Source organism: Maritimibacter sp. UBA3975 (assembly GCF_002384975.1).
Lineage (GTDB): Bacteria > Pseudomonadota > Alphaproteobacteria > Rhodobacterales > Rhodobacteraceae > Maritimibacter.
The window spans coordinates 1-57,671 of record NZ_DGCP01000009.1; the positions used below are offsets into that span (position 1 = coordinate 1).

Consider the following 57,671-nt stretch of genomic DNA (forward strand, 5'->3'; position numbering starts at 1 on the left):
GCAGCATCGGTGAGTCTGGGCTCTGAGCGGACCTTTGCACGACAGCTTGTTTACGATGCGCGGATGATCTCCGCTGCGCGCATGCCCGCCAGCCGCACCTCCAGCCAGCGGATGTAGCCGCTTAGGTTCTTCGTGGCCGGTCCGCAGAAGGGCTTGATGAAGCTCTTATAGCGGGCGTGAAGCGAGTTCACATTTTGGATATGATAGCATCCTGCGGCCACGCGCGTGCTTGGTTTGCTGCCGACGACGAAGTGCTCCAAGCCGACTGCTGCCGCCAGATTCATGTAGCCATTGGCACCATCCGAGCAGAGCACGGCATCGCCGGGCACCAGCGGCTTCATCGCGCGCTCGAGCGTCACGCCCTTGCGGTTCGGAAGGCGCCGGAAGAGGTGCGCGCCTCCGCGGTCAGCGACCGTAAGTATGGGAAGCTGCCATCTGGAGAGTCCCCGCATCATCTTTAGCCCTTTCGTCGTGTAATCCTCCCACCTGGGCCGGGGCGGCGCGGGGACATTCTTCGGATCTGCGAAGTGACGAACCCATTCGCGAGAACCTTTGCGCGACTCACGCTGGTAGGTTTCGTCCGCCTCGATGATTCCTGAGAAACTTGCCGCTACGCTGCTGTTCCCGATGATCGAGAATACGATCATCCGCCAGCGCCAGACCGTGTATTTGTTGAGGTCGAGCTGCTTGGCGAGCTTGCGCACCGACTGTGGCGCGGAGCTGCCCAGCATATCCCTCAGCACCTCTATGAACAGGTCCGGGCGATGAATGCGGCCGATGGCGCTGCCGGTGCGGCCGGAATAGGTCTTCTTGCAGCCGGAGCATCGGTAGCGCTGGATCTTGGTCCGCGTGCGGCCCCACTTCTGGCGCCGTTCGTCGGCGCAGAAGGGGCACTTTTGTTCTTGGTTTGTCCGTGCTTCGATCTCCGAGATCGCTTCCGTCTTTCGCCGGAGCTCGCGGATCTTCGTTTGGGCATCCTCGATCTGGGCCGGGTTCAGGCGCTCGATGGCATTAAGGAAACGGCGAAAGTCGTGGTGTAGCAAGGGCATCCTCCGCGGGTAAAGCGGAGGAATATAGGCCATTTCATGAGATCACGAAGCGCACCAACACGGTTTGCGGACACCCCCTAACTTTTCGGTCATATTCACGTGTAAACCTCGCCGCCGGGTAATCCAAGGATCCATCAAACCTGAACCGCGCCGGCTTCGGCAGGGACGTGCTTCATCGAATCCGTGACACGCTGCCTTCTTCGCTTCTAAAAAGGGAAGCAACAATATGTCGGGGAATGGCTATGGAAGAATTGAAGATCGACCTTGAGCATTGCTACGGTATTCGCCGACTCAAGCACACGTTCGACTTCAGAGATTGCCAAGCGGCGGCTTTCTACGCCCCGAACGGTGCCATGAAGTCATCACTGGCAAAGACCTTTCAAGACATCGCGGACGGGAAGAAGTCCTCAGATCGGATGTTCCCCGATCGCAAAACGAAACGTTTGGTAGTCGACGAGACAGGTGCAGAGCTTGATCCTCTTTCCATCCTGGTCGTGCGCCCATATGACGAGGAGTTCGGCCCCGGAGCGAATACATCGACGCTCCTTGTGAACGCCGCGCTACGCAAAGACTACGAGAAGCTGAATGCTGGTGTCGAGGGAGCAAAGAGGGCTTTCCTTGACGCCATGAAGGAGCAGTCTGGTTCCAAACGAGATCTCGCTGCCGAGATATCGGCGACGTTCACCCGGACCGAGAACCAGTTCCTGACAGCGGTCATTCGAATAAATGACGAAATCAAGATTCAGTCCGACGCGCCGTTCGCTGATATCCCCTACGACCTGGTATTCGACCCGAAGGTCGTCGAGATGTTGGAGAAGCAGCAAGTGCAGGAAGCGCTTGAAGACTACGTAATCCGCTTCAACGAGCTCATCGACCAGTCCACCTATTTCAAGCGCGGCACCTTCACGTATTACAATGCCAGTGAGATTGCCAAAGCTCTCGAGAGCAACGGATTCTTCGATGCCGCGCATAGCGTCAGACTGAACGCGGACCAGCACGTCGAGATTACCACGAAACAGCAGCTCGAGGACCTGGTCAAAGCTGAGAAGGAAGGCATCGCGGCTGACACGAAGCTACGCAAGACGTTCGAGGCCGTCGAGAAGTTGCTCCACCGAAATGTTAGCGTGCGGGACTTCAACGCATTCATCTCCGACCGAGAAGATATTGTTCCCGCTCTCTCGAACATCGGGAACTTCAAGGAGCAAGTTTGGAAGAGCTACATAGTCAAGCACCGGGACGCCTATGATCGGCTTATCCAGGAGATCCGAGACGCAGCTGAGAAGAGGAAGCAGATCGAAGAAGCCGCACGGAACGAGCGCACTGCGTGGCAGGAAGTTATTGATATCTTCAACAGCCGCTTCTTCGTTCCATTCGAACTCAGCGTGCAGAATCTCACCTCGGCCGTCCTCGAAGGCGAAATCCCGAAACTTGGGTTCACCTTCAGAGAGGGAGATGATCGGAAGGACGTTGACAAGAACGCCCTGCTGGAAGTCCTGAGCACAGGCGAAAGGAAAGCGTTATACATCCTTAATATCATTTTCGAGGTTCAAATTCGGATTAAAGCAGGCCAGAGAACGCTAATGATTGTCGATGATGTTGCGGACTCGTTTGACTACAAAAACAAGTATGCCATCATCCAGTATCTCAAAGACATCTCCGAAGACGAGAATTTCAGGCAGATCATTCTGACCCACAACTTCGACTTCTTCAGGACGCTTGAGAGCCGTTTTCTGAAAAGAGACAGCTGCTTCATGGTAGCCAAGAAAGAGGGCGGTATCGAGGTCAGTCAGGCCGTCGGTGTCAGGAACATCTTCGTCAATGACTGGAAGGTTCACTTCGGCACGGCACCTCGGAAGCGTATCGCCTCGATCCCTTTCATGCGCAACCTTGTGGAGTTCACGAAGGGCAAGCAAGACCCTGACTACGGAGCCCTGACTGCGCTCCTTCACGTAAAACCGAACACTGCAACTATCACGGATGCTGAACTGTTCGAGTTCTACAACCGTATCTTCGGCGCTGACGCACGAAATGCCACTCCAACTGCCAGCACCGCGCTCGACCTGATTTACCAAGAAGCCGATGCATGTTTGGCCGAGGCCGACGGTGCGAACTTCGAGAACAAGATCGTTCTGTCCATCGCCACCCGCCTGCGTGCCGAGCAATACATGATTGGGCAGATCAACGACCCGGAAACTGTTGCGGGCATCCGCGGGATGCAGACGACGGCGCTACTCAGATGCTTCAAGAGGCTTTTCCCGACGAATGATGCGACGGCCGTGATGGACCGCGTCGTCCTCATGACGCCCGAGAACATTCACCTGAACTCATTCATGTATGAGCCGATCCTCGACATGTCGGACGAGCACCTCAGGAAGATCTATGAGCAAGTGAAGGCGCTTTGATTGTGGGCGACCGTCCCGCATACGTAGTGCTTTTAGGAAACCATGCGAGAATGGCACCACTCCCGGGCATCCTCCGTATCATCCCATTGGGTCAGTCCGGATTGCTGAGGAGGGCCAATGGCGCTTGAAGACCACAACAATTTTAACTTTGCTTCACCTGACCAGTCCGGGCCAAAGCATCCTGAAGCATATTGAAGACCTTCGCCTGAAGGTCGGATTCTTGATTCATCTGGGCGACCTTGCCTTTCAAAGAAGAAGCTTCTTTCTCCGTAGCGTCGAGTTGGATTTGCAGGCGCTCGATCTCGATTTCCAGATCAGCGATGCAAGCGTCCTTTTCATCAATACACGACTGAAGCGCACGCATTTGTTCACGCTGCGTGTTTATGTCAGTTCTGGCGTCTGCAAGTTTCTTACCGTTCATCGCTCGAAGCTGTTCATGCTGCGCCCCGAGATGTTCAAGGACCGCATTGTTGACTACCTCGGAAATCCGATTTGCTGCGGAGATTGAGGCCGGAGGCAAAGCAGAAATCCGCCGTTCGCGGATCTCCCTTTCGCGGTCCGCCAAGAGTCGTTCGACCTCGGATGATAAACTTTGCAGATTTACGCCCTGGGATACACCCAATTCCTTGCACATCGCTTCTTTTACGTTGTCGCCGGTCGGTTCCTTGCCGGCCCCTTCCACGATCCCAATGGCCTCGACCACTTGTGCTTCCGTGTATTTCTTAGGGCGTCCCATCTTTTTATCGGTCATTCGAGTTCTCTTGCTTAGTTTCGCAAAGTCTTTGCGAAAGTGAGTTTGGTAAAGTCGCGGTGTCGACCGCTGAAAAAGAGGTAGGTATTTTTGCGACAAGACAAAACTTGCCGCGACAAATTATGCGAGATCACAGGAAAAACTCGGCCAGAACTGGCGTGCGAGAGTGAGAGCATCTCTTCTTGGACTGAGTATGATTGCTGGAGTGGCTTTTCCTCCGCCGGGCGCGCGCAATGACAATTTGGTCACGGGCCAGCCATTCCGCGAGCATATCCGACCGCAAAGTTCGGATAACGCAATTGAGGCTCGACCGCGCCGAAAGTGCTTCGCGGCATCCACAGAAATGAAGTCCCGAGGAAGATCCTCGGCAAGTCCGCTCGCTGAAAGTCGAGTGCCGCACACCGGTCGATCGGCGATGGCTTTAAGAGCCTTTTCCATTTTCAGGTAGCCTGGCACGTCTGGCTCTTCCTCCAAGCCTTTTTCCAAAGCTTCAAATGTTGCGAGCCGACTGATCGGGAAGCCGGGCAAGGGCAGGTTGCTCAGTATGATCACACGCTTGGGTTGGTTTGGCGATACGAGCCGCAGCCGAGCGATGGCTTGCAGTGTTGCGTGCTCGCGGAACTGAGATAAGATAGTGGCGGCGCGCCTGTCCGGGTGTTGGCGATAGGTCGCATCATGCATGCTGCCGTCGGTGAGCAAACGCGTAGTTCTGTGCTCCGGCAACGGACCTTCGGTGAAACTCATCACCGGATTATCGTCTTCACGGAAAATCGCACGCGCAATCGACTCAATAGCAGCGGGCCTCGGTTGAAGCCTACCAATGACGATCACCGTCGAAAACTCTTCGAAGTCGTTCGAACCCTGTGTATTCGGCCCAAACCACCTCGAAACGCATCCCAAAAAGGCATGATCTGACTGCTCCGCTCCATCGAACTCGCTGTGTTGGGCATCGTCCGTGAAGAGTTTGAGAACGGACTTTGTTGACACGACAAGAACTTTGCTGGGATCAACGAGCTCCGTTTCGCGCCTAATAATCTTTCGGATGCTTGTGCGCCGATCAGGCCCTTTTTCCTCGTCTCCGATCCAACTGTCTGACAGTGTCAGGTCCGACAGTTGGATTACGTCGGCGATAGGCTGAGATTGAACAGATACAAATTTTGATCCAGGCGCAATTCGTTCGATGATCTCCGGGCTCGCATCAGCGTCGAGGAAAAGGATTGGAGCGTCGTTTGAGATGCGCCGTAGACGATTGAGCTGGACGAATTGCTGCTCTTCACCGTTCACAGTCTTCGTGATCAAGCTGAGATCATTGCAGTGACCAGTCTCCTTTTCTGCAATCCGTCGAAGTATTCTCTCTCGCGTCCGCGATGCGGCGAAGCGTTTCCTGTCAAACTTCGCGCTGCGACTAAAAGCAAGCATGGGCGCAAGAGTCGGATCGATCTCTATGAAATTTCGGGAAATTCGTTCTTGTTCTGCGAGTTCTTCAAGCAGATCAGTCGACACACCTGATGCGCGAGTATGACTTGCGATCGGCTGCGAGCGTCTAAGACCGTCAACAATCGAAGCCTTGGCTTTGGACATACTTTCAGCCAACTCTGGTGACGCGTTTTCGTTCGGTGAGCGAGTGAAAGCGTCGATCGTCAATTCGGTCCTGGATGTGAGCGCGGGCCAAGCTTTCTCGTCAACAACCCTAAGCGCGATCGGAATTTCTCGATCGATCGGGGGTTCTACAGTGAGATATGCATGTGACAAGAAAACGACGTGAGCGCCGCGTCGATCTTTCTGTTCGAGGTATGGGCATTTGGTCGCGCATTTGGCCCGAACAAAAGTCCCGTCTTCCTTGACCGATCGGCAAAGTGATTGGGTCACCGACGGCACAAATCCGGAAATCTGACTTGCGAGTTCATGCTTTTCGCACATCGGATTGAGGGTTTCTGGGTTTATCGCCTGGCGACCCCTGATGACCCGCGCGGGGGCATTGTGGTTCAAGCGCCGAAAGTCGTGGAAAGCGCGTTCCGCAAGTTCGAGCGTCGGTGCGTAAATCAGCACATGTCCACGCCCGAGAAGCGCGTCTGCGCGATTTGCGATCGCGGCAAGCATCCCGGACGTTTTGCCAAGGCCGGCCGTGACTTGCATCGCTAAAGCGGGCGCGGGAAGTTCATCGCTCGGAAGGAAATTCACAGCCTCCACCAAAAAGTCGTCGATGGTCTTAGAGATTTTCGCGCGTGCCACTTCCGGCTCAAGCCAGTTCGGGGCAGGCGTGGGATTGTCGAGTTGATTGGCAGTATTCATACGGGTCCTCGCGGGTTCCCGTTTGAATTAGTCCCGCGGATATGGGCGCCAAAACATGTGTTGTGATTATTTCAACGCGGGTGACAGCACTTCATAGGTGTGTGCGCTCAATAGATATTTCTTATTGGCAGGACACACCTCTGCTCAGGGCAACGGGTAGGAAATTTGGATCCCGCATTTTCTTTCCCTATTTCTCTTGAGAAGCTGGTGAGGAGAAAAAATGCTTTCAGTTGAGGATGTTGCGAAGCACTACGCTTTGCGCCCGGATACAATCCGTCGGAAGATCAAGTGTGGCGACATTGATGCGATATGTCTTGGGCGTGTCTACCGGTTCGACTGGCCAGACGTCTGGGCGTGTGAGAATGGACCTATGCCCAAGCGCGCCGTCATGGATCGCTACAAAGCAGATTTGTTGCCGAAGAAGGTGATCGCGGGCGCACTGCGGGTCAGCGTGAAAACGGTTGAGCGCTGGATTGAAGGCGGGCTGCCGTGCCGCAATGTTTTTGGCGTTGTGCGGTGCAATCCTCATGACGTCACCGACTGGCTGAAATTGCGAAACGTCGATCTCCCGGCGGGATGGTGGAAATAGGTTCGGCGTCGATTGTTCGCACAACGGCGACCTGACTTTGTTGGACACGAGCGGGAAGACTTGCTCCGTCGCACACAGGTCCCCGAACATAAATCGGAGTTATGCTTGGGGACGATACTGCGAAACGAGGGAAAATTACGACAGACTGTGCGAAGCGCCCCGCCGGGCGCGATCTCCTGAAAGGACCGGATGAGGTCCATGGCTCGGACCCCGCAGGCCGCCTTTTTGCTTGAAGGCGGTCCGCGTGGCCGAAACCCTGGAGAGCAAAAAATGAAGCACGACCGCACACTGGATAGCGCCGCAGGCCCGAACTTCCATGAGTTTCTGGAATGGGCGAGGGAGGCCGACGAGAACCGCGATACCGTATATGAGATCGAGAAAATCTCCACGCGTCTCGATCTGACCGGGGAAGAGTTGGATTTGGTTCCGGCTGACCTCGCTTATTTCGAAAAAGTGATTGCGGTCTCGCCCTATGGGGCCGTCTCCCGCTCGAAAGATCTCGACGCGGCGCGCAAGCGCGGGAATTCCCGTGTCCGCTCCGCTCTGCAAAGGTTTCTTGCGGCGCGCGGTCATGAAACCCCGGACGCGGGCGCCCGCGCGAGCTATGACAAGGCCATCGGGTTCATCGTAGAGAACGAGGGGTTCGTCGACAGCGGCGCTCTCTTCACCACCAGCACCCACAAGCCGTTTCTCCTGGTCCGGGCGCGGGCTCGTCTTACCTTGCCGGACCTCGACCAAGCGGAGTTCGACCGGCTGTGGTGCGACGCGACGCCTGACGGGCGGAAATCTCTGAGAAAGTTTGCGCGGCGGGTTGAGGAACTTCGTCGCGGGCACAACACATGGCCAGAGCTTGCCGTCCTGCTGCCGCGCGAAGATTTTGTGGTGCCGGCCGCCACCGACCGGGCGCGCCGCATTCCCTGGGAGACGTTGCCTGCGGATTTTCGTGCAGATGCCGAGGAGGTGTTCCGTCAGACCCTGCGCCAGCCAGCCGACATGAAAACGTGGGCGAAGGAACAGATGCGCCTCGGCCGACCAGCCACCGAAATCAACGCCGAGATCTCGGCGCGACGTGGACACAAGAAGAAGTCTCCTCGGAACATCGCGACCGCAACAGCCGGATATCGTCAAGCGACGACCTGGCTGCTGCGAGAGAGTTTCTCCCCGGAAAGCGGCTTCGCAGGGCTAACCAATCTGCGAGAGCTCTTCTCGACTGACGCACTCGAAGCGGCGTGCGAGGCACAGATCGCGCGGAGCGAGGCTTCGGACACGCTCAAAAAGCCGGACGAAAGTTCGACGCTGTGGTCACGCTTCACCAATCTCACGACGATCGCGCGTCACGGTCTTCGCGACCAGGAAATCCTCGCCCGCATTGATCTCGTGAAGATGTTTCATTCGGACTTCGTGTTGTCGCCGATCGAGATGACGGCCGACGCAGAAGCGATCTGCGATCGTCTTCGCAAATCCCCGCATCTTGCTGCAACTTTCGTGAACGCTCCGTCGCGGCTTAGCGAGATTGCTGCCCATGAACTCGCACAGGCGACGACCGATTTCGCGCGGGACCGTGGACTGCGCCTTTCAGCCTGTTCGGCGGCCTACGCGATCCAAGTCAGCCGGGCGCTGCGGCCTGCAAATCTGTTTATGACCCGCAATAAAGCAACCCCTGGCTGCCCTCGCAATCTCACCTGGATTGTTGAAGAGGAGCACGCCGAAATCAGATTTTCCGGTGGAGAGGTCAAGAACGGTGAGGCGATTATCGTTCACGTGCGTGGCAACGACGCCCGCATTTTGTGGCAGTGGGAGCGGATTCACCGTCCGTCGCTGATGAAACTGCGGGGCATTGATGCATCGCCGTATTTGTTCCCGGGGACCGCAGCGCCAAGGCTGCGCAAGTCTACGTTGAATATGCCTTCCGGCTGCATGTCGGTCGCAGCGATCATGGAGCTGTGGGACCTTGGGGACCGGCAGCTTGGCCTCGGCTTGACACCGCATCAATGCCGCCATGCCCTGGCCACTCTGATGCTGGCGGTTCGGCCAGGTGATTTCGCCACGGTCGCATCGGTGCTTGCAAATACAGAGCAAGTGGCGAGACGACATTATGGGAAGGATAGCGGCGAGGCTGCCGCCATGGCCGTTCGCGAGTCCTTACTCGCGCATCATCCGGACATTTTTGCACGCATGAAGGGGAGGATCTGACATGAGGGGCGATCTCAGAGAGTGCCTAAAAGACGCGCCGGAGGCCGTCCGACGCGCGATGAGGGAGGACGCAGACCGCCTTGCGCCCGGCGCAGGGCACGTCATGGGGCGCTTTTGGTCGGCAGTCCGCGAGGTCAAAGGTAACGTGAGTATGCCGCCCGCGGAGGCTTACAGGCGGGCCGCTCGTTCGGAATCCACCTTTCGTGGCTTGCTGCGAGCGCTTGCAAAATATGCCCCGCACGTGTCGACGGCGCAGGCGCGGGTGGTCAGCGACGAGTGGTATTCCGTTCGGAAGACATCAATCTCGCAGAAGGTCCCAGCGGCTACAGCGTCGACACACGTCGACTGGCCAGAAACGTGGCAAAGCATGCTGCGCGAGCTGGAAGTCGCGCCGATCAAACCGAGCAGCCGAAAACGCTACCTCGCCAGCATTGACCGCTGTGCCGCTATCGTCGCCGAAGGCTTGGCGTCCGAGGAACTCGGCTTTATCGCGGCGTGCGAACTGTCGGAGGCTTTCCTGTCTCATCCGAACGAGTCACAGCGCGTGAAGCCGGTCACGGCCGCGAACTACATTGAGGGCTTGCTCGCTCTGGGCACTTATGGCGGTGCTGAGAAGGACAGCCTTATTGCCATGCGCGTCATCCTTGACGATCTGCGCGACCAGGCGGCTCTCTCGGAGAAGAACAAGCAAGAACGCCTCTCCTCTCTGATGGAACGGGGTGGTTTCGGGCACGTGGCTGACAGGATCCGCACGCTTCGGGAGCGGGCTCACGATCTGCCAGCACACAGTGCCGCGCGCCGCCGGTGTATGCAACAGGCTGTTGTCTGTGCCGTCATTCTCAACAAGCCAACGCGCAAGGGAGATTTGGTTACATGGTGCATCGGCAACCAGATCGTCCGGGACGTCGACGGAACGTGGCGTGCAACTTGGGAACAGGAGAAGACCGGAGGCAAGACGGAAACAGGTGTGATTTGGCCGGAAGTTTGCGACATCCTCGACGAGTGGATTCTCGATGGCCGCCCGGACCGCTTGGTTCATCTCCGCTACCAAGACCTCGTCGGATGCAACTGGCTGACTTTGAGCGAGAAGCAAGCATATCGTAATCTCCCCACGGAGCTGACCAAGGCCGCGATCGGCGTTCCTTCGCACGACTTGAGGACATTCGCTGCTGACTACATGCGGCGGCACGATCCGGCTCGTGCTGCGGACATAATTGCTACGCACCTTGGTCACGGCACCAAGACGGCAGGCCAAGCCTACCGGGCCGACTGCACCGGAGCCGCCGCGCAAGGCATTTGGCAGGACGCGAGAAACCAGATTGCAGCACGTAGTGGGCTGCCGACGAGAGATCATGGGTAGCTGTCGTCGTTTCTACGCAGCGTAGGTTAGTCTCAGAATTCAGCAGGGTTGATCGGCAGACGACTTGCGTGAAGTAACCGATTGTAGCGTTGCACGGTCGGAATACCCAATTTCTCGGATGATTTCTGCGATTTCGGTCTCGCGGGCTTTTCGGGTGAAGCCGCTCGAGGACCGTTCGCAGAACGAGTTCAGTAGAAAAAAGGTCCTCCAGGTTTTCTTGACACACACACCGATGTGGAAACCCACTTGGAGACGAGAGATGACTTTTAACAAGATACTCGAAAATAAAAATGAGAAGAAAGCCGCAGCTGAGATATTCGCGGCCAAGCCGGTGATAGATCTATTTCGGATACAGCAGGCCGAGATATGGCACGCTGCCCGACTACTCGGTGGCTGCGACGCGAGCCGGATCGTCGACACGTGCGCCGCTCGCTTGGAAGCAAACCAAATGATCGACAATCAGACTGGATTTTTGCTGAGACAGGTGCTCGGCCTGCTCGCGCTTGAAGAGGCAGATGATCCCGACAAGCCGTTCATGGGGTTCTTCGCTCTCATCGACCCGAATGATCCCGTTGTTCCCAATATCTGTTTGCTCACGGATCAGCTTCGGGCCGCGCTGTCACTCGTCGAACGTCGTCGACGTTGGGTCGCTCGGAAAAAACTTCCGCCGATCGAGGCGTGAATGGCCTAATGGCCGCCTGTGAAGGCGGCCACTTGACGGCGACGGATAGTGACTGGTCCCTCGATCAGCGCCGCTCGCCAGGAGAAGCCGATGACGGCACAACAAAACTTCCCGGGGCAGCCTGTTCAGGCGGACGCCCTCGCAGCCGCGGTATTGCGGTTCCTGGAACAAAACCAGAGCACTCTCGTGACGCTCTTGAAGCTCATAAACGAGCAAGATTCCGCTGAACGGATTGCGGCCTTGTGGACCAGCGCTCGGTTTACCCCGAGCCGGATTCAAGACGCCCTGGCTCATCTTGCGGAAGCCGAGCGCTGCCTTGCGGAGGCTCCAGTTCAGCTCGATCAGTTCGCAGCACCAGGCTGGCCTGATCTGGATGCCGCGCTCTGTTGGATGGGCGCGCGTTTAGCTGAGCTTCTCAATCTGCAACTGGCAAGAGAAATCTGATTGGTCTGGCGGAAGTTGAAAAGATGACAACGAAGGCCCTAACTCTACTGGGGCCTTGGTTGTCAATCGGTTCAGGTTTGCCTAAATGGCCACCGCGTAATCTTTTTTCACTGCTTCGCGAAAAAAACGCTATCCGCATGGAGTCGTAAATTTCATTCAACCCATATCCGGGGCATGGACGAGATTATGACACATGCGGAGGCTGCGGCCTTTATTCGCTGCGAAGAGGAGGTGCTGGAGCGCCTCCGAGTCGCTGGCGATATCGTCTATGTGGATATTCACTCGGAAATACTCTACCTGCGCGAAGACTTGCTGGATTACATTCGGGCGAGGAGACGAAGGGCAGGTGTCGCAGTAGAAGTAGCGGGCCGGGAGCCCCTCGGGCATGGCGCGCCTTTCACCTCGCCGGAAATCCTGACAGAGGCAGAAGCTGCTGATTTTTTAAGGATCGGGCACTCGACTGTTCGCGGCTTGCGTCGAGCGGAGCGAATTCCCCATCTAAAAGGAAAACCTGCGCGTTATCTCAAGGCTTCGCTCCTTGAGTGGGAAACGTCGCAGGAGATCCAACCCAATCATCAAGTTCACACGGCACAGTCGTCTCGACTGAGAACCAACCAGGGAAGCTCTGACAAGGCAGCCTTGCGCGCCGGGATTCTTGGGTGACGGCCCAGATCGAAAAAAAACCACACCATAGATAGCCAAGGAGATTTTTGCAGCTATGAAAAAAATTGTCAGGATCGGCCACTTCACGGTCGCAATGAACCGGAATACCTACCACCTCCGGTGGACGAACAAGAACACTGGCGTTCAGGAATCCGAGAGTTTCGGGCGCGACCTGGAACGGGCGAAGGCGGAAGCTTGGCGTCGAATGGCGGCGTTGGTATCACCGGACGATATAATCGAACGCCCCAACAACCCCACATTCGAAGAACTCTGGCATTTCTACTGCCGTGAGAAGAAGCCAATCCTTTCGCTGGGGCGTGCCACACGCCTTGACGAGGTATACAAGCTGTATTTCAAATCGTCTCTGGCCAAGGTGCCTGCCAACCAGTTGCCAGACGCAATTAGGGCGATGAAAGATCGTATGCTCGCGGGGTGGACCGGCGACGACCGAGACGAGAAGCGCGGCAAGCGGAATGAGCCGCTCCACCCCAACACCATTGAAGACATCGTGAATATTGCGCGAGCCACGTTGAACTTCCTGCTGGAGGAGCGGATCATTGTCGGTCCGAACCCGGTTCCAGTTATTCGCGTAGCCGGTCGGACTGCGCCGACGGAACGCGAACCGAAGGGGCGTCACCTATCCTTTGCAGAAATCGGCAAGTTGATCGACGCATGTGTATGTCCTCACCATCTTCACATGATGCTGCTCGAGCTTGGATGCGCTACCAGGAGCGGGGTTTTTCCCGAAATGCTCGTTGGACAAGTCCTGTGGGATCTTGATGCAATAGACACTCTTCCGGCGGGCAAAAGTCAGACGACAAAATATCGACCGGTTATTCCGGTGACCGGGCCGATGAAGTGGGCTGCTGCTCAAGCAGCGCTTTCGGCGGGACCTGACCTACATCTTATCCATTTTCGTTCCGAAGGTCTCACCGGTCGCAACGGAACGCAGATCATCAATCGAATTGCAAAGCGAGCGCTGGGTGAGGATGTGCAGAAGGTGAATTGGTATTCGATCCGGCACACTTTGATCGACTGGCTTGAGATGCGCGTGCCCGCAAAGAGCCTCTCTATGTTGGCGGGCCATATCGCTGCGCTGGATACGAAAGAAAGACGGCAGATGCGACAGAACGACGGCAGCCCGACCACTCTCATTTATTTGCGGTCTAAGCTCGCTCACCTTGATCCGATCCGAAAAGTGCTTGAGGATGAGTGGTGGCCGGAGATACAGAAGCATTGCGAACTCGACCTGCGCCTCGGCGATCCAAAAGTGGATATCGAATGGTCCGATGCAGCGGAAAGGGTGAAACATAGATGCAATACAGATGCAAAGCCTCGCTAACCTATTGTAATTCCATGTGTGATCTGTGCGTCCACGACGTGCAGATCACGCGGGAAAGCCCGAACTACAGAATAGGCTGACAGATGAGGGGCTTGGGGCGCGTTCTTCGGGTTTTGGGTGAGCCATGACTCCCGCCGCCCGTCACGCTGCCGCCATCGAGATTCTCGACGACTGGCTTGCCGGTGGTGCGCTGGAGCAGGTCTTGACCCGCTGGGCCCGGGGCAATCGGTTCGCCGGGTCCAAGGACCGCGCTGCTATTCGCGACATCGTCTATGACGCGGTCCGCTGCCGCCGGTCATTCGCAGCGCTCGGCGGTTCTGAAACAGGACGCGGTCTGGTGATCGGCGGCCTTCGGGCCGGTGGTCTCGACCCGGCGACCCTATTCACGGGCGAAGGCTATGCACCCTTGCCGCTCACCGAAGAAGAAATGCAACCCCCGGACGTCGCGACCCTGCCGGAAGCCGTCCGCATGGACCTCCCCGACTGGTTGATGGAGCCACTGCGGGCAAGCCTCGGTGATGATCTCGCTCCGGTCGCCGAGACGCTGCGTCACCGCGCGCCCGTGCATCTGCGGGTGAATATTGCCCGGATCGGACGCGCGGCTGCCATCGAGATGTTGGCGGGGGATGGGGTGAGAGCAGAACCCAATGCGCTGTCCGAAACTGCGCTCACCGTAACAGAGGGCGCGCGGCGTGTGCATTTGGGGCGGGCCTACCGGGATGGGTTGGTCGAGTTGCAAGACGCGGCAAGCCAAGCGGTCGTGGACATGCTTGGCGTGTATCCTGGCTGCACTGTTCTGGATTACTGCGCCGGGGGCGGCGGCAAGGCGCTCGCGCTTGCTGCGCGGGGTGCCCACGTGACGGCTCATGACATCGACCCGCGGCGCATGTCCGATCTGCCAGGACGCGCCGACCGCGCCGGTGTGAACATCGAAATCGCGCCGCCCGATGCAGTGAATGGTCTCTTCGACCTCGTTCTGGCCGATGCGCCCTGTTCCGGGTCCGGGAGTTGGCGGCGAGCGCCTCAGGGCAAATGGAGCCTCTCCGAGGCTTCGCTCGGTTCCTTGCAGTCCACGCAGGCCGACATACTCGACCGGATCGCCGGATTTGTCAGCTCCGCTGGTCGGATTGCCTATGCGACCTGTTCGCTGCTGGACGCCGAGAATGACGAACAAATTGCAGCGTTCCTTGCCCGCAACGGTGACTGGCATGTCGAAGCCCGGCGCCGGTTCACGCCGCTCGACGGCGGCGACGGTTTTTTTATTGCAACGCTCGCCCGCGCGCACAACTTGCGGTAGTATCCAAGTGGGTCATGCCACTGGAAAGCGGGCATAGCCCGCCTTAAACTGGTGTTAACGTTGACCGCGTTTGACTGTGATCTGACGAATCATCGTAGGTGGAGAGCCCCTTGGCCAAGGACGTTCTATCTCCCGGCCCCATCACCCGGGCGGCGCTCGACCTCGTGCCGCGCCTTTGGATATTGCTCATTCTTGGACTCACCGCATTTGCGGTGGCGTGGGTCGTGACCGTGCCGCTGGCGTCGCTCGGGCTGATGCTGCTGGGCACGACGTTCATTGCCCTGGCCCTGATCGCGCTAGGCCTGACATGGCGTCACGACGCGCGGCAAGACAATCTCAGAGTGATGGCGCAGGCACTGGTCGCGGATGATACCGCGCCAACCGTCATGACCGATCCGGACGGGGAAATCCGGTTCTCGAACGCCGCCGCGCAGGAAGCGTTTCAGATGGATGGGGCGCGCACACTGGCGCCGTTACTCGGGGAGTTGTGCCTTGAGCCCGCTTCGCTGCTCTATCGCCTTCAAAACCGGGCCCTTGCCCTCGGTGCGGCGCGGGAGACGGTGGCGATCCGTGGAGGGCAGCTTCAGGTGTCGGTTCACCGTGTGGGCTCCGAGGCTTACCTGTGGCGTCTGGAAGAGATCGGGGCGTCCCGCGCGCCGGGTCATTCCGGTGACGGGATCGGCCTGCCGATGCTGACCGCTTCCCGGTCCGGCACGATTCTTTACATGAATGAAGCGCTGAGGCGGCTCCTCGGCGGGCGGGAGTCCACGTTGGACCGAGTGTTCACAGATCTGCCCCTGCGACCGGGCGAGGTTCACGTTATCCACGGCGCACAGGGGACGCGTCCAGTGCTCGTGGCGGAGGTGGAAATGTCGGCGGGACGGCGCGAAATCTACCTGCTGCCCGAACCGAAGGCCCCTGTGATCGATCAGGGCAACTGGGCGATCGTGGAAAGCCTGCCGGTGCCGCTTCTGAAACTGGCGCGCAGCGGAAAGGTGACACTCGCGAACGCGCGGGCGCGCAAACTCCTCGGGGCCGAGGACTTACCGGGGCGCGCAATGTCTGACCTGGTCGAAGGGTTGGGGAGGCCGGTCGATGATTGGCTGACGGAGGCCTGGATGGGACGCAACCTGGGCCGGACGGAGACTCTGCGCGCGGCCTTGCGCGATGATGAGACATTCCTGCAAATCTCGCTGGAACGCACCCGCGACGATGACGGCGACGCACTTATCGTCGTCATGAGCGACGCGACCGAACTCAAGTCACTCGAGGGTCAGTTTGTCCAGAGCCAAAAAATGCAGGCGATCGGCCAACTCGCCGGCGGTGTCGCGCATGACTTCAACAACTTGCTGACCGCGATTTCGGGGCACTGTGACCTGCTTCTTTTGCGCCATGACGAGGCTGACGACGACTTCGCGGATCTCACCCAGATCTCGCAAAACTCGAACCGGGCGGCGGCACTGGTTGGCCAGTTGCTCGCTTTTTCCCGCAAGCAGACCTTGCGACCGAATGTGATCGATCTGGCCGACAGCATGTCGGATCTCACGCATCTTTTGGGCCGGCTTGTCGGCGAGAAGGTCAAGCTCGACTATGTCCATGACCATGAGATCCGCCCGGTGCGCGCTGACAAACGCCAGTTGGAACAGGTCGTGATGAACCTCGTCGTGAACGCCCGTGATGCGATGCCCAAGGGCGGCACCGTCCGGCTCGAAGTGCGAAACGTGTTTCTCGACCGGCCTTTGGAGCGCGACCGGGTAAGGGTACCACGCGGCGACTATGTGACCATTCGGGTCGTCGATTCCGGCCACGGCATCCCGCCTGAGAAGGTCTCGAAGATTTTCGAGCCGTTCTACACCACGAAAGGCGCAGGCAAGGGGACGGGCCTCGGGCTGTCCATGGCCTATGGCATCGTCAAACAGTCGGGCGGGTTCATCTTTGTGGATTCGGTCGAGAACGCCGGGACGACCTTCACGCTGTACTTCCCGGTCTATGAAATTCCGCCTGATCACCTTCTCGCGCCGATGATGGCTGCCGAAGAAGCGCTGAAACAAGCCGAGGCGCGGGCCACGGCCGCAATCGCAGACAAGCGCGAGGAAATCGAAGCGTCGCTCGAGAAGGCCCGTGGAAGCGAGATGCCGAAGCCGACTCACGATCCCAATTTGCAGTCAGGGGGCGGCACCGTGCTCCTAGTCGAGGACGAAGCGCCCGTGCGCGCGTTCGCAGCCCGCGCCCTCAGCCTGCGTGGCTACACTGTCGTAGAGGCCGACAGCGCCGAGGCGGCCCTCGCGCTGTTGGAAGATCCCAAGCTGAAGGTCGACGTCGTGGTGACGGATGTCGTGATGCCCGGCATGGATGGCCCGACGTGGGTCGCAAAGGCGCTCGAAGATCGGCCTGGCGTCAAGGTTGTCTTCGTGTCCGGCTATGCCGAGGAATCGGTTTCCGAGCATCAGAAGCGGATTCCCAATTCCGTGTTCCTGCCCAAGCCTTTCTCGCTCTCGGAGCTTACGGCGACCGTCGCCGCGCAGATACACTGAACCCAACCCCCTGATTTCACGCCGCTTCCCGGAAAATTTCGTTCATCAAAGGTTTGTTAACCATCACACATGCAGGATCGGTGCGTAGAATTTTCTTGAAGTGTTCACTTTTGTTCTTCATGTAGAGAGCGAGAACAAGAGGCGAACAAGAGCAACAATTGCTGCCCGGCTCCGGGTGTGGAATAAGGATGGAAAACATGGCAACCGCAAACCTCCTGGACCTTGATATGAAACGCGACAGCGAGAAGCAGAAGGCGCTCGATTCCGCCTTGGCACAGATCGAACGTCAATTCGGCAAAGGCTCCATCATGAAGCTCGGCGCCGACAACCCGGTGGCCGAGATCGCATCGACGTCGACCGGGTCACTCGGCCTCGATATCGCTTTGGGAATCGGCGGGCTGCCGAAAGGCCGCATCGTGGAAATCTATGGCCCGGAAAGCTCGGGCAAGACGACCCTGACCCTGCATTGTGTGGCCGAAGAGCAAAAAAAGGGGGGCGTCTGCGCCTTCGTCGACGCCGAACATGCGCTCGATCCGCAATATGCCAAGCGCCTTGGCGTGGACCTTGACGAGCTGCTGATCTCTCAGCCCGACACGGGTGAACAGGCGCTCGAAATCGTCGACACGCTGGTGCGGTCCGGGGCCGTGAACATGGTCGTGGTCGACTCGGTCGCCGCGCTGACCCCCAAATCCGAACTTGAAGGTGAAATGGGTGACTCGAGCGTTGGCGTTCAGGCCCGCCTGATGAGCCAGGCTATGCGCAAGCTCACCGGCTCCATAAGCCGGTCGAACTGCATGGTCATCTTCATCAACCAGATCCGGATGAAGATCGGCGTCATGTTCGGGTCGCCCGAAACGACTACGGGCGGTAACGCACTTAAGTTCTATTCCTCCGTCCGCCTCGATATTCGGCGCATCGGCGCGATCAAGGATCGTGACGAGGTGGTCGGCAACGCCACCCGCGTGAAGGTCGTCAAGAACAAGGTCGCCCCACCGTTCAAGCAGGTGGAATTCGACATCATGTACGGTGAAGGCATCTCCAAGACCGGCGAGTTGCTGGACCTCGGGGTCAAGGCCGGCGTGGTCGAGAAATCAGGTGCGTGGTTCAGCTATGGTGATGAGCGGATCGGGCAAGGGCGCGAGAACGCCAAGAATTACCTCAAGGAGAACAGCAAGACCGCCTTCGAAATCGAGGACAAGATCCGAGCGGCCCACGGGCTCGATTTCGACATGGGGCCGGGTGATCACGACGACGCCGACGTCGTCGAAGAATAGCTCGGTCAGAAAAGGCCAGCTCCGGCAAAGGCCCGCGTCGCACATTCGTAGCGGAAAGTATCCTAAAGAGGGCGGGCTTGGGCCCGTCCTTTTTCGTCGTGGTGGACAGTGCCGCGACACGCGGATAAACGGGACCGGATGGGCCCGCGCCCCTGAAAATACAGCCGATCACGGAATATCATGGCCAGCCTGAACGACATCCGCTCAACCTTCCTAAGTTATTTCGAGAAGAACGGTCACGAAGTGGTGGACAGCTCCCCGCTCGTGCCGCGAAACGACCCGACGCTCATGTTCACGAACTCGGGCATGGTCCAGTTCAAGAACCTGTTCACCGGGGTCGAACACCGTGACTATCAGCGCGCCACGACGTCGCAGAAATGCGTACGCGCAGGTGGAAAGCACAACGACCTCGACAACGTGGGCTACACCGCGCGCCACCACACGTTTTTTGAGATGCTCGGCAACTTTTCCTTCGGGGACTATTTCAAACCGGAGGCGATCCCCTTCGCCTGGGAGCTGATCACCAAGGAATTCGGCATCCCGAAGGACAAGCTCTATACGACCGTCTATCACACCGATGACGAGGCGTTCGAGATCTGGAGGAAGGTGGGCGTTCCGGAGGAGCGGATTATCCGCATCGCCACATCGGACAACTTTTGGCAGATGGGGCCGACCGGACCCTGTGGTCCTTGCACCGAGATTTTCTATGACCACGGCGACCACATCTGGGGTGGACCGCCGGGCAGCCCTGAGGAGGATGGCGACCGGTTTATCGAGATCTGGAACATCGTTTTCATGCAGAACGAGCAGTTCGAGGACGGCTCGATGCGTGAGCTCGACATGCAGTCGATCGACACGGGTATGGGGCTTGAGAGGATCGGCGCGCTGCTTCAGGGCAGTCACGACAACTACGATACGGATCTGTTCAAGGCACTGATCGAGGCATCCGCTCACGCGACGGGTGTCGACCCCTACGGTGACCAGAATGTGCATCACCGGGTGATTGCGGATCACCTGCGCTCAACATCTTTCCTTATGGCCGACGGCGTCATGCCGTCGAACGAGGGGCGCGGCTATGTCCTGCGGCGGATCATGCGCAGGGCAATGCGTCACGCGCATCTGTTGGGGGCGAAGGACCCGGTCATGCATCGGCTGGTCCCGGAACTCGTGCGCCAGATGGGGCAGGCCTATCCGGAACTCGGTCAGGCACAGGCGATGATCGAGGAAACGCTGCTGACCGAAGAGACCCGGTTCCAGGCGACGCTCGACCGGGGTCTCAAACTGCTCGACGATGAACTCGCGAAGCTGCCCGAAGGCGCGGCGCTCCCGGGTGAGGCGGCGTTCAAACTATATGACACCTACGGATTCCCCCTGGACCTTACGCAGGACGCGCTGCGAGAGAAGTCCCGGTTGGTCGATACCGAAGGCTTCGACGCGGCGATGGCCGAACAGAAAGCCAAGGCGCGCGCGGCCTGGTCCGGGTCGGGCGAAGCGGCGGATGCGACCGTGTGGTTCGATATCGCCGAGGACAAGGGCACGACCGAATTCCTGGGGTATGACACAGAGCAGGCCGAGGGTCAGATAATGGCGCTGGTCGCCGAAGGGTCCCAGGTTGATGCCGCTGATCGCGGGGCAGTCCAGATCGTCGTGAACCAGACGCCGTTTTATGCCGAGGCCGGGGGGCAGGTTGGCGACACCGGCATCATCCAGACTGAAACCGGCCGCGCCCGCGTGACCGATACGAAGAAAGTGGCCGGCGTCTTTATCCATTTCGCTGAGATGGAGGAAGGCACGCTTGAACGCGGGCAGGGGGCCGAGTTGATCGTCGATCATGTGCGCCGCTCTGCGATCCGCGCGAACCATTCGGCGACCCACCTGTTGCACGAAGCGCTGCGCGAGGCCCTGGGGGACCATGTGGCACAGCGTGGCTCGCTCAACGCGCCTGACCGGCTACGCTTCGATTTCAGCCACAACAAGGGCCTGAGCCGCGAGGAAATCGCGACCGTCGAGCGCGACGTCAATAACTATGTCCGCCAGAACACGGCGGTCGAGACCCGGATCATGGCCCCGGACGATGCGCGTACACTCGGCGCTCAGGCGCTCTTTGGCGAGAAATATGGTGACGAGGTGCGCGTCGTTTCGATGGGCCGCGCACCGACCGGCAAGGGTATCGACAAGGAAACCTACTCGATCGAGCTTTGCGGCGGCACCCATGTGAAGCGGACCGGCGACATCGGGGCGTTCGTCCTCACGTCCGAGTCCGCCTCGGCTGCCGGTGTGCGCCGGATCGAAGCGCTGACAGGCGATGCGGCGATGGCCGAACTACGCCGGCGCGAGGCGCTGATGACCGAAGTCGAAGGGCTTCTCAAGGTGACGGAGCAGGACGTGCTCGCGCGCCTGAAGTCACTGCTGGACGAACGTCGCACGCTGGCGGGGCAGGTCGATCAGCTTCGCCGCGAGCTTGCCATGTCGGGTGGTGGTGCAGCGTCACCTGAAGCCGAGGATGTGGGCGGCGTGGCCTTCTTCGCGCAGGCGCTTTCGGGCGTGTCCGGGCGGGACCTGCCGCCACTCATCGACGAACATAAGGCGCGGCTCGGCTCCGGCGCCGTTCTGTTGATCGCGGACGTTGACGGAAAGGCGGCCGTGGCTGCGGGCGTGACCGACGACCTTACGGAAACCGTTTCGGCGGTTGACCTCGTGCGTGCCGCTGTGGCCGAACTGGGCGGCAAGGGCGGCGGTGGCCGCCCGGACATGGCCCAGGGCGGAGGCAAGGATGCGGCCAACGCAGATGCCGCCATCGCCGCGGCCAAAGCCGTCATAGGAGGATAGGATGCCCGCACTCTGGATCGCCCATGTCACCGTTACCGACGACGAGGCATACGGTAAATATGCCGAGCTTGCCGGTCCGGCGATCGCCAAGCACGGCGGCGCTTTCATCGCGCGCGGAGGCCGCTATGTGCAGCTTGAGGGTAAGGAACGCCCTCGGAACGTGGTTGCCAGGTTCCCCAGCGTGGAGGCCGCGGAGGCCTGTTATCACTCTGACGACTATCAGGCGGCGTTGAACCACGCGCGTGGCGCGTCGGAACGGGAATTGCTGATCGTCGAGACGACCGAATAGGGCGGCGGGAAACCGCCTCACGCTGCTATGGGGGGCTTTTTGAGCCGGATTTGGCCGATGCAGTGATTCGGCAAAAATGTGGCATTGTTTCCGTTGTGGAAACCCCCCCAAAAAATCGCATCTGGTTGTTTCTAAACACGAAACATAGCACCATTCGAACCCGCAGGCCGATTGTGCCGGATTCGGCGCCGATCCTTCAAAAACAAGTGGATTTTCCATAAACCTGCGGATTTTCGGGGGTTTATGCCTGCTAGGTGGCGAATTCCTGTCGCCTCAATAAGTCAAACTTAGTTAAGGTCTGTTTACCAACTATCCATTTGGGAGATCGATCTATGAAAAAACTGATTGCTGGCGCCATCCTCGCTGCTTCGGCCTTCGCTGCCCCGGCTTTTGCCTGGGAAGGTCAAGTGGTGGCCTGCTACGACAAAGTGTGGGTTCCGGCCTCGTACAGCTACAACAAGAAGCTGATCATGGCCGCGCATACGGAGTGGGAGCACAAGAAAGGCCAGATGGTCAAAGTGCACTATCCGGCCGTCTACAAAGAGATCAAGACCATGACGGCGCCTGGTCACTATGTGGCCAAGAAAACCGCCTGCAAGAAGTGGTAATTACCACTGCTACTGCCATGGCAAGTCATGGGGCGTGGGGGGAGATCCCCGCGCCCATTTTCGTTTTCGGGACGCGCTTCGGGTTCCATTGGTGAAAATCCATTGCTCAGGCATAATTGTGCCGCATTTATCGACAATCCTCCCGGTCAGAACCAATTGAGGATCAAGCAATGCGCAGGGCGTTTCTGACCATCTGCCTCATCGTGCTGGCCGGAACGGCCGCAGCTGAGGAGCGCTATATCAACATCGGTAATGACAGGGTCCGGCTTCTTGCCTGTTTCAACGAGGTAATCGTGCCGGCGAAGTATTCGACCCGTAAGATCCTGATGGAGCCGGCGCGGCAGGCCTATGTCAAACGCACGACGGGCCGCGTGGAACTGGTCGAATACCCGGCCGTCTACCGCGAGGAAAAGAGACTCGTCGAAGCCTCCTACAAACTGATGAAACCTGTTCCCTGCAATTGAGAACCGGTCAGTCGTGACTAGGCCGGGCGGGGAACCGCACCGGCCATTTGTCGTGTTCGACGTCTAGTTCACGCAGGCGAGCCGCCGGGGTCAGATCAAGCGCTCTTGGCGGCCCGTTTGCGCTCATGCGGGTCGAGGTGGCGTTTGCGCAGCCGGATGGCGTTGGGCGTGACTTCGACAAGTTCGTCGTCATTGATGTAGGCGATCGCCTGCTCCAAGGACAGCCGGCTGACCGGAGTGAGGCGTACGGCGTCGTCGGTACCCGAAGCGCGCACGTTGGTGAGCTTTTTGCCCTTGAGCGGGTTCACCTCCAGATCGTTCTCGCGCGCATGCTCGCCGATGACCATGCCTTCGTAGACCTTCTCCTGCGGTTCGACGAACATCTTGCCGCGCTCTTCGAGGTTCCACAGGGCATAGGCCACGGCCTCACCGTTTTCCATCGAGATGAGGACGCCCGCGCGACGGCCCGGGATCGCGCCCTTGTGCGGTGTCCAGCCATGGAACACGCGGTTCAGCACACCAGTGCCGCGCGTGTCGGTCAGGAATTCTCCGTGGTAGCCGATAAGACCGCGTGACGGCACATGGGCTACGATGCGGGTCTTGCCGGCACCTGCCGGTTTCATCTCGGCAAGGTCGCCCTTGCGCGTGCCGGTGATCTTTTCGATCACGGCGCCGGAGTATTCGTCGTCCACGTCGATGGTCACTTCCTCGACGGGTTCCATGCGCACGCCGTCCTCTTCGCGCATGATGACCTGCGGGCGCGAAATGGACAGTTCGAACCCCTCGCGGCGCATGTTCTCGATCAAGACGCCCATCTGAAGTTCGCCGCGGCCCGACACTTCGAAGGCCTCACCGCCGGGCGTGTCAGCGATCTTGATCGCCACGTTGGACTCGGCCTCTTTCATGAGGCGGTCACGGATGACGCGCGACTGCACCTTCTTGCCGTCCCGGCCTGCGAGGGGGCTGTCGTTGATACCAAATGTGACGGTGATGGTCGGCGGGTCGATGGGCTGGGATTCCAGCGGTTCATCCACGGCAAGCGCACAGATCGTATCCGACACCGTGGCCTTGCCCATACCGGCGAGCGAGACGATGTCGCCCGCGACGGCTTCTTCAATCTCGGTCTGGCCGAGCCCGCGGAAGGCGAGGATCTTGGACACCCGGAATTGCTCGATCTTCTGGCCGATGCGGCTGATCGCCTGAACGGTCGCGCCGGCTTTGAGTTTGCCGGCCTCAACGCGGCCCGTCAGGATCCGGCCGAGAAACGGGTCGGCGCCCAGCGTTGTCGCCAGCATTTTGAAGTCTTCGTCTTGGTGGGCAAGCTGCTTGGGCTTGGGCACATGGTTCACGATCAGGGCGAACAGCGCCTGAAGATCCTTGCGCGGCCCGTCGAGCTCGGCATCGGCCCAACCTGCGCGGCCCGAGGCATACATGTGCGGAAAGTCGAGCTGGTCGTCATCGGCACCGAGGTTCGCGAACAGGTCGAACACCTCGTCAAGCGCGCGGTCGGGTTCCGCGTCCGGCTTGTCGACCTTGTTCAGCACGACGATCGGGCGCAGGCCCAGTGCGAGCGCCTTGGAGGTCACGAACTTGGTCTGCGGCATCGGGCCTTCGGCGGCATCGACCAGCAGAACCACGCCATCGACCATCGACAGGATGCGCTCGACCTCGCCACCGAAATCGGCGTGGCCCGGCGTGTCGACGATATTGATCCGCGTGCCCTTCCACTCGACCGAGGTGGCTTTCGCGAGGATGGTGATCCCGCGCTCACGCTCCAGGTCGTTGGAGTCCATCATCCGTTCGGACGTGGCCTGGTTCTCGCGAAACGCGCCCGACTGCTTCAGTAGCTCGTCGACCAGCGTCGTCTTGCCGTGGTCGACGTGGGCGATGATTGCGATATTGCGAATTTCCATTCCGGGCGTCCTTCGTCCTGCTCGCGGCTCGCTTACAGGTGGGACGGCGGAATGGCTAGGGGGAAACGGTCAAAGGGTGGAGAGCCAGTCGATCAAGTGGCGATTGACCGCCTCGGGGGCCTCCTGCTGGGTCCAATGACCGACACCGGGCAATTTATGAACGCCGCGCAGATCGCCCAGCGTCCGGTTGAGAAGCTCGGCGGGATCGCCTCGGAACATGGTCAGGACCGGGTCGCGGTCGCCATAGATGAACAGGCTCGGCTGGCGGATGACCGGATCGGACGGGTGCGCCTTGAGGAACGCGTGGTCCTGACGGGATGTGCGGTAGCGGTTGAGAGGGCCGCGAAACCCGGAGGTGCGAAAGCCCTCGGCATAGGCGTCGAGATCGCTCTGCGTGAGCCACGCAAGCGGCAGGTCGGGGCGCGGCAGGCCCGTGAGCACCGGCTCGCCGTGCGCCTTGTCCGTGGGCCAGCCGTTCGGCGGGCAATCCCCGGACCACGCGTAGTAGAACTTGGCGAGGCTGTCTTCGACATCGGCCTCGAGTTCCGCTTCGGCGACCCCCACGTCTTGAAAATAGACCTGGTAGAAAAACCGACCTTTGTCGGTGAAGAGCTTGTGGTAAAGGTCGATCGTCGGCACATCGCCGGGCGGCGCGTAAGGCACCGATAGTCCCGCGACCGCGCGAAAACGGTCTGGAAACAACCGTGCCGTGTTCCACGCAAGCGGCGCGCCCCAGTCATGACCGATGATAATCGCGGGCTCGTCCGAGAGCGTTTCGGCCAGTCCCGCGAAATCGCGCGTCATGACCTCCATCGTGTAGGCCTCGACCTCGCGCGGCGCGTCGGAGTTGCCATAGCCGCGCACATCGGGGATGCAGACGCGGTAGCCCGCCTCGACCAGGGGTTTCATCTGGTGACGCCAGCTGTGCGCAGTTTCAGGAAAGCCATGAACAAGGATGACGAGCGGTCCTTCGCCCTCTGTCCAGGTGCGGAGTTTGATCCCGTTCGTCTCGATATAGGTTGTGTCGGTCATGGCGTCCTCCCGCCGCCATTGGGCGCGGGTACGGGGAGGCTGTCAAAACCTCCGCTACGTCAGGAGCGCGCGATGTAGCGGTCGCGACGGTGGTTGAGGGCGATGATCACGTTCAGGAAGGCTGCACCGAGGAGTGACCAGAGGACGACCGTCGGCTCGAAAAGGAAGAAGGCAACGACAAAGATACCGGCATCGAAGATAAGCTGCGTAAGGCCGGCGCGGAAATCGAACCGGTCCTGAAGGTAGAGCGCCAGCATTCCAACCCCGCCCAGAGATGCGCCGTGGCGGAAGAAGGACAGAAGCCCGAGGCCCGCACAGACCGATCCGATGATCGCGCCGTAGACCGGGTGGGGCAGGTCGAGCGTGATCCTGTCCGCGAAGAGTTCGGTGCAGCTCGACATCATCATCACGGCAATGAAGCTCTTGATCGTGAACATCCAGCCCATGCGCAGCGCCGCGAATACATAGAATGGCAGGTTCAACAGGAAGAAGACCACGCCAAAGGACCAGCCGCCGATATAAGAGAGGATCAGCGCCGCCCCGGCGATCTGGCCCGTGAAGAGCCCGGCTGTCTGAAGAAACTGGATGCCGAGGGCGACGAGTACGGCGGCGATCACGAAGGCCACCGCGTCTTCGGCGAGGCTGTGGCGGTCGGGCGGTGCGGACAGAAGGAGCATCTAGTGCGGCGCCGTGTTGGAAAACAGGTGAATGACGAGGATGCCACCGAGGATCATCCCCATGCCGGCGATGGCGGCGAAGTCGAGCTTTTGCGAAAACACGACGAAGCCGATGATCGCTATGAAGATAATCCCCAGCCCGGACCAGATTGCATAGGCGATCCCAACTGGCAGGAATTTCAGCGCCCAACCGAGGAGCGCAAAGGAGATGCCATACGCGATCACGACGATGATCGTGGGACCGAGCCGGGTGAATTGCTGGCTGGCTTGTAGCGCAGTGGTACCGATAGTTTCGGCCATCACTGCGAAGAATAAGATGAGGTAGGGCATCAGGTGTCCACCATTTCGCCGATCCAGGAAAGGTAGTCAGGTGCGCCCCAGGCGATGGGGAGCGCAGTGATCTGTGGAACGTCGTAAGGATGGCTTTCGCGTATCTTTCCGGCGAGCTTCGGCAACGCTGCGAACAGCGTCTTGGCGGTGAGGAGCCATTCGGTTTCGTCCTCGACCTTGCCCTCCCAGGTGTAGACCGAGGTGATCCGGCTGACCTGCCCACAGGCCGCCAGTCGGGCCTCGACCAGCATCGCGGCCGCGGCGTGCGCGCTTGCTTCGTCGGGGTAGGTTATTTGGGCTTCAACGGCGTCAGTGTTCATCGGATTCCCTTCCGCTCTCAGGCTAGGCGCGCGGTCGGGGGATGGAAAGGGCGCTCAGGCAGGACTTAGAGCTCTGCTGCGCTTCAGGTGTCACAGGTGTTAAGCGCGCGGGGGCGCGTCGCTGTATCCCTGCTTCAGGACAAGGTAGGTGAAGGACGAGGACTCCGTCTCGGCGAAACGACTTAGCCGAGCGCCTTTTGCAGGTTCTCATCCACTGCGTCGAGAAACCCCGTCGTCGTCAGCCACCCCTGATCGGGTCCGACGAGGAGAGCGAGGTCCTTGGTCATCTGACCGCCTTCAACGGTGTCGATCACGACCTTCTCCAAGGTCTCCGCGAAGCCTTGTAGCTTGTCATTCCCATCCAGCTTTGCGCGATGCCGGAGCGCCCCGGTCCAGGCATAGATCGAAGCGATAGAGTTGGTCGACGTCGCCTCGCCCTTCTGGTGCTGTCGGTAATGACGCGTGACGGTGCCGTGTGCGGCCTCGGCCTCGACGATCTTGCCGTCCGGGGTCATGAGTTGGCTCGTCATCAGGCCCAGCGAGCCGTAGCCCTGCGCAACGGTATCGGACTGAACGTCGCCATCGTAGTTCTTGCAGGCCCAGACGTAACCGCCAGACCACTTGAGCGACGAGGCGACCATGTCGTCAATCAGTCGGTGTTCGTACCACAGGCCCAGCTCGTCGAACCGGTCCTTGAATTCTTCTTCGAAGACCTGCTGAAACAGGTCCTTGAAGCGGCCGTCATAGGCCTTGATGATCGTGTTCTTGGTCGACAGGTACACGGGCCATTTCAGGTTCAGACCGTAGTTGAAGCTCGCCCGCGCGAAGTCGATGATACTCTCATCGAGGTTGTACATCGCCATCGTGACCCCGGCGCCGGGCGCGTCGAAGACTTCTCGCTCGATGACCGTGCCATCCTCGCCTTCGAACTTCAGCGTGATCTTGCCCTTTCCGGGGAAGGTGAAGTCTGTCGCCTTATATTGATCGCCAAAGGCGTGGCGCCCGACGACGACGGGCTTGGTCCAGCCGGGCACGAGGCGCGGGACATTCTTGCAGATGATCGGCTGGCGGAAGACGACGCCGCCAAGGATGTTGCGGATCGTGCCATTGGGCGACTTCCACATTTTCTTGAGCCCGAATTCCTCGACCCGTGCTTCGTCCGGCGTGATCGTGGCGCATTTCACGCCGACGCCCACCTCTTTGATCTTCATCGCCGCATCCACGGTGATCTGGTCGTCTGTCTCGTCACGCTTCTGGATCGACAGGTCGTAGTAGAGCAGGTCCACGTCAAGATAGGGCTCGATCAGCTGCGTCTTGATGAGGTCCCAGATGATGCGGGTCATCTCGTCGCCGTCGATATCGACGATGGGGTTGTCGACCTTGATCTTGTCCATGCCACGCTCCTTGGGCTGAGTGTCGAGGGGACCCTAGCGGGTTTGCAGGTGCAGCAAAAGGCGCGGGGAAACCCGCGTGCGCTACGCCGAAGAGAAGCCGTAGGGATGCCGGGTTAGCGAGGCCAATCAGGTTTGCGTTTCTCGATGAAGGCCTGAATGCCCTCGGCAGTGTCCCGGTTCATCATATTGTGGACCATGACGTCGCCGGTGAAGGCATATGCCGCGTCGAGGGGCATCTGGATCTGTTCGTAGAAGGCCTGTTTGCCGATCCGGACTGCCGACGCGAGCTTGGCGGCCACGGTTTCTGCAAGTTGCGTCGTCTCGGCATCAAGGTCTTCCGGCGCGACCACGCGGTTGACGAGGCCCACCTCGCGGGCGCGGGTCGCGTCGATGAATTCGCCGGTGGTGAGCATTTCGAACGCCTGCTTGCGCGGGACATTGCGCGAAAGCGCCACCATCGGTGTCGAGCAGAACAGGCCGATATTGACGCCGTTCACGCCAAATCGCGTGCCCTCGGCAGCCACGGCCATGTCGCAGGAGGCGACGAGTTGGCAGCCAGCCGCCGTCGCGATGCCGTGCGCCTGCGCGATGACAGGTTGCGGCAGGGTCGGAATCAGCTGCATGACCTCGCCGCAACGCGTGAAGAGGTCCGCGAAATAGGCGGCCCCGCCGTCTTCTGCTTGCCGCCCGGCTTGCATTTCCTTGAGATCGTGGCCCGCGCAGAACGCCTTGCCTGCTCCCTTGAGCACCACCGCCTTGATCGAGGTGTCTTCCCGCAGCGTGGTCAGTTCCGCTTTGAGCGCCGCAAGCATGGCGTCCGACAGGGCATTCAGCTTGCCCGGATCATTCATCGTGAGTGTCGCGACTGACGCGACGTCCTCCCGGATCAGGATGTCGTCCATCTTGTCCTCCCTTTGTCCTTGCCCAACGATAGGCCGCAGTTGAGGGAGGATAAAGATGCAGACGAAAATGTCGCTCGACGAATTGAACCAGTTCCTCGTCGAGCATTTCCCGCAGGTGGCGGGGGACTTCGAGGTCCTGGATGTGGCACCGATGCAGATCACCACGCGCGCGCTGGTGGATGACAAGCACTTGCGGCCTGGAAACACCGTCTCGGGGCCTACGATGTTCGCTCTGGCAGATGTCTCCGTCTACCTGGGTATCCTCGCGATGGTCGGGCCCAGGGCGTTGGCGGTTACCACCAACTGCGCGATCGACTTCATGCGAAAGCCGGTGGCGAATGCGAATCTGCGTGCCGAGACGCGAATCCTGAAGCTGGGAAAGGTTCTCGCCGTGGGCGACACTCTGATCTATTCCGAAGGGATGGATTCGCCGGTGGCGCGGGCAGGCCTGACCTACTCGCTTCCACCCGGAGAGTGACGCGGCCGTTGACCTGTATCAAAGTCGCGGCCGGGCACACATGCAATAGCCGCGATATGATCGGATCGGAGGAGTGAGCATGACCGACGCGACCGAAACCCTGGGCACCCACAGCCGACTGGAGCATTTCCCGGTAACGTTCTTCGCCATCGTCATGGGGCTGCTTGGCGTCACGCTGGCCTTCCATGCCGCGACACCCGTGCTGGGATGGACGGCGGGCGTTTCGCTTGTTGCGCTCTGGGGCGCGATCGGGGCGTTCGTCATGATCTCCGCCATCTACCTTGCAAAAGTGTTGCGCTACCCGGGTGCCGTGGCGGGGGAATGGAACCACCCGGTGAAGCTCGCCTTTTTCCCGACGATGACGATCTCGCTCCTGCTTCTCGCCACCGCACTGCGCGAAGGTGCGCCGAGCATTGCCGAGCCGCTTTGGATGATCGGTGCGGTCGGGCAGGGGATTCTGACCATCGCTGTCGTCACGGGCTGGATCAGCCATCGGTCTTTCGAAGTCGGACACCTCACGCCTGCCTGGTTCATCCCGGCCGTGGGGAATGTGATCGTGCCGGTGGCGGGCGCGCGCATGGGCTATATCGAGATCAGCTGGCTGTTCTTCTCTGTTGGGATGATGTTCTGGGGCGTGCTCCTCACGCTCGTCATGAACCGGCTGGTGTTTCACGATCCGATCCCGGCGCGGCTGTTTCCCACGATGGTGATCCTGATCGCGCCGCCATCGGTCGCCTTCGTGGCGTATGTCACCATGTCGGGCGTAGTGGACGGGTTCGCGCGGAGCCTGATCTACGTCGCCTACCTCTTCGCAGCGCTGGTGGTGGCACAGGTGCCGCGCCTCGCACGGCTGCCGTTCGCGCTGAGCTGGTGGGCGCTTTCCTTTCCACTGGCGGCGTTGACGATCGCCTCGCTCCTGTTCGCACGGCTGGAGGAGACCGCCGCGCACCAGGCGATCGGGCTGGGAGTGCTGGTGATCCTGTCGCTCGTGGTTGTCGGGCTGATCTACCGGACCACGCTTGCCATCCTGCGCGGTGAGATATGCAATCCGGAATAGGGGAGCGGGCCGCAGGCGCGGACGCGCTCAGGGAATGAGTTTCGCGACGTAGCCGGGCAGAGCGAAGGCCGCCGCATGGACTTCGGGCGTGTAGTAGTCGGTGTCGACCCCCGACGCTTCGTACCGGCCGCGCAGAACGTCGACGGGAGTGTCGCGCCCCGGCCCATCCGTCCCCCAGCCGAAGGCCATCGGACCGCCGGCATAGGTCGGGATCGTCGCGAGGTAGCAGGTCGCATCCACGAAGAGCGCCCGAAACGCGCGCATCGTGTTGGTCAGCTCATCGCCCTGCATGAAGGGCACGCCGTTTTGCGTGACGAGTATACCGTCGGGTGACAGCGCGCGCTTGGCCTGACCGTAGAACGTGTTGGTGAACAGCACCTCGCCCGGGCCAATCGGGTCGGTGCTGTCGACGATGACGACGTCGTAGCCACCTGCCGTGGTCCGGATGAACTCGGCCCCGTCCGCGATGACGAGGTCAAGCCGCGGATCGTCGAACGCACCGGCGGAAATGGCGGGCAGGTATGCATTCGAGAATTCGACCACGCCCGCGTCGATCTCGACCATCGTGACATGATCGACCGTGTCATGCTTGAGCACTTCGCGTGCCATGCCACCGTCGCCACCCCCGATGATGAGAACCCGTTTCGCCGCACCGTGGGCGATGATCGGCACATGTGACATCATCTCATGATAGATGAAGTTGTCGCCCTCGGTGACCTGCACGACATCGTCAAGCGTGAGGACACGCCCGAAGGTCGTATTCTCGAACACGCGCAAACGCTGATGATCGGTTTCGCTGTCATAAAGCAGCTTGTCGACCCGAAGCGCCTGCGCGTAATCCGCATGCAGTTTCTCGGTGGACCAGCCGGTCATTCCGCCGCCACCGCCGAGGCTTCGGTCACGAGGCCTTCACCGCGCAGCAGCTCCTTCATTCTCACGTCATCCGTGTCGAAGGCGCGCTTGAGCACGTCGACCGCCAGCCACGGCTGCGCGTTGCCGCACATGAACACGTCGAAGGCGCCGTAGCCGATCTCCGGCCAAGTGTGGACCGAGATATGGCTTTCGGCGAGTACGGCCACGCCCGACACACCCTGCGGCGAGAATTTGTGCGTGTGGATGTGCAGCAGCGTCGCCCCGCAGGTATCCACGATCTCGCGAAATGCGGTTTGAATCCGGGTCTCGTCGTCGAGCCCGAAACCGTCCACGACCTCAAGTATGAGGTGCGTACCGGCATAGACCTTTCCGTCGCGGCGGATGAAGTGATCCTCGCGGTCCTCGTCGAACACGTCACGGGGCAGGGTGTTTTCGTTCGCGGCAGGGCAATAGCCCACCGATTTGGTGTCTTCCTCTTGGGCGCCTGTCTCCAGACCGATCCCCAGTTGGAAGAGGTTGGCGTCTTTCATGGCGCTCCCCTTCGTTCCAGCAGATTTAGAGCAGCTTGCGCCACCCGCGGTTCCAGTCGGTCCCTTAGCGCCCCCCCGAAGACATCGAAGTTGGGATCGGTTCCGATCGTGCGGCGCATTTATGGGGGACGGGGGATTCGGTCAAGCCCCGTCTGAGGGTTCAAGAAAACGTGTGCGGCAACGACCCGCATGTTGGCGAATTCGCACCAAATCCCGCCGGGGGCCGCTATTGTCCATCGGGCAGGGACGAGACAGCGTGTTTCTCGTGCCACCGACAAGGTTTTTCTCGGTCAGGTGGAACCATACTGTATGCTTAGCCAGCAAGGAACGATCCGCAAGCCCATGAAAGAACATACGAAAGCGGTGCTGGAAGCCTGCACGGGCCAACTCGTCGCGCTGGGTCTCACGCGGCGCCGGCGTGGGCTTGCCGTATGGCAGATGAACGACGAAATGTGGGGTGGCGTCGGCATGCAGGTGCAGATCATGCGCGACAACTCCGTGCGCGTCGTTCCTGTGCCTCAGGTCGTCTGGGATCCGGTCGAGCGGCTCGTGGCGCATGGCAAGGGGCTGGGCTACCGACCATGGAGTCCGACGGCCATTACGCGCTCTCGCGTCGTCCTGCCGAGCAAGCAAGTCGGGCCTTTCGCATTTCCCGAACCCGAGCTGCACGGATCGGTTCTCGACCGGTTCGGCAGTTTCGTGCGGGCGAAACTGATCCCTGTCGTCCTCGAGATGGCCGACGAGCGCGAAATCCTGCGACACTACAGGCGGGAGGCCCCCAAGGGTGTAGGGCGCGCTGAACATGCGCTCGCCATTCTGGCTTGGACATCCAAGACGCTGGACCTGACCGAGGACTTCGGTTCGCTCCTGTCCGTTCAGCCGGAAGAAGAGAAACGAGCCCGTCTCGAAGCCTTCCACCACCGGCTTTGCGGATCGGAAGAGGTCCGCGAACTCATCGGACCGGCGCGCTTTGGCTGATTTTGGTGGGGTAAAATAATACCGAAAACCTAAGCCATTGTTTTCGCACCACTTTCATCGGAACTATTCCCTTGACCGGAGGCGCAATAAGACTAGAAACACGCCATCCGAAACCCACCAAGGGCCGACAGACATGAAAACCTTTTCTGCGACTCCTGCAGATATCGAGAAGAAATGGATCGTGATCGATGCCGAAGGCCTCGTTCTTGGTCGTCTTGCCTCGATCATCGCCATGCGCCTGCGTGGCAAGCACAAGCCAAGCTTCACCCCCCACATGGATTGCGGTGACAACGTCATCGTGATCAATGCCGACAAGGTGCAACTCACCGGCAAGAAGCGCACCGACAAGGTGCACTACTGGCACACCGGTTACCCCGGCGGCATCAAGTCGCGGACCACGGGCCAGATCCTCGAGGGCGAACACCCCGAGCGCGTCGTGACGATGGCCGTCAAGCGTATGCTTCCCGGCAATCGCCTGAGCCGCCAGCAGATGACGAACCTGCGCGTCTACGCCGGGGCCGAACATGGCCACGAGGCACAGAAGCCGGAAGTTCTGGATGTTAGGTCCATGAACAAGAAAAACACGCGTGAGGGCTGATCATGGCTGAAGAAGTTAAATCGCTCGATGAGCTGAACTCGGTTGTCGAAGGCGGCGATGAAGCTGTCGCGACCGAAACCTACATCCCGCGTGAGCCGGTCCGTGACGATCTCGGCCGTTCCTACGCCACCGGCAAACGGAAGGACGCGGTCGCCCGTGTCTGGATCAAGCCGGGCTCCGGCAAGGTCACTGTGAACGGCAAGGAGATGGACAAGTATTTCGCCCGTCCCGTGCTCCAGATGATCCTGCGTCAGCCCTTCACCGTTGCTGGCGTCGATGGCGAGTTCGACGTGATGGCGACCGTGACCGGCGGCGGCCTCTCCGGTCAGGCTGGTGCGGTCAAGCACGGCATCTCCAAAGCGCTTCAGCTGTATGAACCGTCGCTGCGTCCGGCACTCAAGGCCGCAGGGTTCCTGACCCGCGACAGCCGCGTCGTGGAACGCAAGAAGTACGGCCGCCGCAAGGCACGTCGGAGCTTCCAGTTCTCCAAGCGCTGATCCGCAAACGCGATCGCACTTTGCAACTTTCAAGGGGCCGCTTTCACAGCGGCCCCTTTTTTCGTTTTGGTTCAGTGTGTTGTCGTCATCGGTCGAGTTTTAGGCATTGCACACAGGTTGGCCTTAACTGTCCGGAAAGGGGGTCGCTCTAGGGTCTCATGGAATCCCCAAGAGAGGGGGAAACACCACGGACGGAGTGACCCGATGAAAATTATCTATGCTTCTGCGCTGGCTTTTGGCCTTGCCACGCCAACAATGGCGGATGACGCCGCATCTGCCATGGGCGCCTTCCTGGACGAGAACGTGATGTCCTGGGCGACCGCCCCGGTTCTTATCGGTGCGGTCCGGGCGCAAAATGCCGAGACTGCGGCACTGTCTCAATCCGAGATCGATGCAATGGACGCAGCATGGCGAAATGAGATCGGCCAGTCGTCGCGCCCGACGATCGACCGGGTCATGTCGAGCGCAGCCTCGGATTTCCTTCGCTCGCAAGTCCGGGATTCGAACGGGGCGGTCACCGAGATTTTCATCATGGATTCCCGCGGTCTGAATGTGGCCGCCTCGGGCGTCACCTCTGACTACTGGCAGGGCGACGAAGCCAAACATTCCGAGACCTTTGGCGCCGGCTCAGGCGCCAGGCACTTCTCAGAGATAGAGAAGGATGAATCGACCCGCACCTATCAGGGGCAAGCCTCTCTCACGATTGTCGATCCTGAGAGCGGTGAACCGATCGGCGCAATGACCGTGGGCATTAACGCTGAAGCCCTGTTCTGATCCCAGCAACGCGCGCGTGGCAACTGCCAAGAAAGTCGAGCAAGACCATGGAAACCAATTCAAAAACTGTGCGGGGCGCCGGCTTTCGCTTGAACTCAATCTTCATCAAACTCGCCGGGGTGGTTTTTGCCATGGCCGTCGCACTGACCGGACTTGTGTCCTGGTTCAATACAGGCGCGACAGTCTACGAACTCGAAAACGCCATCAAGCACAGCGGGCATGAGATCACGAGGATCGTCACCGCGAACTTGGCCGGGGACATCGCATTCGGCGACAAAGAGTCGATCAAGGAGCAGATTGCGAACCTGACAGATCAGGAGAATTCCGAAACACAACATGGCGTTGCGGTAAAATCCGACGGAACTGTCGTGGTGTCCCATGGCACGACCCCAGTGCAAGCCGAACCCTTGTCGAGGCTGGCCGAGAAGGCGGTGAACACCGGCGAAACAGTTGTCTCTGACGATGGCATGCAGATCGCCGTACCGGCGCGCTACGGCGACGGGGTCGTCGGCGCCTTGGCACTGTCGTGGTCGGCGGAGCATGCGATCGCCGGCGCGCAGGCTACGCAGTTCTGGGTGCTCGGAATCTCGATGGGTACCGTTGTCGTCCTCATTGTTCTGATGATGCTTGGACTTCGGGCCTGGCTTACGAAGCCGCTTGTGCGGACGGCTCATCAAGTGAATGAGGTGTCGCAAGAACGGTTCGACATCGACGTCCACGCCGCGAAACGAGGCGATGAACTTGGCGACCTCGGAAAATCAGTAGAAGAACTCCGGCAAACGCTCATGAAGGGGAAGGAAACCGCGCGCATGAACCGCTTTCGCGGAAAGGCGTTCGAATCCAGCTCTGCGGCCATCATGATGACAGATGCGGACATGGTCATCACGCAGACGAACCAGTCAGTGACAGAGATCTTCGAGAAATACGCTGAGCATTTTAAGACCGTAGCTCAGGATTTTGACCCTCAGAAGGTGGTCGGCAGTAATATGGACGTGTTTCATGCCGGTGCATTGAAGGCACGCGTCCGCAAACTGCTTTCTGACCCGTCCAACCTTCCGTTTCAGGCGAATATCAGCGTCGGGCCCACGCGATTCCAACTTGTGATCAGCAGCGTGCGATCTGATGCCGGCAATATCGAAGGCTATGTCGTTGAATGGACGGATAAGACCAGAGAATACATGAACGACGCTATTCTTGCCGCCATCGAGGAAAACCAGATCAAGGCCGAATTCACAGTTGATGGCCACATCGTCGATGCGAATACTCACTTCGCGAACGCCTGCCGTGCATCTATCGATTCCCTCAAGGCAGCCGGGGCTGACGACATTTTCGACTTCGATACCGAAATGGCAGAATCCAAAGGCACGGTGTTTGATCGCCTACGGCGGGGCGAGTCTGTTTATGGATCCTTCCGCCTTCAACGCCAAGGGGGTGGTCATGCCGTCGTTGATGGCGGCTTTACGCCCGTGCGCGATGTGAAAGGCAACCTTCTTCATATTATTCTCGTCGGTAACGACGTAACGGAAGTGCGCGAGAGCATTGCCGCGGCAGAAAGCGAAAGACGTCGGGTGAAGGCCGCGCAGGATGGCGTCGTGGACGCCCTTCGTGGCGGTCTCGAGAGCCTGGCCGAGGGCGACTTGATGACCCGGATCGACGATGCGTTCCCCGAGGATTACGAACAGTTGCGCAACGACTTCAACCGTGCGGCGGACAAGCTGCTGGAGGCGATGCGCGGCGTGATCGAGAACGCCGACCTCATCACCGGCGAGGCCTCGGAAATCTCCTCCGCCGCAGACGACCTCTCTGCCCGGACCGAGAAACAGGCCGCGACGCTGGAAGAAACCGCCTCGGCGCTCGACCAGTTGACCTCCTCGGTGCGCTCGGCGGCGGATGGCGCGGCCCATGCCAACGAGATCGTCGAGAAGGCGCGAGAGAATGCCGCGGCTTCGGGTGAGGTCGTGCGCGAAGCTGTCGGTGCGATGGGCGAGATCGAAACCAGTTCGACCCAGATTTCCAAGATCACCGGCGTGATCGACGACATCGCCTTCCAGACCAACCTGCTCGCGCTCAACGCAGGGGTGGAGGCGGCCCGCGCGGGCGAGGCCGGGCGTGGCTTCGCGGTCGTGGCCTCGGAGGTGCGCGCACTGGCGCAGCGCTCGTCCGATGCCGCACGCGAGATCAACGAGCTCATCTCCGCCTCGGGCGGGCAGGTGAAGCGCGGCGTGAGCCTCGTCGGGCAGGCCGGTGAGGCGCTGAAGGGGATCGTCGAGAGCGTGACCGAGATCAGCCGGAACGTCTCGGAGATCGCCGTCAGCGCGCGCGAGCAAAGCTCGGGCCTTGCCGAGATCAACACGGCGGTGAACCAACTCGACCAGGTGACGCAACAGAACGCCGCGATGTTCGAGGAGACGACGGCGGCGAGCCACGCGCTCACCCGTGAGGCCGAGACGCTGGCGCGCACGATGGGACGATTCCGCACCGGAGACGCGGGGGCTGGCGCCGCCGAACCCCCCGCGGACTTTGCCTCCCGCCGCGTTGCGCCCAAGCCACCCGCCGCTGCGGTGCCGCTCGCGACACAAGCAGTTGCCACGCAGGTCGTCGATGACGACGACGGGTGGGACGAATTCTGAGGCGCGGTCCAGACATGAAGAATCCCCGTCGGGTCCTGATTGTAGATGACTCTCCTACAATGCGGCGCTTGATCCGCAGCGGAATAGAACGCGAGCCACGTCTGCAGGTGGTGGGCGAGGCAGGTTCGGCCCGTGACGCCAGGGAATTGGTGAAGCAACTCCAACCGGACATCTTGACGCTCGATGTCGAAATGCCTGGGATGGACGGCCTTGAGTTTCTCAGGCGTCTAATGAAGGCCCGACCAATGCCGGTCGTCATGGTATCCTCTTTGACAAGAGAAGGCAGTGACTTGGCCCTGCAAGCGCTTTCGCATGGAGCACTCGACTGTGTCGAAAAACCCCGATTTGGGGAAGCCAGCAGAACGTTTTCGCGTCTTACAAGTATGCTTGTGGAGTTGGCGGATGCCGTGCCTGGTCGCCGACCAAGACTGGACCCAGTCCATCACGAAAAAAATTCCGATGCGCGGCATGCGTGGAACGGCAAGACGGTGTTGATGGGCGCTTCGACGGGAGGCGTTGAAGCTCTTGAAACAGTATTCCGAGCTTTTCCCTCAGATTGTCCGCCCACGCTTGTTACTCAGCACATGCCGGCCGAGTTTCTGTCCCGTTTCGCAGCTAGGTTGAATTCAATGATCGCTCCAACTGTTCGGCTGGCAAGACACGGCGACAAGCTTCAGCAAGGTGAAATTCTTATCGCCCCGGGCGGCGCTCATCATATGGGCCTCGACGCGCAGTTCGGAATGAACACTACCCTGAAGGCGGGTGAAAAACGATCAGGACACCGCCCTTCAGTCGATGAACTCTTCCTGTCGGCTGCGCCGCATGCCGAGCGCATTGTAGCCGCTTTACTGACTGGTATGGGTCAGGACGGTGCTCGCGGACTGCTCGAGTTGCGATTGAACGGAGCCAAAACCTTTGCTCAGGACGAAGCCACGTGTGTCGTGTATGGAATGCCGAGGGTGGCCGCCGAACTCGGTGGGGTGGAGCGTTCCGTACCTATTCATGGATTAGCTCCTGCTCTCCTAGCTGCGACCGCCGAAAAAAATGAATCTATGGATCTTCCGAATGCCTGATTTAAAGAACCGCAAGTTGGGACGGGTTTACATATCGCAGGGAGAATTTGCTATCGACGGCGGGGACGAAGCGCTGATCGCGACATTGCTCGGATCTTGTATTTCAGCTTGCCTTTGGGACCAGAAACGCCAAATAGGGGGCATGAACCACGTCGTGTTTGTGGACGAAACGCGAAATAGGGGCCGATCATACGGGCATGGTGTTAATGCCATGGAGCTATTGCTGAATGGTCTCTTCAGATTGGGTGCTAACCGCGAAGACCTTCGGGCAAAGGTTTTTGGTGGCGCTAGCATGATAGATGGATTGTCTGATTCCGGTATCCAAAACGCCAATTTTGTACGTACTTTCCTTCAACGCGAAACCATTCAGATCGTTGGAGAGGACACAGGAGGCCGGCGGGCAAGACGATTGGAATTCTGGCCAGGAAGTGGACGTGCAAGGGTCAAATATGTTTCACAGAGTGTACCAATAATGAGGGAGATAGAACCCAAAGTCGCAAACGGTGTCGAACTGTTTTAGGTAAGTCCAAGACGCAATCGCTGGACTAGGCCTTGCGCCAGCCTCGCTATCCCCGTCGTTCTCAGGCAATTCGCTTTGTCACGGTTCGAGAAACGAGCTGTGTTGATGTCGCGCTAGGCTGCAGAGTGTGGGGTAGGCTGTGCCGCGGTTATCAGTTCGGCATGTCGCAAGGTTCACTGCAAGGCGCAAGTCTGATTGGCCGTACCTAGTGTGTTAGCAACGCCGAAGAGCACGACTTCTGAAAGTTGAGGTCACCGCTGGTTCTTTTTGCACCGGCGTACGAGTTGGTAGCTTGGGGACGGCGGCCAATATGCAGACTGGTTTAACAAAGGGCTGGGAAGAAAACCTGCTTAGAACCCGAATCCAAAAGAAAGCAGACATACTGCTAGATGAAATACACACCGATGATAGTGGCGGAACTGGATCGAAATCATGTTCAGAAAATTGAAAAACGGGCGAAGCGTAGGGAGCAGTGATAACCCACGTGCCAAAGCCTTCCTGCCGATTATCACTCTCGCAGCCGTCCTCTTCTACTTTCTTTGGATTGTCTAAACTCTACAGACCGCCCGAATTTTGGATCGGGTCTGCGAACAACGCCTGAAATGGCGTGCCCCAACCAACGCAGGTTGAGTCCATGATAATTAGTTCGATCCTTCGACACGAAAATAGCCTGTATCGTCAGAACCAATCGGTTGGGTTGTCATCACGATGTGAGCTTCTTGCGTGAACCGACGAGCCAGAAATGAGGCGGTCCCGAAGGCTTCTCAGGATGATCTTGCTTGCGAGGTCGTTGCTATTTAGAGGATTGTCAGGCTGTGTGTTTGAAAGGAAACTCGCAACGTTGGCGAGGTCAGAAACGGTCTGCTGGAGCCGATCCAGCTCTTGAAGCATATGAAACTCCGCGATCAAATCCGGATGGCTGCTCTTTTCGAGAAGAGCGGCAATCAGGTGCTGCAGCATTTGGCAGACGTCAGATGCGCGCTCTAATTCACTTGCAACGATCGCTAGGACGCCGCAACTTCCGAGTTCGCAGACGGAGTCCTCTCCCTGCATGTCCTTTTCTGGTCGCATGACTTACAAACGGCCCACAATTGCTTCTACGGCCTTGCGTAGGTCATCTGGATTGAAAGGTTTCGCGAGGAAATTGTTCATTCCGAGTTTCTTCCCGGTTTCTATTATAGATTTTTCCGCCTTGCCAGTTATCAAGAGGAACCCGACATTGCTGGTCTTCGGAGCGTTTCGGAGCACATGAAGCAATTGTAACCCGTTCATCCCGGGCATGTTCATGTCCGAAATGACCATGTGCACAGGCCAAGATTTCAACTTTTGCAAAGCGCTGTGTCCATCGGCGACACTTTCCACGTGTCGGATCCCAAAACCGTCAAGGGCCTGCGTTATCAAGCCACGACTGGTCGACATGTCGTCCACTACCAATACGCGGAGTTGATCTCGCACAGACATTAGCGCACCTTTCCATTCAGGGGGGCAAGTTCACCCGTGCGGCGGTAGGCTGTCACGTGAGCTTTTCCAAAATATTTCTCTGCCGAAGTATGGATACGCTCGCTGTGCCCAAGCATTAACCATCCGCCGGGCGCAAGAATACTAGCAAAGCGACGCCATAGTGTGGCTTGTGTTTCCATGTCAAAGTAAATCACCACATTCCGACAGAAAATCACATCGAACTGCCCGGTCATTGGCCACGGATTCAGTAGATTCAAGACCCTGAAGGAAATCATGGATCGAAGATCTACCCCAAATGCTTGCCCATTCTTTTCTTGTTGATGCAGAAAACGAGACCTTTGTTGCTCGCTCAATCCGCCAAGCATATGCTCGGGGTATGCACCAGCCTTTCCAAACTCTACGACGGTCGGATCGATGTCGGTAGCAAGAATGCGGGCGCCACGGACCGCGTGCAAGTCTGCTTCCGCCAGCGTCATGGCTATCGAGTACGGTTCTTGTCCATTTGCACAACCTGCTGACCAGATCCTGATTGGTTCGGCACCAGGCCGTCTAGCAAGCTCGGGAAGGATTTGCGTTTTCAGGAGTTCAAAATGATGCTTTTCGCGGAAGAAATGCGACACATTCGTCGTGAGAGCCGAAATCATCAGGCCTAGTTCTATCTGGCCCTCGGCGCTTTCTACGTGCGAGCAATAGTCATCGAAATCTACCAATTGCAAAGCGCGCAGGCGCCGAGCCAATCGCGTTCTGACCATATCGGCTTTGCTCTCGGCAATAGATAGGCCTGCTTCGCGCATAGCCAGGGCCGCTATGCGACGGAATGCTGCCTTGGACAGGCGTGGTCCATGTAGACCTTTGTCTGCACGGGGCGATTTCGGAGCCTTCATGTTAGGAAATGTATTCAAGCGGCTTCCTCATCCGACGAGGGCACCACCGCGGTCAGGTCGAGCACGCGGATCATCCGGTTTTCCATTATAGTGAGCGCCGACACGAAACTGCGCTGTTGATCGGCCGGCAGATCAGGTGGGGGTTGGAGATCTTCATGCGAAATTGCAAGAATATCGGAAACCGCATCGACCATGAGTCCGACCACGCGTTCTCCAGTCGCCACGACGATAATGACGTTTCTTTGCGTGTCAGTTTCCGTGTGCATGTCGAGACGGCAGGCAAGATCCATAATTGGGAGTACAGTTCCGCGCAAGTTGATCACGCCCCGCATGAAACTGGGAGAGTGAGGCAGAGTCGTGGCCTTAGCGCCGCCGCGGATTTCTCGCACTTGCATGATGTCGACGCAGTAGTCCTGTCCGCCGACGAGAAACGATAAGTATTCTCGGACCGAACCATCACCCGAATAGTCCTTAATCGCTTCAGAGTCGGTCATTCTTCTGCTCCTGAGCTGTTTAAATTTTCATGGTTTGAGATCTGATGGCGTGGCGCTTTGGGCCGGGTGCGACCGCTGGCTTGGGTGATCAGGTCTATTGGGTCCAGGATTAGCGCGATCTGGCCATCGCCAAGGATTGTTGCAGCTGCAATGCCGGGCACGCGGCCATAGCTTTCCTGAAGGCCCTTTATGACGACTTGGCGCTGATCCTCGATGGCGTCGACGACGACCGCGGCTGCGAGTCCATCTTCCTGGCCGATCAAAAGGACCACACCGCCGGTGTAGTCATCCAGAGGAGCACGATAGCCAAGCTCAGCGCCCAGATCGATTAGCGGGACAAAGCTGTCACGGATATTGACGACATGAGTCGAAGGTCCGAACGCGCGGAGGTCTTCCTGCGTCACGGCCAGCGTTTCGAATATTGAATTCAGCGGGACGACAAGGGTCTCGCCGGCAACGTTCACGACCATTCCGTCAAGCACGGCCAGAGTGAGTGGCAACGAAATTGAAAAAGTCGTGCCATGCCCTGGTTCAGACTGAATCGATATCCTGCCGCCCAAGGACTGGATCGCGCTTCGCACCACGTCCATACCTACACCGCGGCCGGACAGGTTGGACACTTCATCCGCGGTCGAGAAGCCAGGCAGGAACAAAAGGTTGTCGATCTCCCCGTCGCTGAGCTGGCTATCGGCCGGAATGAGGTCTTTCTCGACCGCTTTGCGAAAGACTTTATCGCGATCAATGCCGGCACCGTCGTCAGCCACCTCGATCACGACACGACCGGAACGATGCACCGCAGTCAGAAAGACAGAACCTTCACGCGCCTTGCCCATTCTTTCGCGGACATCATTGGCCTCCAGCCCATGATCTACTGCATTTCGGATCATATGGGTCAAAGGGTCAGCGAGACGTTCGATAACGGTCTTGTCGACTTCGGTGTTTTCACCATCGGTGCGCAGCCGGACATCTTTGCCAATGGCTGCCGACGCTTCACGGACGATACGGGACATGCGCTGAAATAGCGACTTCACCGGCTGGGCGCGGATCATCATCACGCTTTCCTGGATGTCTCGCGTAAGCTGTTGAAATTCTTCGAGTCCGGTGCTGACCGGTGAGTTTGGCGGAATACCGGCCGCCTGGACGCTTTGGCTCAGCATCGCCTGATTGATGACGATCTCGCCAACAAGGTTAACGAGACGATCGATCCGGTCCAGATCAACGCGCACTGTGGCACGCGGTGCGGCGGCTCCCGCACCAGTCTTGCGTTCGGCAGGAGGCGCAGCTTCCAATCTGGCGGCCGGTGTTTCGGCGACCTCGGGGAAATTCCCCTGTTCGATAGTGGGGGCAGAGTTCACCTGATCGTTGCGCGGCAGGTCTGGCGCTCCATTATCAGCAGGCCATTCTGCGTCGCCGCCGAGTGGCGGCAGTGGCACCAAAGCCTCCAGGTTAGAGGAACCCGTCTCTTTCTGCTTGATATCAAGCGTGCAAAGGCCTTCGACGAAATCGAAAGCTTCGGCGATTGCCGCGCGGCCCTCGGTCGTCTCTAGCGTTAAAGTCCAACCGATATGTGCATGCTCGCAATCCAGTTCGGCGAGGGGGGGAAGGTCGTTGTGATCGCAGGTTACTGAAAGGTCGCCGATGTCGCGGAGGGCTCGGAACAAAAACAACGGTTCATTGCCGTTGGCGTAAAGCATCGGCCCTGGTTGGAACCTGATCTTCCAAATCGGGTCGGAGACCGTTTCGTCGTCTTGTCCGTCGAGCGACAGGTCAAGCGACAGTGGCGTAACCTCGAAGTCCACCGTTTCGGCGGTTTGGTCTTCACTCTGGACGCCGCCAATCAGGGTGTCGAGTTCCGCCAGAACAGGGTCCAGTTTGGCCGAGTCATGGGGGACTTCATCGCGGCATTCGCGGACGAGGTCGCCCAGAACATCGTTGCAAGTAAAGAACAATTTTAGGAGGTGAGGATCGGTATCGAGTTTGCCGCTGCGGAGGTCGTCAAGCGCAGTCTCGAACCGGTGCGCGAACCCGACGAGGCCGTCGAGACCGAAAGCACCGGCGCCGCCTTTGATTGAATGGACCGCGCGGAAGACCACATTGACGGTTTCGGCGTCGCCTTCTCCATCATACATGGATTGCAAGCCATCCTGAAGCGCTTCGAGCAGTTCTTCGCATTCGATGAAGAAGGATGCCTTGATTTCGGCCATTGGATCGGACATGCGATTACCCCGCCACCATTCTGAGGGCCTTGACGAGCTTGGCAGGGTCGAAGGGCTTCACGATCCAGCCGGTAGCGCCGGCCTCCCGCGCGCGATCTTTCATGTCAGCCGCGCTTTCCGTCGTGAGCACGAGGATCGGGACCGACCGAAACTCTTCCTTCGCGCGCACTGCATCAATGAAACCGAATCCATCCATGCGAGGCATGTTGATGTCAGTTATGATTGCGTCAGGCGGCGCGATCTCTTCCAGGACTTCCAGGCCGTGTATCCCGTCCTCGGCCACATGCGCTTCGATCCCTTCTGCGGTGAGGGCCAGCCGCACCATGTCACGCATCGTGCGGCTGTCGTCGACCGCGAGAACCTGCATCGTCATGCCCGTGACTCCCACTGCGTGACCGTGTCCGTCGAGAACCCAAGAAGAGAAAGCTGATCTGCGAGGTCGTTGGAGGCGTTGATTAACGTCAGGCTCCGTCCCGCCTCGGACCAACTACGCGCCGCCGCACGAATGACCTGCAACGACAAGGCACCGATGTGAGTGACACCGCCGGCGTCGAGTTGAACGTCTTCCGCGTCATGGGCGAGCAAGGCATCGCGCAACGGCCCAGCGGCACGCAGGTCCAGTTTTGGCTGTAACGTGATCGTGGCGCTCATCCCCAGGACCTCGCGCCAAGCCATTTGTCCGTCATCTCGTTCGGCCCTCTATTCCGTACGGTGCTGACACCGGGATACGGCAGGGGACGTTAAGATTGACTTACCCCGAGACGGTTTTTCCAGGCCGGCGTTTCTGGGCCAGATGGCGGGCGCAGCCGGTGAGCGCGGCGTAATCGTCCTCGACCAGACAAACTGGGAAGTTCTTCATGAAACCCGCGAAACGGCCTTTGTCGCGCATTGCGTCGTCAAAGCCCATATCGGCCAACCACGGGCCAACGGCCCTCGCCACGCCGCCGACCAGGAAAATTCCACCGAAGGGCAAGTGGATAAGGGACAGGTTCCCTGTGACGGTGCCGAGGATTCGCACAAAAAACGCGAGTGCAGCGGTCGCCGTCTCATCCCCCTTGGCCGCCAGTTCCATGACCTGAGCTGCGGAATACTCTCGTGCCGCGCCCTGCCGCCCACTCATCCAGCCCGCGACATGTGCGAGACCACGGCCGGACAGGACATCCTCGACCGCCGGAAAGCCGTGGGCCGTTTCGAAGTCCCGGCACAGGTCGAGTTCCTCGGTGGAGCGGATCGGCAAGTTGGCGTGCCCCGATTCTGAGGGCACGACGAGCCGCCCGGCCGGGGTTTCATGGACGGGTGCGCAGTTGAAACCCGTTCCGACCCCGATCACGAGTTTCGAGGCATGGTCCGGTGCCGCAGTTCCGGCCACCACGCGGGTAACGCGATCCGGCGCGATATGGCCCAGAGCATGCCCCTGCGCCTGAAGGTCATTGATGACATCCACGACTTCGGCACGGGCCGCGCGTGCGACCGTTTCCGCGTCGATGGTCCAGTCGAGGTTGGTCATGTCGCCGACCCCGTCGCGAACCGGCCCCGCAAGAGCGACACAGGCGCCGCCACAGTCCGGGTTGTTCTGACCGGCCAGATAGGCGGTGAGCACAGTTTCCAGCCCTGCGAAGTCAGCGTTTCTGAACCGTTCGATCGTATCAGGGAGAAGCCGGGTTCCCTCCGCCAGTGCCACGCGTGTGTTCGTGCCGCCGATATCAGCGACGAGGGAGAGGGCGGTCTCGGTCATGGTCTGGTCCGGTAAGGCTTGGTCACGGCCGGGCGAGCGCCCGCGCCATTGCGTGGTAGGATGCTTTCGGCAGGCGTTCAAGGCTGTGGAAATCCACATGGACGAGACCGAAACGCTTGGCATAGCCCAAAGCCCATTCGTAATTGTCCATGAGGGACCAGGCGAAATACCCTTTTACCGGAGCCCCACGCGCGATGGCATCCTGCACGGCGGCGAGATGGGCGTCGAGGTAGGCGATACGGTCAGTATCCTCAACGGCCCCGTCGCGGAGAACGTCCGGTCCGGCCATCCCGTTCTCGGTGACATAAAGCGGCAGGTCCCCGGAATAGGTTCGCGCCACATGGGTGAGAAAATGGGACAGGCCTTCCGGGTAGATTTCCCATCCCATGTCTGTCTTCGGCAGAGGACCCGGGACTTCTTCGAGTGCGGGGTAGGGGCCGTCGACCGGCGCGATGATCTTGCGCGTGTAATAGTTGATCCCGACCCAATCGAGCGGCTGGCGAATCGTGGCCATGTCGCCCTCCCAGCCCGCTGGTAAGTGCGGGGCGAGACCCGCGAGCATCTCTTCAGGGTAGGTGCCGTCGAAGGCCGCGCCGAGAAAGGTGCGGTTGAAGATGGCGTCATAGGTTGCGGCAGCATGCGCGGCCTCTACCGTATCGTCCACCGGCACGGCGTACTCAAGGTTGAAGACAGCGCCGAGGTTTTCGTGACCCGCGCCACGCATCGCCTGCGTGGCCCTGCCGTGGGCCAGAAGGACATTGTGGATCGCGCGAGACGCCGCGCGTATGTCTCGAACGCCCGGCGCATGGATGCCAAGGAAATGACTGAGCCAGCTCACGCACCAGAATTCGTTGATCGTGGCCGTGGACCAGACCCGGTCGCCGATCCGATCCATCAACACCAGCGCGTAGTCGGCGAACCACTTGGACACGTCCGGATGTGTCCATCCGCCCTTGTCTGAGAGCGCTGAGGGCATCTCCCAATGATAAAGGGTCAACGCCGGTTTCAGGCCAAGCTCAAGCATCCCATCCACGAGCTTGTCGTAAAAATCCAGCCCTTCAGCATTGGGTGCCCCGCGCCCTTCGGGCAGGACACGCGCCCAGCTTGCGGAGAAGCGATACGCGTCGAAATTCCCGTCGCGGATCAGGTCGAGATCTTCCGGCCAGCGATGGTAATGGTCGCAGGCCACGGCTCCGTCTTCCGCCCGATCGACATTGCCGGGGGTAGCGGAAAAGGTATCCCAGTGGGTCGAACCGGCGCCGCCGAAACGGTGCCCCTCGATCTGGTAGGACGATGTGGAGACACCGAAGAGGAAGTCTTCGGGGAAGTCCTTGCGGGATCTGTTCAAGGTCATGTGGGTTCCGTGATTGAGACTTGGGCGGGGGCAGGGCCCGTGGACTGGCCGAGGATCAGCTCGGCTTCGAGAAGTTCCGAGCGCGGGGCGTCGGAGCCGCTGGCTATGATGTCGAGAAGCATGGTGGCCGCGCGCCGACCGGCCTCACGCACCGAAGACCGGGTCGCGGTGAAGATCGGATCGTCCCCGCCGTTCGGCAGGTAGGAGAGGTCATCGTCGTGGATGATGAGCGACACGTCGCGCCCCATCTCCAGCCCGGCCTCGCGGATCGCACGGCGGATCCCGATGGCCAGGATCATGGATGAGGCGATGATGGCGGTCGGCGGGTCGTCGCGGCCCAACATGTCGCGGGTCCGGTCGTGGCCGAACTGCTCGGTCATTTCCCCCGACACCTTCAAGTCGTCGAAATGGCGGAGGCCTTGTGCGTCGTGTGCGGCTTCGAACCCGGCGCGCCGTCGGATCGCGAAATCCATGTTTTCGAGCCCGTTGATGAGCGCGATACGTCGGTGACCCAAATCCAGCAGAAACGCAGTGGCACGCTGAAAGGCCCGCAGGTTGTTCATGTCGACCCAGGAATAGCTCTCGTCCGATTCCGATGCCCGGCCATGTACGACGAAGGGGATACCCACAGATTTGAGCAGGCTGATGCGTCGATCGCCTTCGCGCGGCGCATGGACGATGATTCCATCGACCGATCCTTTGGATTTGAACTCCTCGTAAGCGCGGGCCTGTTCGGCTTCCGGCACGATAGAGATCAGCATGTCGTAACCCGACTTGGAGTAGACCTCGCCAGCGCCCGCGATGAAATCGGCGAAGACCGGATTGACCATTTCGTGCCCCGAAGCGAGGGGAATGACGTGGCCGATTGCCATGGCTCGCCCCGTGGCGAGGGAACGCGCGCGCATGTTGGGACGATAACCATAGGCCTCTGCCGCCGCCTGGACCTTGCGTCGCGTTGCGTCCGACACTTCCGGAAAACCGTTCAGCGCCCGGCTGACGGTGGTCGGCGAAAGGCCGAGGGCCTTGGCGAGTTCTTTGAGGGTCATTCTTCCAAACCGCTTTGAATCAGAAGGACGGTAGCGACTCCGACCGAGCGCGTCAAAAGATCGTGCGCATACCGGGCGATCTTCAGGTTTTCCTGCCCAATTGAAGGGCGGTCCGGGAATCGAGATTGACTCGTTGAAGGTCATGAGCAAGTTTCAGGCATCCAAAGCGGTTTGGGCCACGGCGACTCGCGGCCCCCGTACTGAGATCAACAGGCACCGAATGGTGCAAATCCGGGAGGAATTCATGAAAAGATCATTGATTGTGAGCGTCGCGACGCTGGCTCTGACCGCGGGCCTCGCCCATGCGGCCAGCCATGAAGGCGGCATGTTCACCGAAGGCGAAGGCCCCTACAGCTGGGATCAGCTTGAGAGCTTCGCTGGCGAGCACGATTATTCCGGTCAAGAGGTCACGATCCTCGGCCCATGGCTCGCGGGCGAGCAGGAGAATTTCGAAAACCTCCTGGCCTTCTTCGAGGAAGCCACCGGGGCGAGCGTGTCCTACGTTGGCTCTGACTCGATGGAGCAACAGATCGTCATCGACGCAGAGGCGGGCTCCGCGCCCAACCTCGCCGTGTTCCCGCAGCCAGGTCTCGCCGCCAACATGGCGTCGCGCGGATTCCTGTCGCCGCTGTCGGACGACACGGCAAACTGGATCGAGAGCAACTACGCCGCAGGTGAATCCTGGGTCGATCTGGGCACCTATGAGAATGACGAGGGGAACGAAGAGCTCTATGGCTTCTTCTTCAACGTGAACGTCAAGTCGCTCGTCTGGTACATCCCCGAGAACTTCGAGGACTTCGGCTACGAAGTGCCGGAGACGATGGAAGAGCTCAAGACGCTCACAGAACAGATGGTCGAGGATGGCGAGACGCCGTGGTGCATTGGGCTTGGCTCGGGCGGTGCGACCGGCTGGCCCGCGACCGACTGGGTCGAGGATCTCATGCTGCGTACGCAGGAACCGGCGGTCTATGACCAGTGGGTGTCGAACGAGATCCCGTTCAACGATCCTGCCGTGATCGGCGCGATCGAGGAATTCGGTTGGTTCCTGGAGGGCGACCGCGTGTCGGGTGGTGCCGAAGCTGTCGCCTCGGTCGACTTCCGTGACTCGCCCAAGGGTCTGTTCGACGCGCCGCCGCAGTGCATGATGCACCGCCAGGCCTCGTTCATCCCGGCATATTTCCCTGAAGGGACCGAAGTAGGCGCCGACGTCGACTTCTTCTACTTCCCGGCTTACGCGGAAAAAGACCTTGGCACACCGGTTCTGGGTGCGGGGACGCTCATGTCCATCACCGAGGACAGCGAGGCGACCCGAGGCCTCATGGAGTTCTTCCAGACCGACTTCGCACATGAGATCATGATGGCACAGGATGCTTTCCTCACGCCGCTCAAGAGTGCCAACCCCGAGGCCTATGCGGACGACACCCTGCGTGCACAGGGCGAAATCCTGACCAATGCCACGACATTCCGCTTCGACGGCTCGGACCTCATGCCGGGTGCTGTCGGGACCGGGACCTTCTGGACCGCCATGGTGGACTATTCCGGCGGCGCCTCCGCCGAAGAGGTCACGCAGGCCGTTCAGGACAGCTGGCCTGCCGAGTGATAGGCTGACATCGACGACGCGACGGGCCGCTTCTCGCGGCCCGTCGTGCCACTGATCAGGGCAGGGGGAAGAAGATGCATCCAGCGATCCAGGCCGTCATAACCGTCGGTGTCGCGGTCATCGCCGCGATCGGTTACTTCTATCTCTCCAACCTCCTTCTCGACCGTGTCCTGTTCCCGGCGCGCGGCAAGAATGCGGGTCGGAACATCAACCGGGCGAATATGATCCGGCCATGGCTGTTTCTCTTTCCTGCGCTCTTCGCGCTCGGGCTATACCTCGCGTATCCGGTCGTGGAGACCATCCGCCTTTCGGTGACTGACCGCGTGCCCGGCGGCTATGTCTGGGCAGGCGCGGACAACTACATTGCGCTCACCGGAGACCCGAAATTCTGGGAAGCGTTGCGCAACAACTTCTTCTGGTTGCTCGTCGTCCCGGGCCTGTCGACGCTCTTCGGCCTCATCATCGCGCAGCTCACCGACAGGCTGAGCTGGGGCAACGTGGCGAAGTCGATCATCTTCATGCCGATGGCGATCAGCTTTGTCGGTGCGTCGGTGATTTTCAAACTGGTCTATGACTACCGCCCGGCGGGCGAAGACCAGATCGGCATCCTCAATGCGGTCTACCTTGCGCTCGGCGGCGCGGAGCCACAGACTTGGCTGACGATACCCGGCCTGAACAATTTCCTCCTGATGATCGTGCTGATCTGGATTCAGACTGGCTTTGCGATGGTTATCCTGTCCGCTGCGCTGCGTGGCATTCCGGAGGAAACGATCGAAGCGGCCATCGTGGACGGCGCGAACCCGTTCCAGATCTTCTTCAAGATCAAGGTGCCTCAGATCATGCCCACGATCATGGTGGTCTGGACCACGATCACCATTCTCGTGCTCAAGATCTTCGACATCGTTTTTGCCATGACCAATGGCCAATGGGGCACGCAAGTCCTTGCGAATTACATGTACGACAAGCTCTTTCGCGCGAATGACTGGGGTATGGGATCGGCCAGCGCGATGGTGATCATGCTCCTCGTGCTTCCCATTCTCGTCTGGAACGTGCGCCAGGCCCGCAAGGAGATGCGCTGATGGACAATATCGCGGGCCGCAAACCGGCGCTCGGCTGGGCCGTCAATCTCTCGGTCATCTTCATCGTCCTCTTGTGGATTTTCCCAACGGTCGGGCTCCTCGTCTCCTCCTTCCGTACTGCGGACCAGATCGCCTCATCGGGCTGGTGGAGGGCGTTTTTCCCCACGGAGCAGACGCAACAGTACCGGGCCACCGATCCGGGCGATGCGCGCGTCCAAGACGGGGATGTCTTTTTCGTCGAGGGGCGCATCTTCCCGGAAGGGACCGACACCACGATCTCAAGCTGGGGGACGTCGAGTCGGGATGTATCGGCCAATGCGCCGGGCGATACAGCGGATCTGGGTGACGGTGAGACCTTCACCCTCAACGCGGACGGGACATATCGCTGGGCAGGCGATGATGAACAGATATCAGGGCGCGGTCAGCGCATATTCGTAACAGCTCTCTCGCCGCCGGAGTTCACCCTCCGAAACTATGAAAACATGCTGTTCGGTGGCTCTTCCGACAATATCACCAAGGCATTTTTCAACACTTTGACAGTCACGATCCCCGCGACGATCATCCCGATCCTCTTCGCGGCCTTCGCGGCCTATGCCTTGGCGTGGATGGATTTTCCGGGACGTGCTCTCCTTATCGCGTTTATCGTTGCGCTGCTCGTCGTGCCCTTGCAACTCGCGCTCATCCCACTTCTGAAGCTTCATCTCTCTATCGGCATCGGCAAAGGCTACCTGGGGGTGTGGCTTGCTCATACCGGCTTTGGGTTACCCTTGGCGGTCTACCTGTTACGCAATTACATGGCGGGCCTTCCGCGCGACATCATCGAGAACGCGCGGGTCGACGGGGCGACGGATTTCCAGATCTTCGTGCGGATCATCCTGCCCCTCAGCTTTCCCGCCCTTGCAAGTTTCGCGATCTTCCAGTTCCTTTGGACATGGAACGATCTGCTGGTCGCCATCGTTTTCCTCGTCGACTCCTCTGGGGAAACAACCGTCATGACCCGCCACATCGTCGAGCTTCTCGGCACCCGCGGCGGCAACTGGGAAATTCTTGCGACGGCGGCCTTCGTCTCGATGGCGGTGCCGCTGCTCGTGTTCTTCTTCATGCAACGCTACCTTGTGCGCGGGTTGCTCGCGGGCTCGGTCAAATGAGGTCACAGTGAACGTAAATGTGCAGCCCGAAACCAAGATGACGTATCTGGAGAAAGACCCCGACTGGTGGCGGGGGGCAGTCATCTATCAGATCTACCCGCGCAGTTTCCAGGATTCGAATGGGGACGGGATCGGTGACCTGTTGGGCATCGTAGGGCGTCTGCCTTACATCGCTTCGCTGGGCGTGGACGCGATCTGGATTTCACCGTTCTTCACCTCGCCAATGAAAGATTTCGGCTACGACGTGTCCGACTACTTCGACGTCGATCCAATGTTCGGCACGCTCGCCGATTTCGACGCGGTAATCGAGACAGCGCACACGCTGGGCATCAAGGTGATGATCGACCTCGTGCTGTCGCACACCTCGGATGAGCATCCGTGGTTTCAAGTCAGCCGGTCGTCACACGACAATGCCCGCTCGGACTGGTACGTCTGGGCCGACGCGAAACCCGACGGAACGCCGCCCAACAACTGGATGTCGATCTTCGGTGGGAGCGCGTGGCAGTGGGATTCGGGCCGCCTTCAGTACTACATGCACAATTTCCTGACCTCACAGCCCGACCTGAATTTCCACAGCGACGAAGTGCAGGATGCGCTGTTGGGAGTCGCCCGGTTCTGGCTGGACCGGGGCGTGGATGGCTTCCGGCTGGATACGATCAACTTTTACACCCACGACGCTGCGCTTCGCGACAACCCCCCGCTGCCGCCGGAAGAGCGGCAATCCAAGATCGCGCCGGCCGTGAACCCCTATACCTGGCAGAACCACGTCTACGACAAGTCGCGCCCCGAGAACGAAGTGTTCCTGCGCAAGCTGCGTGAGTTGATGAAGCACTACAACGCGGCCGCGGTGGGCGAGGTGGGAGACGACCAGCGAGGGCTAGAGATCCTTGGGGAGTACACGAAAGGCGATGACATGGTGCAGATGTGCTATGCCTTCGAGTTGCTTTCAGGCTCGACCCCAACGGCGGGTTATGTCGCCGAAACACTTCAGGCGATCGAAGACTACGCACCCGACGGATGGGCCTGCTGGGCCTATTCCAACCATGACGTTGTTCGTCACATCTCGCGCTGGGAACTGTCGCCCGCAGCTGTTCGGGGGTTCGCTACGCTGATGATGTGTCTCAAGGGCTCGGCCTGCATCTATCAGGGTGAAGAGCTTGGGCTTCCGGAGGCCGATATCGCCTTTGAGGATCTTCAGGACCCATACGGCATCGAGTTCTGGCCTGAATTCAAGGGCCGGGACGGCTGTCGCACACCGATGGTCTGGGACCATGACCGTGCGCTCGGCGGCTTCACCAACGGCGGGAACAGCTGGCTCCCGGTGCCCGCGGAGCACCGCAACCTTGCCGTAGACAAGGCGGATAACGATCCAGGGGCGCTCTTGCACCATTACCGGCGTGCCATCGCGTTCCGGCACACCCACAAGGCGCTCAAGATCGGACGTTTGGAGGATCTGCGTGCCTATGGTCAGGTGCTCTCGTTCCGTCGCGTTTCGGACACCGAAGAAATCTTTTTCGCGATCAACCTCGGGGAAGTGCCCGTAAGTCTGAACCCGCCAAAAGGCGAGGGCTGGCTGGAAATCGGCGCCGAGCTCAACGCGGCGCATCCGCGCCTCGATGGCGAGATTCACCTCGCGCATTGGCAACCGTCCATTTTGCTGAGGCCGATCGAACAAGAAGAGGCCTGACAAGGGCCGGGGGAGGAGAACATGGCTGAAATCAAACTGACCGATGTGGGCAAGACCTATGGCGGCAAGGTCGAGGTGCTCAAGGGCATCGACCTCGACGTCAAGACGGGGGAGCTGATCGTGTTCGTCGGCCCTTCGGGCTGCGGGAAGTCCACGCTTCTGCGCATGATTGCCGGGCTTGAAAAGATTACCGCCGGCACGCTGGAGATCGACGGACAGGTGGTCAACGACGTGCCGCCCAGCGAACGCGGCATCGCAATGGTGTTTCAAAGCTACGCGCTTTACCCGCACATGACCGTCTACGACAACATGGCCTTTGCTCTGAAGATCGCGAAGAAATCGAAAGAGGAGATCGACGCGGGCGTGCGCCGGGCCGCAAAGATCCTGCAACTCGACCCGCTTCTGGACCGGTTGCCCAAGGAGCTGTCAGGCGGGCAACGGCAACGTGTCGCCATTGGTCGCGCCATCGTGCGTGACCCCAAGGTGTATCTCTTCGATGAGCCGCTCTCGAACCTCGACGCGGCACTGCGCGTGGCGACCAGGATCGAGATTGCGCAGCTGAAAGAGGCGATGCCGAATTCGACGATGGTCTATGTCACGCACGATCAGGTCGAGGCCATGACTCTCGCCGACAAGATCGTGGTGCTGGCCAACAAGGGGATTGCACAGGTCGGAAGTCCGCTGGACCTCTACGAGACGCCCGACAATGAATTCGTCGCTCAGTTCATCGGCTCGCCAGCCATGAACCTCCTGCCCGGCAAGATCGAGACAACCGGGGCGGAAACAGTCGTAGATGTCACGGGCCACGGCACGGCGCGTTGCAACATCTCCACGCAAGACGCCGACAAGGGCAGGGACGTCAACATCGGCATCCGGCCCGAAGACTTCCATATCGCAGGCGAGGACGAGAACTACATCCTCGAAGCTACCGTGGATTATGTGGAACGGCTGGGCGAGGTGACGCTGCTCTATTTCGTGGCCGAAGACGACCAGGACCCGCTGATCGCCAAGCTGCCCGGCATCCATCAGGGGCTGCGGGGCGAGACGGTGCGGCTTACAGCCGAAGCGGCGAAGGTCCACTTGTTCTCGAACGGACAATCCATGCGCACCTGATCCTTGCAGGGGCCGGGAGGCGGCGTTACAAGCCGCGTTTTCCCAAGGAGGCACCTGTGAGCGACCGGGCGAATTCCACCCTTGCGATCGACTTTGGCACATCGAATTCCGCCGCTGCCGTGCTGGACGGTGGCGTGGTGCGCCGCGTCCCGCTCGAAGCCGGGGCGGACACGCTGCCGACCGCCGTGTTCTTTCCGACCGGCGGCCCGATGCAGATCGGGACAGCGGCGGGCGAGGCGCTGATCGCGGGGACCGAAGGGCGCTACATGCGCGCGTTGAAGAGCGTCCTGGGCACCTCGCTCTTTCACGAAAGTCGCCTGATCGGCGGCAAGCGCCGCACACTCGCGGGGATTGTCACCGACTTCCTGCGCGAGGTGAAGGAGCGCGCCGAACACATGACCGGAAGGAATTTCACCAGCGTCGTTTCGGGTCGGCCGGTGCATTTCCATTCCGACGATGCTGCACGCGACGCGCGCGCCGCCGAAGACCTCGCCGCCTGCTACCGCGCTGCCGGGTTCGAGCGCTTGCGGTTCGTCTATGAGCCCGAGGCCGCAGCACTGGCCGCCGGTCGAGGCGAAGGCCCGGGTCTCGTAGTGGACATCGGGGGCGGCACGTCGGATTTCTCGGTGTTTCGCGACGGGCCGAAAGGGGCCGAGATCCTGTCGTCTCACGGCATACGACTGGGCGGCACCGACTTTGACCAGTCAATCTCATTGACCCACGTCATGCCTCTGTTGGGCCACGGCAGCCAGTTGACCCGAGAGATGGGCGGAGGCCTCCTGCCCATGCCCAAGGCGCTCTACGTCGATCTGGCGACCTGGGCCCGCATACCTTTCCTCTACGGCCCCGACACGCGGCGAACGATCCGGGACTACGCAAAACACGCGGTGGAGCCGAACCTCATCACCCGGCTGCAGACAGTGATCGAGGAGGAACTTGGCCACGATATCGCCTTCGCTGTCGAACGTGGAAAGATCGCAGCGAATGGGCGCGCGGGTGAGGGGCGCGTTGCGCTCGGGCTGGTCGAGCCGGGCCTGCACGCCGGCATCTCGAGACTCTCGATGGATGCGGCTCTTGCCGCACAGACAGAGACGCTGACTCGCGCGATCCGGGATACGCTGACGCAGGCGACCGTCGCGCCGGGCGATGTAAGCCGTGTGGTCCTCGTCGGGGGCTCCTCGCTCATGTCGCTTGTCGAGGCGGCGGCACGGGAGACATGTCCGACAGCTACGCTTGAACGGTCAGAGGCCTTCACAGCCGTTGTCGACGGCCTCGCCCTTGCCATCGACCGACGGATCGGCGTACCGGTTTGAGCGGCCCAGACCTTGCCGCGTCCACGCACCGTTGATAGGTAGACGCGGATAACGCGCAGAGGAAGAACCATGCGGGCAGAGGCTCAGAACAACGTCGACGCTATCGAAAAGTCGCTGGCGCTGTTGCGGCAACGGATCGGCTGGGACACGGCCGAACACCGGCTGGAAGAGCTCAATGCGATGACCGAGGACCCGGACCTCTGGAACGACCCGGACCGGGCGCAGAAACTGATGCGTGAGCGTCAGGCGCTGGTTGCCTCGATGGATGGCTACACCGCGATGGCACAGGAGTTATCCGACAGCGTGGAGCTTATCGAACTGGGTGAGATGGAAGACGACGCCGAAGTGGTGGAGGACGCCGAGGCCACGCTCGCCAAGCTGCGAGAGCGCGCCGCTGCCGCCGAGATCGAAGCCCTTCTGAACGGCGAGGCAGATCCCAACGACACGTTCCTCGAAGTCCATTCCGGCGCCGGCGGTACCGAAAGTTGCGACTGGGCCTCGATGCTCGCACGCATGTATGTCCGCTGGGCAGAGGCGCATGGCTACAAGGTAGAGCTTCAGGCGACGACACCGGGCGAAGAAGCCGGGATCAAGTCGGCGACCTACAAGATTTCCGGGCATAATGCCTATGGCTGGCTGAAGTCGGAGTCCGGCGTCCACCGGCTTGTGCGAATTTCGCCCTATGACAGCGCCGCGCGGCGACATACCTCGTTCTCGTCCGTCTGGGTTTATCCGGTCGTCGACGACAATATCGAGATCGACGTGCAGCCGAACGACATCCGGATCGACACCTACCGGTCCTCGGGCGCGGGCGGCCAGCATGTGAACACGACGGACTCCGCCGTGCGGATCACGCACATTCCCACGGGGATCGTCGTGACGAGTTCCGAGAAGTCGCAGCAT

General features: G+C 59.8%; 53 protein-coding genes (1 of these 53 running past the window's edge). 31 read left to right on the forward strand and 22 right to left on the reverse strand.

Features of this window, described 5'->3' with window-relative positions:
• Window positions 1–50: 50 nt before the first annotated feature.
• Complete coding sequence (locus B2585_RS04930) at window positions 51–1,043, reverse strand: IS1595 family transposase (protein WP_292020634.1); 993 nt, start codon at window positions 1,041–1,043, stop codon at window positions 51–53.
• A 248-nt stretch (window positions 1,044–1,291) separates the two neighbouring features.
• On the opposite strand from B2585_RS04930, the gene B2585_RS04935 reads away from it, so the two are divergent.
• Window positions 1,292–3,451, forward strand: a complete 2,160-nt coding sequence (locus tag B2585_RS04935) for a hypothetical protein (RefSeq protein WP_292020636.1) — start codon at window positions 1,292–1,294, stop codon at window positions 3,449–3,451.
• A gap of 142 nt (window positions 3,452–3,593) precedes the next feature.
• On the opposite strand, the gene B2585_RS04940 is transcribed toward B2585_RS04935, so the two are convergent.
• Both B2585_RS04940 and B2585_RS04945 read right to left on the reverse strand, forming a co-directional pair.
• Window positions 3,594–4,202, reverse strand: a complete 609-nt coding sequence (locus B2585_RS04940; protein WP_292020637.1) for a hypothetical protein — start codon at window positions 4,200–4,202, stop codon at window positions 3,594–3,596.
• 120 nt (window positions 4,203–4,322) lie between these two features.
• Entirely contained in the window at window positions 4,323–6,494 is a 2,172-nt protein-coding gene (locus tag B2585_RS04945; RefSeq protein WP_292020639.1) for a hypothetical protein, read from the reverse strand.
• Between the two features lie 370 nt (window positions 6,495–6,864).
• Here B2585_RS04945 and B2585_RS04950 point away from each other — a divergent pair, with 370 nt between their 5' ends.
• The 14 genes from B2585_RS04950 to B2585_RS05015 all read left to right on the forward strand — a co-directional run bounded on the left by B2585_RS04950 (window position 6,865) and on the right by B2585_RS05015 (window position 23,062).
• Window positions 6,865–7,083, forward strand: a complete 219-nt coding sequence (locus B2585_RS04950) for a hypothetical protein (protein WP_292020641.1) — start codon at window positions 6,865–6,867, stop codon at window positions 7,081–7,083.
• Between the two features lie 270 nt (window positions 7,084–7,353).
• Window positions 7,354–9,276 (forward strand): site-specific integrase, encoded by a 1,923-nt coding sequence (locus tag B2585_RS04955; protein ID WP_292020642.1) that lies wholly within the window; start codon window positions 7,354–7,356, stop codon window positions 9,274–9,276.
• A gap of 367 nt (window positions 9,277–9,643) precedes the next feature.
• A complete protein-coding gene (locus tag B2585_RS04960) occupies window positions 9,644–10,636 on the forward strand; it encodes a hypothetical protein (protein WP_292020644.1) in 993 nt (330 codons plus the stop codon).
• Between the two features lie 259 nt (window positions 10,637–10,895).
• Window positions 10,896–11,318, forward strand: coding sequence for a hypothetical protein (locus tag B2585_RS04965; RefSeq protein ID WP_292020647.1), 423 nt, complete (start codon window positions 10,896–10,898; stop codon window positions 11,316–11,318).
• A gap of 90 nt (window positions 11,319–11,408) precedes the next feature.
• Window positions 11,409–11,762 carry a hypothetical protein gene (locus tag B2585_RS04970; protein ID WP_292020649.1) on the forward strand — a complete coding sequence of 118 codons (354 nt, stop codon included), beginning with the start codon at window positions 11,409–11,411 and terminating at the stop codon, window positions 11,760–11,762.
• A gap of 174 nt (window positions 11,763–11,936) precedes the next feature.
• Entirely contained in the window at window positions 11,937–12,425 is a 489-nt protein-coding gene (locus tag B2585_RS04975) for a helix-turn-helix domain-containing protein (RefSeq protein WP_292020651.1), read from the forward strand.
• A 55-nt stretch (window positions 12,426–12,480) separates the two neighbouring features.
• The gene (locus tag B2585_RS04980) at window positions 12,481–13,767 is read left to right on the forward strand and encodes a hypothetical protein (RefSeq protein ID WP_292020653.1); all 1,287 of its coding nucleotides are present in this window, start codon (window positions 12,481–12,483) and stop codon (window positions 13,765–13,767) included.
• Between the two features lie 124 nt (window positions 13,768–13,891).
• Window positions 13,892–15,064 (forward strand): RsmB/NOP family class I SAM-dependent RNA methyltransferase, encoded by a 1,173-nt coding sequence (locus B2585_RS04985; protein WP_292020655.1) that lies wholly within the window; start codon window positions 13,892–13,894, stop codon window positions 15,062–15,064.
• Between the two features lie 110 nt (window positions 15,065–15,174).
• Entirely contained in the window at window positions 15,175–17,598 is a 2,424-nt protein-coding gene (locus tag B2585_RS04990) for a hybrid sensor histidine kinase/response regulator (RefSeq protein WP_292020657.1), read from the forward strand.
• A 197-nt stretch (window positions 17,599–17,795) separates the two neighbouring features.
• Window positions 17,796–18,872, forward strand: a complete 1,077-nt coding sequence (gene recA, locus B2585_RS04995) for a recombinase RecA (protein ID WP_292020659.1) — start codon at window positions 17,796–17,798, stop codon at window positions 18,870–18,872.
• Between the two features lie 180 nt (window positions 18,873–19,052).
• The gene (gene alaS / locus B2585_RS05000; protein WP_292020661.1) at window positions 19,053–21,701 is read left to right on the forward strand and encodes an alanine--tRNA ligase; all 2,649 of its coding nucleotides are present in this window, start codon (window positions 19,053–19,055) and stop codon (window positions 21,699–21,701) included.
• A gap of 1 nt (window position 21,702) precedes the next feature.
• The gene (locus B2585_RS05005) at window positions 21,703–21,990 is read left to right on the forward strand and encodes a DUF1330 domain-containing protein (RefSeq protein ID WP_292020663.1); all 288 of its coding nucleotides are present in this window, start codon (window positions 21,703–21,705) and stop codon (window positions 21,988–21,990) included.
• Between the two features lie 332 nt (window positions 21,991–22,322).
• Window positions 22,323–22,598, forward strand: a complete 276-nt coding sequence (locus B2585_RS05010; RefSeq protein WP_292020665.1) for a hypothetical protein — start codon at window positions 22,323–22,325, stop codon at window positions 22,596–22,598.
• 170 nt (window positions 22,599–22,768) lie between these two features.
• Window positions 22,769–23,062, forward strand: coding sequence for a hypothetical protein (locus B2585_RS05015; RefSeq protein WP_292020667.1), 294 nt, complete (start codon window positions 22,769–22,771; stop codon window positions 23,060–23,062).
• A 95-nt stretch (window positions 23,063–23,157) separates the two neighbouring features.
• On the opposite strand, the gene typA is transcribed toward B2585_RS05015, so the two are convergent.
• The 7 genes from typA to B2585_RS05050 all read right to left on the reverse strand — a co-directional run bounded on the left by typA (window position 23,158) and on the right by B2585_RS05050 (window position 29,630).
• Window positions 23,158–24,975, reverse strand: coding sequence for a translational GTPase TypA (gene typA / locus B2585_RS05020; RefSeq protein ID WP_292020669.1), 1,818 nt, complete (start codon window positions 24,973–24,975; stop codon window positions 23,158–23,160).
• Between the two features lie 69 nt (window positions 24,976–25,044).
• Window positions 25,045–26,007: an alpha/beta fold hydrolase gene (locus B2585_RS05025; RefSeq protein WP_292020672.1), complete on the reverse strand. Its 963-nt coding sequence runs from the start codon at window positions 26,005–26,007 to the stop codon at window positions 25,045–25,047.
• 59 nt (window positions 26,008–26,066) lie between these two features.
• Entirely contained in the window at window positions 26,067–26,684 is a 618-nt protein-coding gene (locus B2585_RS05030; protein ID WP_292020673.1) for a YitT family protein, read from the reverse strand.
• Complete coding sequence (locus B2585_RS05035) at window positions 26,685–27,017, reverse strand: DMT family transporter (protein ID WP_414674046.1); 333 nt, start codon at window positions 27,015–27,017, stop codon at window positions 26,685–26,687.
• Window positions 27,014–27,334 carry a divalent-cation tolerance protein CutA gene (cutA, locus tag B2585_RS05040; protein WP_292020677.1) on the reverse strand — a complete coding sequence of 107 codons (321 nt, stop codon included), beginning with the start codon at window positions 27,332–27,334 and terminating at the stop codon, window positions 27,014–27,016. Before cutA ends, B2585_RS05035 begins: the two co-directional genes overlap by 4 nt.
• Before the next feature lie 182 nt (window positions 27,335–27,516).
• Complete coding sequence (locus tag B2585_RS05045; RefSeq protein ID WP_292020678.1) at window positions 27,517–28,728, reverse strand: NADP-dependent isocitrate dehydrogenase; 1,212 nt, start codon at window positions 28,726–28,728, stop codon at window positions 27,517–27,519.
• A gap of 113 nt (window positions 28,729–28,841) precedes the next feature.
• The gene (locus tag B2585_RS05050; RefSeq protein ID WP_292020680.1) at window positions 28,842–29,630 is read right to left on the reverse strand and encodes an enoyl-CoA hydratase; all 789 of its coding nucleotides are present in this window, start codon (window positions 29,628–29,630) and stop codon (window positions 28,842–28,844) included.
• 55 nt (window positions 29,631–29,685) lie between these two features.
• On the opposite strand from B2585_RS05050, the gene B2585_RS05055 reads away from it, so the two are divergent.
• Together B2585_RS05055 and B2585_RS05060 are read left to right on the forward strand one after the other, a co-directional pair.
• Window positions 29,686–30,108: a PaaI family thioesterase gene (locus B2585_RS05055; RefSeq protein WP_292020682.1), complete on the forward strand. Its 423-nt coding sequence runs from the start codon at window positions 29,686–29,688 to the stop codon at window positions 30,106–30,108.
• Window positions 30,109–30,187: 79 nt separating this feature from the next.
• A complete protein-coding gene (locus B2585_RS05060; protein ID WP_292020683.1) occupies window positions 30,188–31,165 on the forward strand; it encodes an SLAC1 anion channel family protein in 978 nt (325 codons plus the stop codon).
• 27 nt (window positions 31,166–31,192) lie between these two features.
• Here B2585_RS05060 and speE read toward each other — a convergent pair whose 3' ends face one another.
• Both speE and speD read right to left on the reverse strand, forming a co-directional pair.
• Complete coding sequence (gene speE, locus B2585_RS05065; RefSeq protein WP_292020685.1) at window positions 31,193–32,038, reverse strand: polyamine aminopropyltransferase; 846 nt, start codon at window positions 32,036–32,038, stop codon at window positions 31,193–31,195.
• A complete protein-coding gene (gene speD, locus B2585_RS05070; RefSeq protein ID WP_292020687.1) occupies window positions 32,035–32,568 on the reverse strand; it encodes an adenosylmethionine decarboxylase in 534 nt (177 codons plus the stop codon). The genes speE and speD overlap by 4 nt, the downstream gene beginning before the upstream one ends.
• Before the next feature lie 342 nt (window positions 32,569–32,910).
• Between speD and B2585_RS05075 the strand changes: the two genes are divergently transcribed.
• The 7 genes from B2585_RS05075 (at window position 32,911) to B2585_RS05105 (ending at window position 39,638) form a co-directional block, all read left to right on the forward strand.
• Window positions 32,911–33,546, forward strand: a complete 636-nt coding sequence (locus B2585_RS05075) for a hypothetical protein (protein ID WP_292020689.1) — start codon at window positions 32,911–32,913, stop codon at window positions 33,544–33,546.
• A gap of 133 nt (window positions 33,547–33,679) precedes the next feature.
• The gene (gene rplM / locus B2585_RS05080) at window positions 33,680–34,144 is read left to right on the forward strand and encodes a 50S ribosomal protein L13 (RefSeq protein WP_292020691.1); all 465 of its coding nucleotides are present in this window, start codon (window positions 33,680–33,682) and stop codon (window positions 34,142–34,144) included.
• Between the two features lie 2 nt (window positions 34,145–34,146).
• Window positions 34,147–34,641: a 30S ribosomal protein S9 gene (rpsI, locus tag B2585_RS05085; RefSeq protein ID WP_292020693.1), complete on the forward strand. Its 495-nt coding sequence runs from the start codon at window positions 34,147–34,149 to the stop codon at window positions 34,639–34,641.
• Window positions 34,642–34,845: 204 nt separating this feature from the next.
• The gene (locus tag B2585_RS05090) at window positions 34,846–35,415 is read left to right on the forward strand and encodes a hypothetical protein (RefSeq protein ID WP_292020695.1); all 570 of its coding nucleotides are present in this window, start codon (window positions 34,846–34,848) and stop codon (window positions 35,413–35,415) included.
• Window positions 35,416–35,546: 131 nt separating this feature from the next.
• A complete protein-coding gene (locus B2585_RS05095) occupies window positions 35,547–38,045 on the forward strand; it encodes a methyl-accepting chemotaxis protein (protein WP_292020696.1) in 2,499 nt (832 codons plus the stop codon).
• 14 nt (window positions 38,046–38,059) lie between these two features.
• Complete coding sequence (locus B2585_RS05100) at window positions 38,060–39,118, forward strand: protein-glutamate methylesterase/protein-glutamine glutaminase (protein ID WP_292020698.1); 1,059 nt, start codon at window positions 38,060–38,062, stop codon at window positions 39,116–39,118.
• Between the two features lie 142 nt (window positions 39,119–39,260).
• Entirely contained in the window at window positions 39,261–39,638 is a 378-nt protein-coding gene (locus tag B2585_RS05105) for a chemotaxis protein CheD (protein WP_292022730.1), read from the forward strand.
• 678 nt (window positions 39,639–40,316) lie between these two features.
• Here B2585_RS05105 and B2585_RS05110 read toward each other — a convergent pair.
• From B2585_RS05110 to B2585_RS05155, 10 genes are all read right to left on the reverse strand, one after another.
• The gene (locus B2585_RS05110; protein ID WP_292020700.1) at window positions 40,317–40,709 is read right to left on the reverse strand and encodes a hypothetical protein; all 393 of its coding nucleotides are present in this window, start codon (window positions 40,707–40,709) and stop codon (window positions 40,317–40,319) included.
• Window positions 40,710–40,712: 3 nt separating this feature from the next.
• Window positions 40,713–41,099: a response regulator gene (locus B2585_RS05115; RefSeq protein WP_292020702.1), complete on the reverse strand. Its 387-nt coding sequence runs from the start codon at window positions 41,097–41,099 to the stop codon at window positions 40,713–40,715.
• Complete coding sequence (locus B2585_RS05120; protein ID WP_292020704.1) at window positions 41,099–41,983, reverse strand: CheR family methyltransferase; 885 nt, start codon at window positions 41,981–41,983, stop codon at window positions 41,099–41,101. Before B2585_RS05120 ends, B2585_RS05115 begins: the two co-directional genes overlap by 1 nt.
• Window positions 41,984–41,997: 14 nt before the next feature.
• Window positions 41,998–42,477, reverse strand: a complete 480-nt coding sequence (locus B2585_RS05125; RefSeq protein ID WP_292020706.1) for a chemotaxis protein CheW — start codon at window positions 42,475–42,477, stop codon at window positions 41,998–42,000.
• Window positions 42,474–44,681: a chemotaxis protein CheA gene (locus B2585_RS05130; RefSeq protein WP_292020708.1), complete on the reverse strand. Its 2,208-nt coding sequence runs from the start codon at window positions 44,679–44,681 to the stop codon at window positions 42,474–42,476. Before B2585_RS05130 ends, B2585_RS05125 begins: the two co-directional genes overlap by 4 nt.
• Window positions 44,682–44,697: 16 nt before the next feature.
• Window positions 44,698–45,066 (reverse strand): response regulator, encoded by a 369-nt coding sequence (locus tag B2585_RS05135; protein WP_292020710.1) that lies wholly within the window; start codon window positions 45,064–45,066, stop codon window positions 44,698–44,700.
• The gene (locus B2585_RS05140; RefSeq protein WP_292020712.1) at window positions 45,063–45,344 is read right to left on the reverse strand and encodes an STAS domain-containing protein; all 282 of its coding nucleotides are present in this window, start codon (window positions 45,342–45,344) and stop codon (window positions 45,063–45,065) included. The genes B2585_RS05135 and B2585_RS05140 overlap by 4 nt, the downstream gene beginning before the upstream one ends.
• Window positions 45,345–45,444: 100 nt before the next feature.
• A complete protein-coding gene (locus B2585_RS05145; RefSeq protein ID WP_292020714.1) occupies window positions 45,445–46,428 on the reverse strand; it encodes a glucokinase in 984 nt (327 codons plus the stop codon).
• A 22-nt stretch (window positions 46,429–46,450) separates the two neighbouring features.
• Entirely contained in the window at window positions 46,451–47,782 is a 1,332-nt protein-coding gene (locus tag B2585_RS05150; RefSeq protein WP_292020716.1) for a GH1 family beta-glucosidase, read from the reverse strand.
• Window positions 47,779–48,828 carry a LacI family DNA-binding transcriptional regulator gene (locus B2585_RS05155; protein WP_292020717.1) on the reverse strand — a complete coding sequence of 350 codons (1,050 nt, stop codon included), beginning with the start codon at window positions 48,826–48,828 and terminating at the stop codon, window positions 47,779–47,781. The genes B2585_RS05150 and B2585_RS05155 overlap by 4 nt, the downstream gene beginning before the upstream one ends.
• Before the next feature lie 244 nt (window positions 48,829–49,072).
• Here B2585_RS05155 and B2585_RS05160 point away from each other — a divergent pair, with 244 nt between their 5' ends.
• The 7 genes from B2585_RS05160 to prfB form a co-directional block, all read left to right on the forward strand.
• A complete protein-coding gene (locus tag B2585_RS05160; protein WP_292020719.1) occupies window positions 49,073–50,428 on the forward strand; it encodes an ABC transporter substrate-binding protein in 1,356 nt (451 codons plus the stop codon).
• A gap of 74 nt (window positions 50,429–50,502) precedes the next feature.
• The gene (locus tag B2585_RS05165) at window positions 50,503–51,507 is read left to right on the forward strand and encodes a carbohydrate ABC transporter permease (protein ID WP_292020720.1); all 1,005 of its coding nucleotides are present in this window, start codon (window positions 50,503–50,505) and stop codon (window positions 51,505–51,507) included.
• The gene (locus B2585_RS05170) at window positions 51,507–52,655 is read left to right on the forward strand and encodes a carbohydrate ABC transporter permease (RefSeq protein ID WP_292020723.1); all 1,149 of its coding nucleotides are present in this window, start codon (window positions 51,507–51,509) and stop codon (window positions 52,653–52,655) included. The genes B2585_RS05165 and B2585_RS05170 overlap by 1 nt, the downstream gene beginning before the upstream one ends.
• Before the next feature lie 37 nt (window positions 52,656–52,692).
• Entirely contained in the window at window positions 52,693–54,342 is a 1,650-nt protein-coding gene (locus tag B2585_RS05175) for an alpha-glucosidase (protein ID WP_292020725.1), read from the forward strand.
• Between the two features lie 21 nt (window positions 54,343–54,363).
• Entirely contained in the window at window positions 54,364–55,455 is a 1,092-nt protein-coding gene (locus B2585_RS05180; RefSeq protein ID WP_292020729.1) for an ABC transporter ATP-binding protein, read from the forward strand.
• A 56-nt stretch (window positions 55,456–55,511) separates the two neighbouring features.
• A complete protein-coding gene (locus tag B2585_RS05185; protein ID WP_292020731.1) occupies window positions 55,512–56,768 on the forward strand; it encodes an Hsp70 family protein in 1,257 nt (418 codons plus the stop codon).
• A gap of 69 nt (window positions 56,769–56,837) precedes the next feature.
• Window positions 56,838–57,671, forward strand: partial view of a peptide chain release factor 2 gene (gene prfB, locus B2585_RS05190; protein ID WP_292020733.1) — the 5' portion only. Its footprint extends 294 nt past the window's final position; only the first 834 of its 1,128 coding nucleotides appear in the window; it begins with the start codon at window positions 56,838–56,840; the stop codon falls past the right edge of the window.

Bases quoted from the DNA above. Each gene is read 5' to 3' on its own strand.
- B2585_RS05090 (WP_292020695.1), top strand. From the start codon at position 34,846: ATGAAAATTATCTATGCTTCTGCGCTGGCTTTTGGCCTTGCCACGCCA.
- B2585_RS05165 (WP_292020720.1), top strand. From the start codon at position 50,503: ATGCATCCAGCGATCCAGGCCGTCATAACCGTCGGTGTCGCGGTCATC.
- B2585_RS05030 (WP_292020673.1), bottom strand. From the start codon at position 26,684: ATGCTCCTTCTGTCCGCACCGCCCGACCGCCACAGCCTCGCCGAAGAC.
- B2585_RS04975 (WP_292020651.1), top strand. From the start codon at position 11,937: ATGGACGAGATTATGACACATGCGGAGGCTGCGGCCTTTATTCGCTGC.
- B2585_RS05140 (WP_292020712.1), bottom strand. From the start codon at position 45,344: ATGAGCGCCACGATCACGTTACAGCCAAAACTGGACCTGCGTGCCGCT.
- B2585_RS05025 (WP_292020672.1), bottom strand. From the start codon at position 26,007: ATGACCGACACAACCTATATCGAGACGAACGGGATCAAACTCCGCACC.
- B2585_RS04940 (WP_292020637.1), bottom strand. From the start codon at position 4,202: ATGACCGATAAAAAGATGGGACGCCCTAAGAAATACACGGAAGCACAA.
- alaS (WP_292020661.1), top strand. From the start codon at position 19,053: ATGGCCAGCCTGAACGACATCCGCTCAACCTTCCTAAGTTATTTCGAG.
- B2585_RS05055 (WP_292020682.1), top strand. From the start codon at position 29,686: ATGCAGACGAAAATGTCGCTCGACGAATTGAACCAGTTCCTCGTCGAG.
- B2585_RS04960 (WP_292020644.1), top strand. From the start codon at position 9,644: ATGCTGCGCGAGCTGGAAGTCGCGCCGATCAAACCGAGCAGCCGAAAA.
- B2585_RS05005 (WP_292020663.1), top strand. From the start codon at position 21,703: ATGCCCGCACTCTGGATCGCCCATGTCACCGTTACCGACGACGAGGCA.
- B2585_RS05050 (WP_292020680.1), bottom strand. From the start codon at position 29,630: ATGGACGACATCCTGATCCGGGAGGACGTCGCGTCAGTCGCGACACTC.
- B2585_RS05155 (WP_292020717.1), bottom strand. From the start codon at position 48,828: ATGACCCTCAAAGAACTCGCCAAGGCCCTCGGCCTTTCGCCGACCACC.
- B2585_RS05175 (WP_292020725.1), top strand. From the start codon at position 52,693: ATGACGTATCTGGAGAAAGACCCCGACTGGTGGCGGGGGGCAGTCATC.
- recA (WP_292020659.1), top strand. From the start codon at position 17,796: ATGGCAACCGCAAACCTCCTGGACCTTGATATGAAACGCGACAGCGAG.
- B2585_RS05180 (WP_292020729.1), top strand. From the start codon at position 54,364: ATGGCTGAAATCAAACTGACCGATGTGGGCAAGACCTATGGCGGCAAG.
- B2585_RS05095 (WP_292020696.1), top strand. From the start codon at position 35,547: ATGGCCGTCGCACTGACCGGACTTGTGTCCTGGTTCAATACAGGCGCG.
- B2585_RS05115 (WP_292020702.1), bottom strand. From the start codon at position 41,099: ATGTCTGTGCGAGATCAACTCCGCGTATTGGTAGTGGACGACATGTCG.
- B2585_RS05170 (WP_292020723.1), top strand. From the start codon at position 51,507: ATGGACAATATCGCGGGCCGCAAACCGGCGCTCGGCTGGGCCGTCAAT.
- B2585_RS05125 (WP_292020706.1), bottom strand. From the start codon at position 42,477: ATGACCGACTCTGAAGCGATTAAGGACTATTCGGGTGATGGTTCGGTC.
- B2585_RS04965 (WP_292020647.1), top strand. From the start codon at position 10,896: ATGACTTTTAACAAGATACTCGAAAATAAAAATGAGAAGAAAGCCGCA.
- B2585_RS05010 (WP_292020665.1), top strand. From the start codon at position 22,323: ATGAAAAAACTGATTGCTGGCGCCATCCTCGCTGCTTCGGCCTTCGCT.
- rpsI (WP_292020693.1), top strand. From the start codon at position 34,147: ATGGCTGAAGAAGTTAAATCGCTCGATGAGCTGAACTCGGTTGTCGAA.
- B2585_RS04980 (WP_292020653.1), top strand. From the start codon at position 12,481: ATGAAAAAAATTGTCAGGATCGGCCACTTCACGGTCGCAATGAACCGG.
- B2585_RS05160 (WP_292020719.1), top strand. From the start codon at position 49,073: ATGAAAAGATCATTGATTGTGAGCGTCGCGACGCTGGCTCTGACCGCG.
- speE (WP_292020685.1), bottom strand. From the start codon at position 32,038: ATGACCGGCTGGTCCACCGAGAAACTGCATGCGGATTACGCGCAGGCG.
- B2585_RS04950 (WP_292020641.1), top strand. From the start codon at position 6,865: ATGCCCAAGCGCGCCGTCATGGATCGCTACAAAGCAGATTTGTTGCCG.
- B2585_RS04945 (WP_292020639.1), bottom strand. From the start codon at position 6,494: ATGAATACTGCCAATCAACTCGACAATCCCACGCCTGCCCCGAACTGG.
- B2585_RS05130 (WP_292020708.1), bottom strand. From the start codon at position 44,681: ATGGCCGAAATCAAGGCATCCTTCTTCATCGAATGCGAAGAACTGCTC.
- B2585_RS04985 (WP_292020655.1), top strand. From the start codon at position 13,892: ATGACTCCCGCCGCCCGTCACGCTGCCGCCATCGAGATTCTCGACGAC.
- B2585_RS05105 (WP_292022730.1), top strand. From the start codon at position 39,261: ATGAACCACGTCGTGTTTGTGGACGAAACGCGAAATAGGGGCCGATCA.
- B2585_RS04955 (WP_292020642.1), top strand. From the start codon at position 7,354: ATGAAGCACGACCGCACACTGGATAGCGCCGCAGGCCCGAACTTCCAT.
- B2585_RS05100 (WP_292020698.1), top strand. From the start codon at position 38,060: ATGAAGAATCCCCGTCGGGTCCTGATTGTAGATGACTCTCCTACAATG.
- B2585_RS05060 (WP_292020683.1), top strand. From the start codon at position 30,188: ATGACCGACGCGACCGAAACCCTGGGCACCCACAGCCGACTGGAGCAT.
- B2585_RS05045 (WP_292020678.1), bottom strand. From the start codon at position 28,728: ATGGACAAGATCAAGGTCGACAACCCCATCGTCGATATCGACGGCGAC.
- B2585_RS05015 (WP_292020667.1), top strand. From the start codon at position 22,769: ATGCGCAGGGCGTTTCTGACCATCTGCCTCATCGTGCTGGCCGGAACG.
- typA (WP_292020669.1), bottom strand. From the start codon at position 24,975: ATGGAAATTCGCAATATCGCAATCATCGCCCACGTCGACCACGGCAAG.
- B2585_RS05120 (WP_292020704.1), bottom strand. From the start codon at position 41,983: ATGAAGGCTCCGAAATCGCCCCGTGCAGACAAAGGTCTACATGGACCA.
- B2585_RS04970 (WP_292020649.1), top strand. From the start codon at position 11,409: ATGACGGCACAACAAAACTTCCCGGGGCAGCCTGTTCAGGCGGACGCC.
- B2585_RS05150 (WP_292020716.1), bottom strand. From the start codon at position 47,782: ATGACCTTGAACAGATCCCGCAAGGACTTCCCCGAAGACTTCCTCTTC.
- cutA (WP_292020677.1), bottom strand. From the start codon at position 27,334: ATGAACACTGACGCCGTTGAAGCCCAAATAACCTACCCCGACGAAGCA.
- rplM (WP_292020691.1), top strand. From the start codon at position 33,680: ATGAAAACCTTTTCTGCGACTCCTGCAGATATCGAGAAGAAATGGATC.
- B2585_RS04935 (WP_292020636.1), top strand. From the start codon at position 1,292: ATGGAAGAATTGAAGATCGACCTTGAGCATTGCTACGGTATTCGCCGA.
- B2585_RS05110 (WP_292020700.1), bottom strand. From the start codon at position 40,709: ATGCGACCAGAAAAGGACATGCAGGGAGAGGACTCCGTCTGCGAACTC.
- speD (WP_292020687.1), bottom strand. From the start codon at position 32,568: ATGAAAGACGCCAACCTCTTCCAACTGGGGATCGGTCTGGAGACAGGC.
- B2585_RS05075 (WP_292020689.1), top strand. From the start codon at position 32,911: ATGAAAGAACATACGAAAGCGGTGCTGGAAGCCTGCACGGGCCAACTC.
- B2585_RS05135 (WP_292020710.1), bottom strand. From the start codon at position 45,066: ATGACGATGCAGGTTCTCGCGGTCGACGACAGCCGCACGATGCGTGAC.
- B2585_RS05145 (WP_292020714.1), bottom strand. From the start codon at position 46,428: ATGACCGAGACCGCCCTCTCCCTCGTCGCTGATATCGGCGGCACGAAC.